Here is a 42,726-nt window from a genome sequence, read left to right as displayed (position 1 = left end):
CTGGCGCAGGGCTTGGCAGGAAGTGATCCCGTTCTTTGCTTTTGATCCCGCCATCCGAAAGATCATCTACACCACCAACGCAATTGAAAGCTTGAACCGTGTAATCCGCAAATCGATTAAGACGCGGGGATCGTTCCCGACCGAAGACGCAGCCACGAAGCTGATCTACTTGGCGATCCGCAAGTTTGAGAAAGGCGGCCGAAATGTTCGAGAATGGTTTGCGGCCCGCAATCATTTCGCCATAATGTTTGAGGATCGCTTCAATGCGTGACTGTATCTAAAACCCGCATGGGCCAGACCAGATACACAAAGTTCATGACACTCCCCTGATCTGAGACGCTCCGGATTATCGCCTGCCTTGAGTAACAACTGTGCAGCGCTGTTCAGGCCCAACCCGTTTCGTGCAATCAACTCCGGAGCTAAATCTGTAACGATTGCCTCGATCATATCGTCAAGGTCCGCAACTTCATCATGCAGCTCGTGATAGTGACGCGCCAGTGATTCGAGCGCGATCTTGTAGGCTTCCTCGAAGTCCCTATACCCTGTTAGATCCAGACGCCAAGCTGCCAAGTTGCGTGTCAGCTTCATACGGGTCATGTTGCGAAAAAGTTCACGCAGTCGGTCAGGCGCACAGATAATTGCCGTCTGAATGATCTACACTGCGCTTGGCATACCCATCACCGAGCCCTTCGGATACATCCGTCCGGGGAATGGGGCAGTCTGCTTAACGTCGAATTTATTCTACAAAGCCCTCCAGAGAAGCCACATCCCCTGCATCAGTCACGGCCCTACACTATCTCATTTTGCATCAGTTCGACAACTGATGCAGTGTCAAGTTCTGGGTTAGTTCCGTCCGGTTCCCCTTTGGTTCCAAACAAAGGGCCGAAGCGACTTCTCGCCTCGGCCCTCTAAAACTTCAATAATATATGACTTTACCCGATGCGGTAGTTCGGAGATTCCCGCGTGATCTGTACGTCATGCACGTGGCTTTCGGACAGACCCGCGTTGGTGATCTTTACGAAGGTACAGTTATTGCGCATCTCGTCGACCGTGGCACAGCCGGTATACCCCATGGCCGCCCGAAGACCGCCAACCAACTGATGCACCACCGCATTGGCGGAACCTTTGTAGGGCACCTGCCCCTCGATCCCTTCGGGCACGAGCTTGTCCGAGGCGGCATCTTTCTGAAAATACCGGTCGGCCGAACCGCGCGCCATTGCGCCTAGGCTGCCCATCCCGCGGTAGCTTTTGAAGCTGCGTCCTTGGTACAGGATCACTTCGCCGGGGGATTCATCGGTGCCGGCGATCATGCTGCCGACCATCGCACAGGATGCGCCTGCCGCAATTGCCTTGGCAAAATCGCCCGAAAACTTGATGCCGCCATCTGCGATAATCGGCACATCGCCTGCCGCTTTGACGCAATCCATGATCGCGGTCAGTTGGGGCACCCCGACACCGGCGACCATCCGCGTTGTGCAAATCGACCCCGGGCCGATACCGACCTTTACGGCATCCGCACCCGCATCAATCAGCGCGCGTGTGGCGTCGCCTGTGGCGACGTTGCCCGCAACGATCTGGACCGAGCTTGATAGCCCCCGCGCACGGCGGACGGCTTCTGCGACGCCGGCAGAGTGGCCATGCGCGGTGTCGATCACGATCATGTCGACACCCGCTTCAACCAGGGCCTGCGAACGCTCATAGCCCGCGTCCCCGACAGTCGTCGCTGCAGCAACCCGCAGCCGACCAAGATCATCCTTGCACGCGGTGGGGTTCAGCACCGACAGCTCGGTGTCTTTCAAGGTCAGCAAACCGGTCAGCTTGCCCTGCGCATCCGTAACCAACAGCTTTTCGATCCGGCGCGCCTTCATCAGGCTGATCGCCTCGTTCCGATCTGCGGGCTCTTGCAGCAAGGCCAGATTATCGCTCGACATCATCACCCGTACAGGCGTCGCATCGTCAGAAGCAAAACGCATGTCGCGGTTGGTTACGATACCGACGACGCGACCTGCTTCGTCCACCACAGGAAAGCCTGTGACCCGATAGCGTTCCTGCAACGCCTTGGCATCCGCCAGCGTTTGGTCGGGCCGCAGGGTGATCGGGTTATAGACGATGCCGGATTCAAACCGTTTGACACGGCGCACTTCCTTGGACTGTTCGTCGACCGTAAGGTTGCGGTGGATAACCCCCATGCCGCCCGCCTGTGCCATGGCAATCGCCATGCGGCTTTCGGTCACCGTATCCATCGCAGAGCTAAGCAGCGGAATGTTCAGCGCGATTGATTTGGTCACGCGGGTCCGCGTGTCAGCCGTAGACGGCAACACGGTGGATGCCGCTGGCACCAGTAGTACATCATCAAAGGTCAGAGCCTCACGAATCTCCATTTTGCACCTCGGCTTGCATGGGTTCATTTGGCGGTTTCATATTTCATGGATGGGTCGCATTGGAAAGACCCTTTTGCACCTTAACGACATTGTGCAACGCAGCTATGTCACCACGGCGTGCGCGCACAGAGGCGCACAGGCGCAGATGACCGGCATTATGCCGCATCGTGGCTTTCGCCTGCCGCCTGCTACGCTATGGTGCGGCAAAGTGTTGAGGATAAAGATAGATGAGCAACGATCCCCTTGTGGTATTCACGCCTTCGGGCAAACGCGGTCACTTTGCCAAGGGCACACCGGTGCTTACGGCGGCGCGGCAGTTGGGCGTCGATCTGGACTCCGTTTGCGGCGGGCGCGGGATTTGTTCGAAATGTCAGGTCTCTCCCGGCTATGGGCAGTTTTCCAAACACGGGGTCACCGTGGCCCAGGATGCCTTGTCGGAATGGAACAGCGTCGAGCAGCGGTATCAAGACAAGCGCGGACTGATCGAGGGCCGCCGTCTGGGCTGCCAGGCGCAAATCATGGGCGATGTGGTGATCGACGTGCCCGCCGAAAGTCAGGTCCACAAACAAGTCGTCCGCAAACGGGCCGAAGCACGCGATATCGTCCTGAACCCGCCGACCAAGCTCTTTTACGTCGAGGTTCTTGAACCCGACATGCACGACCCCTCGGGCGATCTTGAGCGTCTGTGCGATGCTCTGCGCGACCAATGGGAGCTTGAGAACGTAAAGGCCGATTTGCAAATCCTGCAAACGCTGCAACCCGCTCTGCGCAAGGGCGCATGGAAAGTCACAGTTGCCGTGCATTTGGGCGATGATGAAAACCCGCCGCGGATCATGCATCTCTGGCCCGGCTTCTACGAAGGGTCGCTTTACGGGGTCGCGGTCGATCTTGGGTCGACCACCATCGCGGCGCACCTGTGCGATCTGCAAACAGGCGAAGTCGTGGCCTCATCCGGCGTAATGAACCCGCAGATCCGCTTTGGCGAAGACCTGATGAGCCGCGTCAGCTATTCGATGATGAACGAAGGCGGCGCGGCAGAGATGACCCGCGCGGTGCGCGCCGGCATGAACACAATGTTCGATGAAATCAGCGCCGAGGGCGGCATCGACAAAGGCTTGATCGTGGACGCGGTGTTTGTCTGCAATCCGGTCATGCACCACCTGTTTTTGGGGATCGACCCGTTTGAACTGGGGCAAGCACCCTTTGCGCTCGCCACGTCAAACGCGCTGCGTCTGCGCGCCATGGACCTGGACCTGAACATCCACCCCTCTGCCCGCGTTTATCTGCTGCCCTGCATTGCAGGCCATGTGGGCGCGGATGCCGCCGCCGTTGCCCTGTCGGAAGCGCCAGATAAATCAGACGATCTGGTGCTGGTCGTCGATGTGGGCACCAACGCTGAAATCTTGCTGGGCAACCGCGATAAAGTCCTCGCCTGTTCCTCTCCCACCGGTCCCGCGTTCGAGGGCGCACAGATTAGCAGCGGTCAACGCGCCGCCCCAGGTGCGATCGAACGGGTAGAGATCGACCCCGTCACCAAGATTGCCCGTTTCAAGGTAATCGGCAGCGACCTGTGGTCTGATGATCCCGCCTTCGAGGCCGAGATTGGGGCCAGTGGCGTCACCGGCATCTGTGGCTCGGGCATCATTGAAATGGTCGCTGAAATGCGCGTCCACGGCATCGTCGACGCCCCCGGCCTGATCGGTACGGCTGAACAAACCGGATCGGCAAATGTCTTTGCCGACGGGCGCACTAATTCCTATCTGGTCTATGATGGCACCGCCGATGGCGGCCCGCGCATTACTGTGACCAACCGCGACATCCGCGAAATCCAGATGGCCAAGGCCGCGCTTTACTCAGGGGCGCGTCTGCTGATGGATAAATTTGGTGTCGACAAAGTCGACCGCGTGGTGCTGGCCGGCGCATTCGGTGCGCATATCAGCCCTAAACACGCGATGATCCTTGGCATGATCCCTGACGCACCGCTGGACAAGGTCACATCGGCTGGCAACGCGGCGGGCACCGGCGCACGCATCGCATTGCTCAACACCTCAAGCCGAGCCGAGATCGAAGAGACGGTGCGCAACATCCACAAGATCGAGACTGCCATCGAACCCCGCTTCCAAGAGCATTTCGTCAACGCATCGGCCATCCCCAACGCGGTAGAGCCCTTCCCGATCCTCAATAGCATCGTCACCCTGCCAACCGAGACATTCAATACCGGCGGCGATAGCTCAGGCGGCACCCGCAGACGCCGCCGCCGCTGAAGAGTGTTCTCAAGGGCAGCAAAGGATGCGTCGGACAAAAACCCCGCTTGACGCACCCGCCACATCGGATTAAGTCACCTCACGGCGCGCGGGTATGGTGAAAAGGTATCACGGCAGCTTCCCAAGCTTTAGTTACGAGTTCGATTCTCGTTACCCGCTCCAGTTCTTCACGACAGTTTCTGATACTCGGACTACCTGCTGCAGCATGGTTTTAGGCGATCCTTAGTCTACAGCACCACCGCCCTGTTCACACAAGCGGTAGCCGCGTGACCGTTCGATCACGTCAAGATGCAGGTGATCCGCATGCGAAGCGTTCGATCCCGGCCCCAGCACGGTCGAAAAATCCAGACAGGCTGACGCCCTTACAGCATCTTGGAACGCCTCTGCCATGGTACCCTGCGCCTCGCGCGGTTCGACCGCGATGGGGGGACCCTCCGCGAAGGTGAACCCCATAACGTCGAACGCATTCCCGAAAGCATGCTCAGACAATTTCCCATCGGGCGCATTGTTGCGGCGTCGGCAAATATAGCCTGACCCGTTCTGAATCGACACCAAAGCGCCACGATCTGTCATGCGCTGCGCAGCAGGAAGAACAAAATCTCGGGTCCATGTCGCCAGCGCATTGACGGCAGGGCAACGCATGGTGGCGGCGGGTGTAATGGCCACGCCCGGTGCAATCTCGCTCACGGTCAAGGGGCGGAGGATGCCGCAATCGGCATCGTCGGTCGGAACGATAGGTGCCGCTTCGGTATAGGTGACCCCAAGCCCCTCTAGGTTTGCAAGACAGGTGGCATAATCCGGATCGTTGAGCCGCAAGGTATCGCGCATTCCTTTGCCTCGTGGCTGTGAAATCGCGGGGTCGATGGATCCTTCATCGGGCGTTTCGACCTCAGTTTCAGCCTCCGCGACTGCATCCGCATCGATCTGCACCGTTGGGCGGGGAACAGGACGGGCCGAGCTGTCAGCTCCGGCAGCCATAACGGCCGCCGGCTCCAACAGACAGAGAACAAAAACCGCAGCTCGCATCAATCGACAAATACCACTTCAACGCCTTCACTGACCATATGTGCCAGCTCCTCAACGTCCCAGTTTGTGAATCGCACGCAACCGTGGCTTTCCGCGGTGAACAATGACGCTGGCGTATCCGTGCCATGCAAACCGTAGGTTGGCTTGGACAGATCAATCCAGACCGACCCCACCGGACCGTTAGGACCTGGCGGCAAAGTCAGCTGTTCCTTGACGCCGTCGGCGACAAAATTGACATCTGGATTGTAGCTGTAAGTGGGATCCATCGCCACGGCTTCGACGGTCATATCGCCGCTGGGGGATGGGGTTTCATCTGACCCGATGGCGACGGGGTAATTGGTCATCATATGACCGTCTGCTGCGTAGACAACAGCACGGCGTTCGGATTTTCGGATTTCGATCCGCGCGACTTCGCCTTCCATCTTTGGCCCGACATCGGCCACGGTCAGCGTTTCGCCTGCTATAAGGCCCGCGCCTGGGTTCAGCAACTTCAAGAAATCCTCGTCCATATGAAAGCGCTCGGCCAGACGTTCGGATACGCTGGTATACCCCAGCTTCTCCATCTTGGCCTTATCCGCCACGTGTTCCGGAATGGAAGCGGTCAGGTCGCTGGTGTCCTCTTCGGTCACCGTATATTGCATCAACACGGAGGGTGCTGCATCGCCACCAAGGGCCGACCACACTTCGGGATCCAGCAAACCGTCGATCTTAAAACCTTCGCGCGCTTCAAAGCCACGCAACGCGCTTTCGCTCATCGCGCCCTTATATCCATCGATGATCCCCGGAGAGATCCCGGCGCGGTCCAAAAGAACCTGCAAAACAACAGTGAGGCTGGATTGGCCGTCCGTCAACGCCCCGCCCTGATACGTGGTGGACGCGATTTCATCCGGGGTGACGGCAAAGGCGGGGGACGCCAACAAAAGCGGAAGGGCTGCAGTAACAATACGCATGAACATAATCCTCATTAATTTGAGGACCAACGCGCAAGGGGGTGTTTGGTTCAAGCTACTGAGAAAATGTTCAAATATGATGAACTCGGCTAATCTCCTTATCGGGCGACGATAATATCGGCCCGCAGACCGCCAAGACTGTCCGACGACCCCAAGCGCAGCGTTCCACCATGGGCGCGGGCGATGTCTGTCGCGATGGCGAGGCCCAGTCCAACACCGCCGCTACCACTGTTTTGATTGCGTGCAGGATCAAGTCGAGAGAACGGGCGCACGGCCTCAGTACGAAGGTCTTCAGGGATGCCAGGACCGTCGTCCTCGACCCTGATCCGTAACGTTTTGTCTGTCAGCAGCACCGACACCTCGGCCCGCGCGCCATAGCGCACCGCGTTCGAGATCAGATTATCTACCGCCCGCAAAATCGCCATGCGGCGCAGCCGAACAGTGCCCGCCCCGTCACCCTCGGGCGGCAGCAAGGTCACGTTGCGCCCCGCACGCTGCGCGTCTTCTATCGCGGTTTGCATCAGCGCGTGGGGGTCCAGCGCTTCGGCCTCGCCCTCGGCGGTGCCTTTTGCGAAATCCAGAAACGCGTCCAGCATCCCCTGCATATCGTTGACATCTTGCAATAGCGGCTCTGCATCGTCCTCGTCTATCATCGCTAGCCCCAGGCGCATCCGGGTGAGCGGCGTGCGCAAGTCATGACTGACACCCGACAACATCAAGGTCCGCTGCTCGATCTGCCGCTCGATCCGCGCGCGCATATCGACAAAAGCAGCCCCCGCCGCGCGCACCTCGACTGCTCCGGTGGGCGTATATGGCACATGTCGCCCCCGTCCAAAGGCTTCGGCCGCGCGGGCCAGGCGTTTGATCGGGCGCAGCTGGTTGCGCAGATAAACGAACGAAATCAAAGTCATCAAAAAGCCGAAGCTGAAGGTATAGACAAACAGCTGATGGGGATTTGACGCTGAAATACGGCGGCGTTCAAACTGGATATCCAGCGGGCCGAACCGTGACCGAGTATAAAGATGCACCGCCCCTGGCTGGGTCAGGTCGAGCCTTAGAAACGACGGCAGCTTATTCTTGAACCGCGCCACCATCACCCTGCCGGAATAGTCATACCACTTCATCCTATTGTGCGATGGAATCTCGGCGGCAGAAACTGGGGCAACGCGCATCTCAAGCACTGCAAGCTGATTTTGCATAGCGGTAGAAACAGTATCGACCGTGGGGGCTGCCTCTACCACCTGCATAACCAAGGCAACCTCGCGCAGGACCGTATCGGTCATCTGGTTGGTGACCCCCTCATAGTTCCGCTGCGCAAAGATAACAGTCATTACCAGTTGCAAGATCACCACCGGCAACAGCAAGATCAGGGCAGCGCGCCCATAGATGCCGCGGGGCATATAACGTTTGAGCCAGACAAAGAACATGAGATAGACCTTAGCCAGCCCCCTGCCCCAGTGAAAGGCAAAACCATGCTGCCCCCAGACGACTTTGACCCCGCCATCGGACCTGCCGAAACGCTAGAGCCAGGCCTGCGCCGTATTGTGGCCGACAACCCCTCGCCCATGACCTATCGCGGGACCAATACCTATCTTCTCGGGACCCGCGGCATCGCGGTGATTGATCCCGGCCCTGCCTCACATCCCCATCTGCAGGCAATCCTTGATGCGATCGGTCCCGACCAGCACATCAGCCATATCATTGTGACCCACACCCATCTTGACCACTCGCCGCTGGCCCAAGACCTTGCCCGCGTATGTGCCGCACCAATTCTTGCATTCGGGGACGCTTTTGCGGGACGGTCCGAGGTGATGCAGCAACTGGCCGCCGCATCCGACATCGGCGGTGGCGAAGGCATCGACGCCGGGTTCATCCCCGACCAGCTTGTCCGCCACGGAGAGACCATCGCCGGTGACGATTGGGAGGTTCAGGTGATTCACACACCCGGACATATCGGCAACCATATTAGCCTGCAGTGGGGCGACGCCTGTTTCACCGCTGACCACGTTATGGGCTGGGCCAGTTCGCTCGTATCGCCCCCGGATGGGGATCTGACCGACTTTATGGCATCCTGCGCGGAACTGCAGCGAACCCGCTGGCGGGTGTTCTACCCTGGCCACGGTGCCCCGGTGACAGACCCTGCCGCGCGACTGGATTGGTTGGTCTCGCATCGGCTTTCCCGCGAGGCAGATATCCTGCGTGCCCTAGAACACGGCCCCGCCACTGCTGCGGCGCTCGCCGCCGAAATCTACACCGAAACCCCGCCTGCATTGTTGGGTGCCGCGACCCGCAACGTCCTTGCACATCTGATTGACCTTACAGGAAAAAACAAGATTGCGCCCCTAGGTCCGCTTTGCGCCACGGCCTCATTTCGGAGGGTTTAAAACTCTTTTGAAAAAATCTGGAAAAAAGTGACAAATCCCTCTGGACGCCGCAAATTACCATAGCTATACGGTGCAGACCGTTCCGACGTAGCTCAGCGGTAGAGCAGTTGACTGTTAATCAATTGGTCGTAGGTTCGATCCCTACCGTCGGAGCCATTTTACCCAAACCGCATTGAAATTATTGGATTTTCTCCGTCCGGAGTCGATGCTCGCCGATGAGGTGCACAGATTGGTGCACTTGGCAGTGCACATACACGTGCACAAGGACACTTGGCCATGGCTCGGAGTCGCGTCTCACAATCCCATCTGGAACATCGCCCGTCCGGCTTCTACTGGCGTCGCAGAATGCCGGTTCGGAAGGGACTCGCATTTTTTTCAGAAAAGAATTTCCGCGTCTTTTCGCTTCGCACCACGTCATTGCGAGACGCGAAGACCCTTGCGAACCGGTTGACCCGGATCAGCGACCAGGTCTTCGCCGCCATGACGGAGAAGACGATGCCAATCGCCCCTGAACTTGCAGACCGCCTGCTGACCGACCTCGCCCGTTTCGAGATCGAATGCTTTGAGCGGGCCCGCGCGATCGCACCGCAACGCTGTGCCCAAGCGGCGGCCTTCGAGCTGCAACGCGAAGCGGCCCTGCAGGAAACCCTGCGCCATGCCCTGTTGCTGCGGGACCGTGAGGTTTGCCGGAAGCCGCTCCGCCATGTCGCGGCCCGGCTCGGGCTGGCGCTCGATGAGGAAGATCAGGATTGGTTAAGCCTCGCGATCCAGGCCACGCAGATCCTGCTGGACGTCAGCGAAGAGCGCGCACGGCGTGATCAAGGCATCTACGATGGCCCGTCGCCGGTGTTTCGCTCTGCCATGGCTCAGATGCGGCGTGAGGCGCAGCCGAGGCAGCTTAGCGCCGGCCCCTGGACACCCCCGTGCGATGTGCAAACGGCATCTGCACAATTTGCCAGTACCCATGCAGATGCGGCTACAGTCATTCCGAATCCGACCCCTCGTCCGCATGCAGGACAGCAAGCCACGGTGTCCGAGGCGACCGCTGCACCATCCGCGCCGGCGCAGCCTGTCTGCGCTGCGACCGAAACAACGAGACCGGCCGCAGGGCATGCCGCGGCGTCTGCCTACCCTGCTTTGCCACCGGCACACTCCCCGCCACCGCAAGGGCAGGCAGCCTCTCCGGACAAAGAAGACGAGATCACACGCCGCATCGCCGCACGGCCCCCGAAAATCGGGGTCAACCTCGACACCCTCAGTGACGCATCCTGCATCAGCCTTTCGAAACCCCGGGGCATCACCCTGCGGGAAGCCTACGATCTCTACGTGGACATCAAGCGTGCCGGCTATGGCGAGAATTTTCACAAACATCAGAGACGACACCAACCGACGGGCGTCGCCTGGGAGAAATCGAGCGGATCGAAACTGGATGTCGCCAGCCGGATCTGGCTGGATCTCTTGGGTGACCTCCCATTTGAGGACATCGCCGTCAGCGACGTCGAAGATGCCTTGGATCTGATCTGGCGCATTCCCCGGGATCACGGAAAAACCGAACACCTGAAGGCGACGGCGGGGTATCGCGAGCTGATCGAACGGGTCGACGCCAGCGAAATCGACGCTGCGAGGGCGCAGGTCTTGCGTGTCTCCAGCAGATCCAACCACACCAACGCCGATCTCGAAGCTGCAAAGCTGGGGGCAAAGGTGCCACGGCTGCGGGTCGACACCTATCTCAAGCATTGCCGCACGCCCAATGCGATCGGGAAAATGCTGTATGCCATGCAGATGATCGACACGAATCCCTTCGAGATATGCTCCTGGACCAAGGCGGAAGCCGACGGGCTGAAACGCACCCAGGATTGCCGCGCCCGCACGTCCTGGGATGACCGCATCACCAAGCTGTTCGCGTCACCGGTGTACCAGGGCGAGACAGAAGATCCAGGCGACCCGCTGTTCTGGGCACCCCTGATCGGTCGGCTCCAAGGCTTGCGCATGCAGGAAAGCCTGCAGCTGGGACCAAAGGATTTCGGAACGGAAGACGGGATTGATTACCTGTGGGTTCGCAACACCGAAGGCAACAACGTCAAGTCCGAGGCGGGAGAGCGACGCTTACCGGTTCATCCGGACCTTATCAAACTGGGGTTCATGAAACTCGTCGAACTCCGCCGCAGGCAATCGCAAACCAGACTGTTTCCGGATCTTACACGTGGATCCACCAAGGAAAACTTTGCGGAGAACTTCAGCAAGGCCTTCGGCTATTACCGCAAGACCCACGGTTGTTACTGGCGGGGCCTCGATTTCCACGCCCTCCGAACAAGCTTTCATGGCGATCTGCTGAACCAGGATCGCTCAGATGCGATCCGGCGGCGCCTGATGGGCCACGCCCCGCAGGACGAAGGGGAGAAATCCTACGCCCAAGGGCTGAAGATGGCACCTTTGCTGGAGCGGATCAGGGAGGTCAGTGTCGACACTTCCATGATCATCAGCCCGTTTGAGATGCCGCGTGAGGAGACCCGGTACGTTGACCAGGAACGCAGGCAGCATCTGAGGGTCGTTTAGGGGCCAGGGCGGGCTTTGCTGGTTGATTTGGGAGCTTTGTGGGCCTCGAGGCGGCAGCTGGATCAGCTGCCTCGCATCCGCCGATAACGCAAGTGCACTGAAGGACCCCGGCCGATTTCTCTGCCAGGGCCCCAAGTTCATCCCGTCGCAAGACCGCCCGCAAGGTCCGTCAGCCTTGCACCAAAATATCGGATCGCATTGTCCAGATCATCGCACCACGCATCTGGCTCCGAAGAGAGCTGATCTACGGTCGGAGGAAGAGCTTCGGTCATCTGGACCAGCTTCTTCAATGCCCCTTGGACCTCGTCCTGTTGCGGCTCCAGAGACCACAGGCCGTCGAGCAGACGCTCTGCGGCCGCAACACCTGACGGCCCGACTGCCGTTCTCAGCACCCGGATCAGGGTTGCCCCGTCACGTTGCGCAAAGCGTCGTACGGCTTTCAACCCGGACGTGGCTCGCGTCGGCCTCGGGCTTTCGGTTGGAATGAGCATGCTGTGCTGCATCTCGTTCTCCCTGCGAACGAGCCCCGGCAATGACCGGGATTTGGAGACTCGTCGCTCAAGTCACCAGCCCGGGGGCTGGTGCATGGATCTTCGAAGGACCGACGCTCACCATCTGCTCGCCTGCACAGACAGAAAGCGTCAAGGATGCTGGAAAAAAAGGGGGGCATCCACCGTCGAGGGTACCCCCCCCTTCCTTTTAAGGACGCCGCTTTCTACTGTGGTATCAGGATCATGCGAGGACCTGCGCGCCGGACATTCTCAGTTGGCTGATAAGCGCCGCAACTGCTTCGGTCATCGCACAGATGTCGTGCACGATATCGGAGCCTGGGTCGCTCTCCGAAAAGAGCGCAGTTTGGAGCCGGGACGAATCGCCCACGTGGCGCAGATCCAGGGCGGCGAGGATTGTATCAAACCCCCTCATTATCTGCCGATCGGAGAGTGACCCTGCGGCAACGCCTTCGATCAGGTGAAACACTTTGGTCCCAGCTTTGACCCCGGCCAACAAGTCGATCATTTCGGGCAGGCAATGGCCGTGAAGCGCAAGAAACTCCCGTGCGGTCCGCGCAATAGGAGTCCCCTCTGTCATGGGATGAAATTCTGGTATTTGGGCGAACATGGGCTCTGACCCCTTCGAAAAGCTGCTCCAATGTGGCAGCGTCAAGTCGCTCATGTTCCTCCTTTCGACAGAGCGGGTTTGGGCGCACAGTGCAGCAACTTTGATCCGGCGCGCCCAGATTGAACCGGTTTCCGGTGATCACGCCCTCTATTCCGTCTCAATTCGGGGCTTGAACGGTGTCGGGGTGTGGTTCTGTAAAGGAAGCCACAATCCGACACGGATCGAGCCGCATTTCCACCGCTCTTTTTAGTTCATGTTTTCCAATATTTCGGCCTCATCGAGCAAACCTTCCATCATGTCCTGCCCCCGTGCCATTCTTGCCTGCGCGACGGCCTGCCCTTGGTAGAACTCGGCGGATCGCACATCCATTTGCGCGCTGATCGCAAGCGCCGCGTTGACGCCCTCGAGGCCAAGCTTCCCAAGCTCTGTGTGGACACGCGACCTTGAGATATGCGCGCCTGTGCCCATGTGCTTCGCCCAGACTTTTGAAGGTTGGCCCGAGGCGAGCATATTGCCCGTCGTGTCGCGAAAAAGGGGCGATTGTTCTGCGATAGCATTGGTGCGCATGACCTCGAGATAAGCAGGAGCGACGCCCTGCAGCACCAGCGCATCGAGGAATGGCGTCAACCGCTCATGTAGTCGTCCTGAAATCGCCACGTCCGCCTTTTGCGTGTCGATATCCACGCGGTAGCATAGGCCGGTCCACGAGATGTCGCGGCCCCATCGCAGTCGGCCATCCGCCAAGCGAAGCGGCAGCAAGGTCCACAGTGCGATCACGGTGGCTTCATTCAGCAACCGCAGCTTGCTCTGCCGCCGAGTTGCCTGCTGGCTCTCTTCACGTAGGCGCATGGCAAGCGCCCACGTCGCCGCGAGGTCCGGCAATCTATCCAGTTTGGCAAATTTGAGTGGCACGACGCGGCCCAGAGCGCGCCGGAGCCAGTTTTCATGTGCCTGAAGAGTCGAGATCAGAAGCAGATCAAGACCCAAATGTTGGGCGAAAGCCCGGATTCTTTGCACGGCAGTATGTCGGGTCGCCGGACGATCACCTTGACCCTGATAGGCTTTTTCAGACCGTGCTTGAGAGCGTTGCGTTCTGACCGCTTCCAGCCTCCGTACGCCATCGATGGTGATCGCGACCGGAAGGCCCGCATCAATCATGATCCATGCGTACTCCCGCAGAACCTCCTCGGTGTTCTTTAGAGTACTTTCCGCCGGGGGGCGCAGGCCACCGACATCTTCGCCGGCCCGCATCGCGCTCAGCGCCTGTCGCCACTCAGGAGGAAGCAAGCTGTGCGGCACACGATGCCGCGCTGCAGGTCGCGGCCTCGACGGTCGTGCCTTTTTCTCGGGAGATTTTTGCCGGATGGCGGCCTGCAGCGTCAAAAGCACTGCTGGATTGCCTGGTAGGATCGTGTCCAGTGCGGATTTGAGGCTGCGCAAACGACGGCTCGAGCCTGCATCCCCCGCAAAACGCAGGAAGTCAGTCACAGAAGGAAGTTCGACTCGACGCGCCTCTGCAAATATCAGGAAGCGATCGAGCACCCTGATATCCTCAAGTGGCACCGCGCCGAGTTCTGTCACGTCTCTGTAAGGCGCAAAATGTGCGCCCGCGATGATCTCTTCACGCGGGCGCCTGTCGCAGGACCGACTGCGGGGCCTTTTTTCACGGATCGCGTCGCGTACGGTTTGACGAATAACAGACCCTTCGGGGGCAATCCGGTCTAAGGCGGTACGCAGGTTTTCGAGCTTGCGGGTGGAGGCTGCGTCGGCGCTGAAAGTGAGAAAGTCTTCGACAGATGGCATTTGCACACCTTGTCGTTCCGCCCATACAAGAAATGCATCGAGTGTGCGCAACTCCCGCAATCCGATCTCGTCGATCCGTGGTGCCGTCACAAAAGGAGCAAAGTGCGGTAGCGCGAGAATCTCCTCGCGAGGGCGGGTGTCGTATATGCGATCAGCCATCCATTAACCCCGCAAGCAGATCTTGGCCCCGTTCAACCATGCGCATCGCGTTGAGCCAGCCATAGTAGCGACGCAGCGTATCAACGCTGTCATCAATGCGCTTGGCAATCACCTCGATCTCTTCCGGATGCGCGTTGAGCAGCAATGATGTCTGGCCGTGGCGCATTTGGTGCGGCGTCATCGGCAGATCGACGATCGTGCGCATGAATTCGGAGAATTTTTCGCCAAAATAACCGGGGTCCATCGGCTTCCCGACTGCCCTGACGGCCGGGAACAGGTATGGGTTGCTCCCTGCATACGGAAACAGCGGGCGGATAGTGTCGAAATACCATTCGATCGTATCGTAGCAACCATGTTTGTTCCACTTAATCGGGAACTGGATCTCGACACCGTTTTTTGTAAATCCTTCAGGAATGAGAACATTCATCGGTTTTTTTCCTTTCTTCGGGACGAGGATCTGGGCATCCGTCCCAACGCAGCTGAGGCCCATGGCGTTTTCGACACGGATAGGTGCGCCACCGATCTCGATCGCCGCAAAGCAGGCACAGGTGCCAAGCAGCCGGACGCGGGCGATCTCATTCTTGGTCATCTTGCGCGCCTCGGCCTTTGCTCTCGCCATGATAGCTTCGGCTTGTGCTCGGAGGGGCTTATAGGAAAACAGAAACCGTCGCCGCAGATGCAGCTTTTCGACCAATGCTTCACAAAATGCCTGGTTTTGCCGGGTCATGCGCTTGTCGGCTGCCGCGCCTTTGCGCGAGTCCTTGTTATTTGCGATAATCCGACTCAGCACCGTGGTATCGACCCCGCGCGCGTTCAGCACCTGGCGAATGCCCTTAAGGTATTTCCGGCTGGTCCTGGGATCGAGCCGCCCTTTTTCTCTTGCTCGGTTTTTGCGGGCGAACATTTCTCGGGCAACGAGCCGGATGGCTTCGTCACAGCTCAGCACTGTCAGAATTTCCATTGCATCTCGGGAAATCAGATCAAGCTCGAGAGCGATCCTGAAAAAGCAGCGAAAGGCCGAGCGCAAGACATGCGCATGTTTTTGACGATCATCGCTGTTTGCCTCTGCAACAGGATCCCACCCTGATTTGGTGACCGCGTCAATCCACCGGTTAAAAATAAGATCGAAGGTTGACGGAAAACCGGTCTTGATCTCTTGTCGATGCGCAGCATCAAAACCGATGGGTTCGGGCGGCAGAAAAGGAAGCGCATCCGAAAATTTCCGAATGTCATCGAGGCGCACCAAACATGTGCGGTTCGCGGTGCGCTTGTTACCACTATAAAGATCATCCAGCTGCGTCGCTCTCGCGGCGTTTATGTCCCGAGGTTGCCAGCCGTGTGCACGCGCAACGAGCGCAAAGCTGCGCATCGCTTCGAGGCACATCGGATGCCAGCCCCAACTGCCTGATTTGAATTTTGTATAGGGCTCCATCACGAGAAATAAATCGGTCCATTCGTCCTGTTGCGCCCTCAAGGTTTGCAACATCTCATGAATGCCCAGAAACTCCTTGAGGGCCGCCGCCACCCGACGCCGTTTCAAATTATAGGATGTATTGGAGGGGTCGTGCCTCGGATCAAAACCATTTTTGGGGAGAACATCCTCCAGGTTCTCGAGGGTGGCGTCGATCATCCGGAGTGGTGTGTTCTGCCGATCTCCAACCGATTTGATTGCCCCTACATAGCTTTCCCCAGTCGATTGGGTCAGTTCGCCCGCCACGGTGCGAGCCTCTACTCGTTGCACCACATCGGCGAGCGTCGGACCGGACGCAAACAATGTGCAGGTTTTCGTTGGCTGGATCGTCATCTGTAGCATCGGGTTTCTCCGTGTGTCGCTAAATCGTCGGTTTCGTCGTCAAAACGCGGTTTCGATACACACGCTTTCCCGATTGCCGCCGGTGAAATCCCTTGAGAGGTTGTATCAGCGTCGCCTGCTGCGTATCGACGTCGCTTAAGCGGAAAATGTGTATCAGCCAGGTCTGTGGGCATGGGTCTACTCCCGTTCAGGGGGTGGGTTTGAGGGATCCGAAAGTCGGCGCGGCGCGAGCGTAGGCGGGCTGCGGTTCCCGGTCCTGCCAAGCGACGATCTCCGACTTCCGCCAGCGTGTCTTGCGAGCGTCTTTGCGACCAGCAGAGAGATCGATCGCCTTTGGCATCGACGGCAGGCCGTCTGGCAGCCCAACACCTGTCTGCCAGCGGTAGACGGTTCGTGCAGTGACTTCGCACAAGTCACCTACCTCTCCGGCCGTCATCAGCGGGTGCTTAAGTTCGCATACGTGGCCTGGATCTTGTTCCGCTGCGAGCCCCAGCGCCTTCCAGACCACCGGCCAGCGCACATGCCCGCCGATCGGGCGGATCTGCAGATCGTTAAGCACGGCGGGCAGACCGCGGTCTGTCACACCGAAGAAGGTTTCGAGTTGCGGTTTGGTGGCGGGCTTGTCTGTCATGGTCCGTCGGAATTAGGCCCCTGCCGCTCCCCGACCTAACGCCAGACGAATTTTTTGAATATTGAGCTCAACGGCTCTGCCGACCAGCTATGTCGGGGACAGGATCCGCGCTGTTTCAGCTTCTTGCTCTTTCGTCGGGAAAATCCGTCCACTCTGCGGGATTCCGCGTCCCCTCGTCGGGAAAATCCGACCACCGCTCGGAAAAAAGTGGCCCTCTGTCGGGAAAATGCGGCCTTACCTCGCATAAGCTATTGAAGGTGTTCAACTATTCGGGCCCTGAAACAAGAGAACCTAAGAACCCCCTGAAACAGGCATCAACCATGCCGATGAGGGTAATTTTGGGGGTCTACGCAATCGGGCATTCGCTGTGGGGTAACCGTCGAGGTGTTGAAGCAAGCCGCTCGGATCTCACCAGACGTTGAGCGTACTGCCATCTGGCCAACAGGTTCCCAAGCGAAAAATCATATGCTGGAATAAAACTTCAAGAAAAGTTTCCGGAGCTAATGGAACGGCACAACCTTCTTTTCAGGCAGCAGATGTCCCGCTGCCTGAACTGACATATCGCAACTGACAGATCATCTGACAGTTCGTACTAATTTCGGAGACGAACATGACAGCAAACCGCAGGAAACCTGGACCAAAGCTCCCATACACTGATGAAATGCTGGAACGGGCCATTGAAGCCGCAGAGGCGGACCAAGATGTTGCTGAGATCTGCCAGAAAAGTGTGGCAGAGAAACTCAACCACCTGTTCAGGCTGAACTACAGGCCACGGGCTGGTGACATGGAAAGCAACATCAAACGGATCTTAGATCTCCGTCATGATGAGCAGGCGCGACGAAGGATAGCGTCTCTCCCCAGCGAGGTCGTTGCAAGGTTTGATGCAGACCTACAGGACTATCGGTACCGTGGGCTTCTCAACATCGCTGAAGCTCACGGCGTCCTCACCGACCAAATCCAGATCCAGTTAACCGAAGCGGAACAAGAAGTGCGCCGGATGCGAACGGCCTATGACGCAGAACGTGAAGCTCGGATGCAGGAGACCAAGCGTGCAACGGAGGCGGAAAAACGAGTCCTGACGATCCAGAAAAAACTTGATGCCGAGGAGCGCAAGAGTGCACGTTTTGAGCGGAAAATCCAAACGCTGAATCGCTCGAATGCCGATGATGCAACCTTAATTTCGAAGGCTGATCTGGCCCAGTTTCTCAGCGAGGTGGTTGCAAAAAATGGTTTAGGCGGAGTGTAAAAGCTGCCCCCAAAAATCGGACGATTCATCGAACGGTTTCTCGAGGGCTTGGCCTCCGATTAGGCCTGTGGATCGAGATCGTTTAACATAGCGGTCTCTTTGATCGTCATCGCCCGCCAAGATTTCGGCATCGGTGTCGGCTCCCGCAAATAGCCCATTTCTTCCTCCGATTCAGAGGGGGCGCAGGGCACGTGCAGCCGGGTTATTAGGTTCAGTGCCTCATGAAACTGCCGTTTTCCATTGCTCGGGATAGAGAACCTCCCAATCCAGCTCGTCGGGGCCGCCCCGATTTAGAAAGTCGATGTATTCATCGGGAAGCGCCGCATCGACTTTCCTCAGGAAAGAACGCAAAGTCAGAGTGCGACGTGCGACGGGGTCCTTTTTCAACCGAGAGGTGTAGGGAAGCACATAAAATTGCGTGGCGCGCATAAGTTTGCGCGTCGCAGATGCAGCTAAATATCCTGAAATTCTGTTAATTCAATAACTTAATTGATTCACTCAAATACGGAGGGCTTATAGGATCGCGCCAGGCTTGCCGCCTCCCCCTTCAAATCCGAGTGAATATTCCAATTAGCTTCAATCACTCCATGGCCATTGCCCATGACATTGGACTGGACCCTTTCGCAACGCCCCAATCAGCTCCGCGTTTTATGTTTACAATTACCTTCGCTTAGGACAGGCGGCGATTACGGCCCTAAGCGAACATTCATTAGCTGCTGCAATGCTGCCTGCGGCAGGCAATGGGACCATGTGAGCCTTGACCCCACCGCAATCTTATTCTGGCCGAACCTGCCACTTCAAAGAAAAGGCGGCGTTCGAACTCTAATGGTTTTAATTCGTAAGCTTCTCGTAAGCTTCCAATGATCATGAGCACGCAATTAACCTTGCGAGATCTCTACAATGCCAACTTTTCACTCCCTTAGATGCCGAACGGCAGAACTGCGTGAGCGGTTAACTATTTCGCCACTCTTGCTGACCGTTCTGACCATCACATTCATGTTCTGTGTCGACAATGGCACGTTCTGGGTGATCGCTGCGGATGTCTTCTCGGGCCATCTGATTTCCCTGATCGGATATATGGCAGCATTGTTTCTTCTGACGCTGGCGGCATTCAGCCTGTTTGCCTTTCCGTGGACAGTCAAACCCTTTCTGATTTCGATGCTTATCTTGGCTGCTATGACATCGTATTACATTGATACGCTGGGGATCATCATAGACCGTGACATGATACAGAATATTATGGTCACAACCGTCAGTGAATCCAGACACTTGATAACGGCTGGCTACGTCACCCATGGTGTCATCTTCGGCATTTTACCCTCGCTCGTGGTGATCTGTGTCCGCATTCGACCGCAGCGAGCCGTCAGGGCAGCCGTGACACCGATACTGACATGCGTTCTAAGCTTTGCGTTGGCGGCGGGCTTGTTGATGGCCGATCTGAAATCCTATTCTTCCATCCTGCGCGAACGGAAAGATTTCATGAGCAGCTATCAGCCAGGTGCGCCGCTCGTGGCCGCGATCCGATATGCTAAAATGATGTCGCGTTCAGCCGAGCTGGACCTCGCCAGCACCGGAACGGACGCACAGACCGGCGCTGCGTATGAGGCGCCGCAAAAGCCCATGCTGACGATTGTTGTTGCCGGTGAAACAGCGCGCGCCCAAAATTTCAGCCTGAACGGCTATGATGTTGACACAAACCCCGAGTTGGCACAGTTGCCGATCATCAATTTCAGCAACGCGCAGTCTTGCGGAACTGCGACAGCCGTATCGCTGCCCTGCATGTTCTCGAAATTCAGCCGCGACACCTATTCGTATGAGAACGGCACTTCGACCGAGAACGTGCTGGATGTGCTGGGGCACGCAGGGCTGCATGTTGAATGGTGGGACAACAACACCGGTGACAAAGGGATTGCCGCGCGGTTCAAGACGCGCAAATTTACCGACCTGAACAATTCGGAATTCTGTTCGACGGGTGAATGTATGGACGGAATATTCATTGAGCCCCTCAAAGACTACATCTCGTCGATCACCGAAGATACCGTTCTGGTCCTCCACCAGATGGGAAGCCACGGACCGACCTACTACCAGCGTTACCCAGAAGACTTCGAACGTTTCAAACCGGCCTGCCGCTCCTCAGAGTTCAAAAAATGCACGCCACAGGAGATTACCAACGCCTACGATAATACCATTGCCTATACCGATCATATCCTCGCCCGGATCATTGGCATGCTGTCCGCAGATGACCGTCTGGCCACATCGCTGATCTATATGTCGGATCACGGTGAATCTCTGGGTGAGCATGGGCTCTATCTGCACGGCGCACCCTATTTCATGGCACCGGAAACGCAAACCCATGTGCCGATGATCCTGTGGTTGTCTGATGCCTTCAAGACCCGCTTTGGCATTGATGAAAGCTGCGTCGCCGCACAGGAGAACAACCCGCTTTCGCATGACAACCTGTTCCACTCGCTGCTTGGTTTGCTTAATATCGACACAGCAGAGCGAAATGCCGATCTGGATATCTTTTCTTCCTGCAAAACCAGAGTAGAGTTGGCCAAGATATGAAGTTTGATAAGACAATCCGGCCTCAGAAACCTGCGCGGGTCACCGGGGTTGCCCATGTCTTTGCCGCGGCAGGATATTCGATCGGGGGCATCCGCAGGCTATGGTTGGAAACTGCGTTCCGGCATATCGTCGTGGCTTTGCCGCTATGTGGTGTGCTGTTGTACGTCATGGATGCGGAACTCTTCGAGTACCTGATCCTTTTGATCCTGTTCTCCGGACTCATCGCAGTGGAAGCACTGAACACGGCGATCGAATGTATCGTCGACCACCTGACACCGCAGTGGGAGGTGTTCGCGCGCGACGCAAAGGATCTGGGATCACTTGCAACGATGTGCCTGCTGTTTGCGAATGGCGTTTTTCTGTGTGCTGTGGTTTTGCGTTCTTCCGGCATAGGCTGAAAGGCATCCGATGGATAGGTCGAGAAAGGAGACGTTTCTCATGCGCAAACGGCAGTCGAAATCAAGCGTTGGGCGAACTGTGGCAAGCTTCTCATCGGATCGGACTGGACCAAAATGCGCATCCTCCTGATTGAAGACGAAGCTGCACTTGCGCGGCCGCTCAAAGAGCATCTGGAGGCTGATCAGAACATTGTCGAATGGTTTGACACGCTGGACGAGGCCGATGCCGCGCTGCGCACCTTGGATTATGATGTGGTTCTTTTGGACCTGAAACTGCCTGATGGAGACGGGCTCATCTTTCTCAGTTCATTGCGGGCGCGGATGCTGCGGACGCCGATCATCATTCTGACTGCGCGCGACAAGGTCTCGGACCGGATTGACGGATTGAACCGTGGTGCCGATGACTATGTGATAAAACCCTTCGATCTCGATGAGGTAAAAGCGCGCGTTCACACCGTATGTCGGCGGAGCGCAAACCAGATTGCGCAAACTGTCCAGCTGCGCGATCTGGTGATCAACCTGTCGGATCACAGTGTCATCCGTGCTGGGCAACCGGTCCGGCTGACCGCAAAGGAATGGGGTGTGTTTGAAACGCTGCTGCGCCGAAAGTCACAGATCGTGCCAAAGGAGAGCCTCGAGGCCTCTATCTATGCCTACGGTGAAGAGATAGAAAGCAACGCTCTCGAAGCACATATCAGCCGCCTCCGCACAAAATTGGGCAAAGACCTGATCGTAACGCACCGGGGTATGGGGTACGCACTGACAAAATGATTAACCGCCGCAAAAGCCTGTTTCAGTCGCTTCTGGGTTCGTTGCTTTTGCCCGGACTGATCGTCATGGTGGTAAGCGTTTTCATCGTCCTCCATGTATTCATGGACGAATATGACGAACTGCTCGATGCCAGCCTCACTGGCAAGGCCCATCTGCTGCGCGACATCATCGAAACCTCCCAAAGGACCACGGGAAGCATCGGCACCGGTGCGGGCAATCTGCTGGACTACGAAAGCGATCTGCGCAAGCCGAATGAGCGGGCTTTGCTGTGGTATGTCGGTGTGAACGGTGAGGTCATGGCGCGATCCATGACAGTAGGAACTTTCGCGCTGCCTGTACCACTGCTTCCAGGCCTGAGCACCACGCGCGGGCATCGTGTCATTGTTCTGCCGTCGGATCAGCCTGGGATGGGAAGCGTGGTGGTGGCCGAACCGATGATCGAACGCAGCGAAGCGATAACCGATGTGATCATCGGGGTCGTTGTCGGTTTAGCACTGCTGGGACTGCTCTTTGCCCTTGCGTCATTCTGGGCGGTTCGCCGTTCAGTTGCGATGATTGCAGAGCTCAGCCGAAACATCGCCGAAAAGAACGAACACAACCTGTCCCCTATTGATCGTGACAATACATTCGCCGAGATCACGCCGGCGATTGACACGCTCGACGGGCTGATGTCGCGGCTCGACCGCGCGTTGCATGCGGAACGTGCCTTTGCCACCAATGCCGCCCACGAATTGCGCACACCCGTCGCGATTTGCCTGGCCCAGGCGCAAAGGCTTCGGGCAAAGATCAATGACCCGGTCCAAACCGGCAACCTTGTCGAAATCGAGACGGGTCTGAAACGTCTGGAACGCTTGATTGAACGCCTGCTGCAATTGTCACGGGCGCAGTCCGGGTTGGGCCTGAATGCGTCTGTGACAGACCTAAATCCAGTGATCACGCTCCTGATGAACGAATTGCGCAATCAATGCCCGGATACTGACAAGCTGGTGCTGAAATTCCCCACAGGCCGCTGTTTAAGCCGCGTCGATCCGGACGCATTGGGTATCATCCTGACCAACATATTCGACAACGCCCTGAAACACGCCTGTGGCACTGCACCCACGATCGTGGATGCCAGTCGGCCGGGAGATGTGTTGGTATCAAACGACTGCGCCCCGCTATCCACTACCGATTTTGAAGCTATGAAACAGCGATTTATCCGACGCGACACAGTTTCAGACGGATACGGTCTTGGACTGTCGATCGTTCAGGACCTGTGCAATCAGTCTGGCTGCCAATTCGAGATCTATGGCCCCCGTCCGGACAATCCACGCGGTTTCGCAGCCGTCGTGCGCCTGCCCAAAGTTGAGATTATCAAAGCATAGCGAATGAAAATGTCGATTTCGTCATCGATGGACATATGTCGCAACCGCGGCGAATGTCTGCTTCCCGCCGTCCTTCCCACAGACCTCGCAAATTCAGCATGAACCACGCGAGCGCGGCTAACGGCAACTTTATCCGCGCAGCAGACATCTGGGATGATAACACCACCCTCACAGGTTTCTTTGACAGCATTAGCCCATCGAAATCTAAATTGCGTTCGGGAATACACTTGATCGTTCAACACATCTTGTATGAGCTCGATGCGGGTAGCCGTGCCTTCATTAAGTGGCGGCAAGGTCTCATACGGCGACCGCCGCAGTAGCAAGCGCACGACCATTTATAATGCCGATATCAATATTACCCGTCCGCTATTCCCTGCGAATAATGAGCGCTCTACCTCGCGAAACGTAGCGCTCGTGGGAGTCGTGGAGGCCTTGGTTGCGCGGTGCCCCTATCGCGCAACCAAGGTGATCTGTCGAAATCGAAATTTACTTCGCAATGCATAGTGAGAAGTGTCGGGGCACTTGGTAGGGCCGAGCGCATGCGCGGTGTAATTGCCCCCTCGGCCGATGATGTGGCCTGAAGACTACCCGAGAGGAGTTCCCTAAGCGTAGTATTTCCTGTGGGACGGCACAGAAAATGATAGCATTCGACGGCGCAACAGGAGATGATCAGACCGCAAGCTGACTAATCCATCAGCAGGATGGTAATGATCGGCCGTGGCAGAAAGATGCTTTTGCGATTTTGATATTCTTTGGTACATTACCACCAATATAGAAATGTAAGGGGCAATCGTGGAGCAATCCGTGAAACTCGCCGATGATATGATGGCTTTAGTCCGCCGCGAGGCAGAACTTCGGGGTCGTTCAATCAGTGATCAAATTTCACACTGGGTAAAAATTGGTAGAGCGTTTGAACGTTCCGACCAGCTTGGTCATAGCCGCACGTCCCCAGCACTCGCAGACGAAATCGGCGTGCTCTCACCGGAGGAAGAGGCTTGGGTTAAGAACTTTGTCGAGAAAATGGGATACCCAACGGAGTCCGAAATAGCGTTTCATGCTCGGCGCTCGTCGCTCGGAGGTGGCGTGGGACTGGATGCGGACGGCAATCTCGTCTGCGCCACACGGAATGCCCCCGCCCAAGACTAAACCTTGATGAACAGTTTGAGAAAATGCCCATACTTGTTTTTACAATTTCGATTGTTCGGGTCACACGGTAGGCTTCAACCCACTATAGCGGGCTAAATTCCTCTGCACTTTTTTGGCTTTTTTTCGGCGTCGCTGGGTCTGGTGCCAACTCCTCTGCCTGAGACAGCGCCTGCTAAAGCGTATCAATGCGCTGGTCCTGTTGCAGAAATCTCCCTGAATCTGCTGGATTTGCGCCACGCGAAATCTCCTCACGCTCTTCTAAACTCAGCGCATCAGTGCGCCTAAATCGGTGACGCGGTCTAACGCCGCCATGATACTGGAGATACGAGAAAACGGTAGCAGGAGGCTTGTCGTAAGCGGTGCGCCGATCCCACCTATTTAGCGTAATTCCATGGTAGCAGATCGTTGATCTGGCTTTGTTTGTGGCCTGCGACGATGGCAGTGACCGTATCTGTCAGATAGGCATGCGGATCGACACTGTTCAATTTGCAGGTCTCGATCAAGGAAGCGATGACGCCCCAGTTTGTGGCTCCGTCGTCGTGGCCAGCGAAGAGTGCGTTTTTGCGGTTCAGAGCTATGGGACGGATCGTGCGTTCCACTGCGTTGCTGTCCATTTCGATGCGGCCGTCGGTCAGAAACAGGCACAGTCCGTCCCAGTATTTTGCGATGTATTTGAGGGCTTCGCCCAAAGGGGCTTTGGCAGACAGCCGCGCGCGGTTGGTCGTGAGCCACTCTTCAAACGCGGCGATCAACGGTGCTGATTGGTCTTGCCGTGCTGCCAATCGCACCTCGGGTGCCAGACCCCGGATATCCTTTTCGATCCGGTAGAGTGCAGCGATCTGTTTCAGCCCGTCTTCTGCGATTGGGGCGGTGCCAGATTGTGCAACTTCGTGCAGTTTGCGGCGTGCGTGGGCCCAACAGTAGGCCAGCGCAACCCTATCATCGACACGTTTGAGTAGGCGATTGTATCCCGCATACCCGTCCACTTGGAGGATGCCAGAGAAGCCTTTCAAAATGTCATCTGCATATTGGCCGGAACGCCCGGGCGCATATGTAAAGGCGACGCCCGGTGGAGCCGCTCCACACCATGGCCTTTCATCGCGGGCCAGTGCCCAGAAGTAACCAGTTTTGGTTTTACGTTTGCCAGGATCAAGCACTGGTGCTCTTGTTTCATCCATGAACAGTTTGGTTGAGCTTTTCAGATCAGCCATTAACGCATCGAAGACAGGACGGAGTTCATAGGCTGCCTTGCCGACCCATCCTGCGAGGGTGGAGCGATCCAGATCGATGCCTTGGCGGCTGTAAATCTGTGCTTGGCGATACAACGGCAAGTGATCCGCGTATTTGCTGACAAGAACATGCGCCACCGTTGCCTCTGTCGGCATACCACCAGGGATAAGCCGGGCGGGTGCAGGTGCCTGAACAACCCCATTGGTGCAGGACCGACATGCATACTTTGGGCGGCGGGTAACGATCACACGGAACTGGGCGGGGATGATGTCCAATCGTTCAGACGTATCCTCACCAATCATATGGCGTTCAGCACCGCAACCGCAGGTCATGCTATCGGGCATAATCACTTCTTCAATACGCAGTAAATGTTTGGGGAATGAGCCACGGTTGGTATTGCGCGGTTTTGTCGGGCGCGATGCAGGTGGATCCACCGCGTCATCTTCAGCGTGGACCGCCGCCATCCCTTGCCGGCAGGTGATGCTTGCATCACCGAGAGGGCCGTTTCGATGTCTTCCAGCGCCAGCTCAAACTGCTCGGGATCGGCCTTCTCAGAGCGTGCGCCAAACAGCGCACGCTTGAAGTCAGCAACCAGTTTCTCCAACTGATCGATACGATCCTGCTTGCGCAGATTGCGGTCCTCTGAGGCGGCAAGCAGCGCCTTCAGGGCCTCAATATCATTAGGGAGATCGGCAGGTTTTGACATGGGGAATGACTACCATTTCCTGCACCTCAATACCCCTGCAAAAGACGGCCTGATTCATTCTGCCGCAGTCGGCGGACGCGCGGACAAAGCCCTTACTTTCCGCCAGTCCAATCCTGAGAATAGCGCTTCAAACTGGGCGTGGTTCAGCGCCATCAAGCCATCTTTGATGGCGGGCCAGGTGAAGATATGCTCCTCCAGCCTCTTGTAAGCCATGACCAGCCCGGTGCCGTCCCAATACAACAGCTTCAGCCGATCTGCCCGTTTCGAGCGGAACATAAATACGGTCCCCGTGAAGGGGTCTTTGCGTAACTCGTTTTTGACAAGCGCTGCCAGACCGTCATGACCTTTGCGGAAGTCTACCGGCTTGGTCGCCACAACGATCCGCACCCGGTTTGAAGGGAACATCATGAGGGCGCATTCAAGGCGCGAGCAATCTCGGCAATGCGCGCCGCTGATGTTCTTGCATCCAATCGCACGGTGACAGCACCACATATCAGATCCAACGGCGACAGCTGCGCAGGTTCAGGTGCCACATCGACATCCTCGCGCACAATCAGCGCTGCAAAGCTCGGTTCTTCAGCCAAAGCAGGCAGAACCAGCTTGCCCTCCCGGGCCATGCGCCGCCATTCTCCCTCTCGGGACCTTGCTGCGCAAGACCCTGCCGGCGACGGACATATGATTGGCCCGCATGTCATACCGCCGCTCAACTGCGTCCAGCGAGGCACCCTCCACCAGCGTCTCGGCCACAATTTGCGCCTTCACCGCATCCGGCCAACGGCGGTGACCACGCGGCCCCACCACCATATCAATGTTACTGAGAAACTCCGTTGAGCGCTCCATGGAGAAACTCCCTGATAATCCATCCGTCAGGGCTGAATCTCAGATCAGAGGCTCACAAGGAAGGTGGGGGCGGCACATCGCTTACGGCTTGTGATCGTCTGCCCGAGCTTTCCCCGATCGCTGAATCGATCCAGTGAAAAAGGTCGTGATTTCCTGGTACCGGATCCGCGTGTCTTCCAGCGTCTGATAGTAACTGAAGAGCTCTTTCAGCGGTGCCGAGAAGTCCTTGTGTGCTGCCAGGACGGCCACCAGCGCGCCGAGTGTAATGCGACCTTCGATGACGAAGTATCCGCCTAGAGAATAGAACAAGAACGGTGTTAGCGCGGTCAGAAAATTGTTGAGGGCCTTGATGAAGAACTTCAGACGGAAAATCTTCCTGCGCACGTGCTCAAGCTCTCTAAAACTTGCACTCACTGGCAGCAGCCCGGCCGAATTGACCTGCCGTTGGCGCAATTGATCGCTGAGCTGCCTGCCAAGCTGTCGGACTTCCTTGATCCTGGTGCGCGAAAGCGCGTTGACCCGGCGTTGCAGCTTGGGCAGCAGCACAAGCTGAATCGGCAGTACGGTCAGTGCTGCGGCACCCAAGACAGGGTCCTGAACGAACATGAAAAACAGGATCGTCAAAAGCGTACCGCCTTGCAGGATTGGCAGCGTAAGGACGTCCGCCGCGAAGCCACCGATGGGCTCGACTTCCTGTGCGAGAATAGGGACGATCTCGCTTTGGTTTCCGGAGTCTGGATCGCTGCGCCATTGCCGATAGACCAGCAGGCGGAAGCGCCGCAGAAAACGCTCCGCGACATACCCTTTGAAGACGTTTAGGCCATATTTGTTTAACCCATTCAGGATGATCGCCAGAAGATAGAGACCGCAAAGAAGTATGAGGAAAACGACCTGATCGAGGTCTCGTCCCAGAACGACGATCGGGAAACGGTCGGAATCCAGAGCGTTGTTCACGATCTGTTTTGGCAGTTCCAGGGTCAGATAGAGAATAGGCATCGCGATGAGGCTAACCACGATCATCAACGCCTGCTGCCTTCTCGAATAGCGCAAGACGGTGCTGAAAAGACTTCCTTCGAGCCCTCGTATGGGCTCTGGGTGGATCGCAGGCGTGCTGCGGTACTTCCAAAGCTTCAGAATGCCGCGAATAGCAAGATATGAGCCAACGGTGATCAGTAGCGCAGGCGCCAAGACCAGTATGAGATGAATGAACGGGTGCACCCAGTCTGGCGTGACATCGTTGTAGTCGTACCCAAAGGCGGCAGCTACGTCGTGTACAAGCAGGTGATACCTGTCCAAGAGTGACATTGAAAATGTCTAACCCTTGGATTTCGGCGCAAGGTGATCGTGCACGATGATGACGCCCCACATGCCCGCTTCCCGGTGGCCGGGGATCAAGCACACGAACTCCAGGTTGGTCATATCGGAGAACTCCCAGATCAACTCGGCATTTTGTCCACTAGGGATCGAAACTGAATTGGCGTTGTCATGTTGCATATCGGGATGTTCGCGCATCCACTGCTGGTGTTCTGCAACCTCGTTAAAGGAGCCGAGAAAAAACTCGTGATCCAGTCCGCCCAGATTGCTGATCAAAAAGCGGATAACTGAACCGCTCTCGATGTGGAGTGCGTCCGGCTCGAAAAGCATGTAGCCGCTTTCTGTCTCCCTGATGGACAATTCAATCGTCGTGTCGATTGAGGAGCCATCACCGGGTTTCCCGATCGGATCATGGCCAGGCACTTCGAATGCACGCGCGTGAGGCTGCTGGCCCTTGCCACTGGAAGCGCCCACTGAAAAAGCCGGAAGGACGAGCGCAAGGGCGATGGTGCAGGTTCTCAGGAAATTCGTCATGCTCGGCTACCTCCGTAGCGCTTGATTTTTTGGGATCTTCTTGCTTGCTCGGGCCAAGCCTCAAAGCGATGGGGCCAAGGCGTTTGCCCTGGCCCCATGGATTTTCATCACTTGATCTGTGTGACAGTGAGTTTGCCCTTGACCCGGTCAGCGACGAATTCGATGTCCTGACCTTCCGACATGTTCGCGATCATCGTCTCGTCCGCGCGAAACACCATAGTCATCGCGGGCATGTCGAGGTTGACCAGAGGGCCGTGGATGATTGTGACCTTGCCAGCCTTGGCGTCGATTTTCTTGATGGTGCCGCTCGTGTATTCCACGTCAGCCTGAGCCATCTGGTCACCGACTGCGACCTCACGGTGCATGCCGGATTCGTAGTGGCCAGGGATCAGGCACGCCGCTTCGAACGTACCAGAATTCGCGAAAGTCCAGACAACCTCACCCGAAGCGCCCGCATCGAGACGGATACGGTTCGGATCGTCATGTTCCATGTCCATCTTGGCCATTTCGATCTTATGCTCGGCATTACGCTCTACCGTGTCGAGGACAAATTCATGCTCCAGCTCACCCTTGTTGGTGATGTTGAAGCGGATGGTTTCGCCCTCCTTGATATCCATCGGCTCACTCTCGATCAGCATCTGGCCCTCATCGTTTTCGAGCAAAGTGACGTCGATTGTGCGGTCAACCTTGGCGGCGTCACCCGGCATGCCGACCATCATTGCGGCTGGCTTGGTCTCCCCATGTCCAGCGTCGTGTGTACCTGCAGCAAAGGCCGGTGCTGATAGCGCGATCGCGAAGCTTGTCGTCAAAAGAAGATTTCTCATTTTATTGTCCTGTAGGTTGGTTCGGTTGGAGATGACGAAGGGCCGCTCAGCCCTTCGAGGTTGGTTTCGGTGTGAGAATGGTCTTGGGGCTGTTGTTGGAGGCAAAGTCGGGTAATTCGCCAGTCCATTCGTAGGCCATCTCGCCCGGAGGGTTCTCGTACCAGCCGGGATCGGAGTAATCGTCCGCGTCGATGCCGTCCCGCACCTTCACGACCGAAAACATGCCGCCCATCTCGATGGGTCCGTACGGGCCCCAACCCGTCATCATCGGGATGGTATTGTCGGGTAGCGGCATTTCCATTTTTGCCATGTCCCCCATGCCGGACATGCCCATCGGCATGTATTCCGGCTGGAATTGACGGATCTTCTGGGTCAGCGGCTTCTTGTTCACTCCGATGAACGTCGGCACGTCATGGCCCATGGCGTTCATCGTATGGTGCGATTTGTGGCAATGGATCGCCCAATCTCCCAGATGATCGGCGACGAATTCGTAGGCGCGCATCGCACCTACGGGAATGTCGATGCTGACCTCCGGCCACTGTGCTTCAGGCGGCACCCAGCCGCCATCCGTGCAGGTGACCTTGAAGTCATAGCCGTGCATATGGATCGGGTGGTTCGTCATCGTAAGGTTCCCAACCCGTACTCGCACCCGGTCGCCCTTGTTCACGACCAGCGGATCAATGTCGGGGAAGATCCGGCTGTTCCAGGTCCAAAGGTTGAAATCCGTCATCGTCATGATGCGGGGTACATAGGTACCCGGATCGATGTCGAAAGCATTCAGCATGATCAGGAAATCACGATCCACCGGCATGAATGTGGGATCCTTGGGGTGGACCACGAACATGCCCATCATCCCCATCGCCATCTGGGTCATTTCATCGCCGTGGGGGTGGTACATGAACGTTCCGGACTTCACCAAGTCGAATTCGTAGACGAAGGTTTTGCCCGGCGGGATGCTTGGATGGCTCAATCCGGAGACCCCATCCATGCCTGAAGGAAGAATGAGCCCGTGCCAGTGCACCGTTGTGCCTTCCGGCAGCTTATTGGTGACGTAGATGCGCACCCGGTCGCCTTCGACTGCTTCGATCGTCGGGCCGGTGGATTGGCCGTTGTAGCCCCACAAATGCGCGATCATGCCGTCGGCAAGCTCGCGTTCTACCGGTTCGGCCACGAGGTGAAATTCTTTCACCCCGTTGTTCATCCGGTGCGGCAGGGTCCACCCGTTCAATGTGACCACAGGTGTGTAGTCCGGCCCGGTACTAGGACGCGCCGTGATCGCCGTTGCTGCGCTATCCATTTGGGCAGCTTCGGGCAGGCCCATGTTCAGGGTTTGACCCCAGGCTTTCGAAGATACCAGCGTTGCACCTGCCGCGCCGGCTCCGAGTAATTGACGTCTGTTTAGCATGTCAGTTCCTTTCAGTGTCCTGCGCCGCCACCGGCGGCAAGTGTCGCGCCTTCTCCACCAGCACCGCCACCGCCTTCGCCGCCGCCATAGATCGCAGCGGTCAGATCAGCCTGTGCCATGTAGAATTCGCGTTTTGCGTTTGCCGCTTCCAGTGATGCGCCCAGTTTCTCGCGCACGTCTGTCAGCAGCTCGAAAGTGTTGGTGATCATGCCGTTATAAGACAGCAGCCCCTCTTCTTCGACGGTCGTGCGTAGCGGCACCAGAACGTCGCGATAGTGGCGGGCGATCTTATACGCGGCGTGATAGGAGGCTTCAGCACCACGCGCTTCGGACCGGACGTTGACGGCTCTTTCTGCCAGCACGTTGGCTGCTTGCAGGTACGACAATTCCGCCTTGCGCATCCGTGCCTTCCCGGTGTCGTAGATCGGGATTGCGAACTCCACCTCCACCTGAGGGGTGGTCACGGTTTCTGTTTCCCCGTCCTCGATTTCCCGCTCCGCTTCGAAGCCGGCAATGAATTCGAGATCGCTGATAATGCGGGTCTGGTCGGTCAGACCGAACGCCTTGGCCTGTGCTTCCAGGCCAAGTTTGGCAACGCGCAGATCAACCCGATTCCGCAATGCCTTCGCTTCGATGTCAGTCACACGGCCGACGGAACGCGGCAGCGCAGGAAGGGCATCGGGCACATAATAGTCGACCTGGGTGCCCCACAGCCCCATGAGCCTGGTCAGCTGCTCCTTGGACCGGGTAGCATTCAAGCGTGCCTGGGCAAGTTGTCCGGCGAGTTCGGCGTTGAAGGCCTGTTCACGAGCCTGCCCGGCTTTGTTCAGCGCGCCGGTCTCGCCAAGCCTCATCGCCAATTCCGACCCGGCGTCAGAGGTCGCTTTCGCGCGGCGAAGATAGCTCACGGCCTCGAAGGCAGCTACGGCATCGACCCATGCCTTCCGCGTTTGATTGGCCAGTGCGAGCGTGTCGTTCACGGCGCTCAGCTGTGCCTGCCGGAAGCTTGCGTCAGCAATGGCCACACGTTGTTTACGGGTGGTGGCATCGAGTACGTTCGACCGTATCAGTCCTTCGATCGCTCTGTAGGCACCCAGTTCGGGCGCACCGATGCCCAATACACCAATCGAAACGATCGGGTTTTCCGGGGTCGATTGCTGCCAGGCCTCAGCGGCGGATAGGCCGACATTCGCATAAGACGCCTGCAACCCCTTGTTGTTCAGAAGCGCAACCTGAACGGCGGTGTCCGCCGAAATGGTCTTGCGGTGCACCATTGCGTGCACCTGCTTCTTGAAGGCCTCGTTTTCGGCCTGGGTTTCGGCGAAGGCTGTCCGTTTGCCGATGGCTGGTGTGACCTGGCTGGAAATATTGGCGAAGCCAGCTTTTGGTTCCGTGTAGATGCCCGGCACTGCTGTAGCACAGGCACCCAAGATTAGCGGAAAGCCGAAAACCAGCGGAAATTTCGATACCCGCATCAGTTGCCCTCCGTCTGTTCTTGATTGACGGAACGCCAGTCGCGGGGACCTGTAGGGCCGCGATAGGTGTAGCCCGCCAAGGGGTCCTGATAGCTGATCGGTGACGAAACTGCCGCGTTGACGACGGCCTGTTGGGGCGCGACGGACGGCAACGGGGTGGGCTCATAGGCGCATGCGCCAAGCCCGAGGGCCGAAGCCCCCACAAGTAGATGAATTTTCATGAAAGTAACCTGATTGGTGAACGTTATCTCACGCAGAATCTGCGCAAGGCTCACACCCGATTTGGGCGCCGGTTCAGATCAGGAATCGAGGGGGCCGAAGAAACCCTGCTGTTTCTACCGAATACGTTTGACCGTCCAGAATGACATATTCACTTGTACCAACCGGCTCTGCTCTGATCCTGCTGTCTTCGATGAAGACGACAGAAATACAGATGCCGTTGCAACACTCTTGGGATTGTTGCTCTTTGCCATCCTTGTCGGACGCTGCGATGTCGATGTCGCTTGCGACCCCAAGCTTCTCATGCGCGTGATGCGCATCGCTTCCGGTGTCATGAGTCATGGCAGCACCAACGACACCAACAGACCTGGCTTGATGTCCGTCATGCATGCCGGATGCCGCGTGAGCGGCAGAAGGTGGTGAAAACACCAATGCCAGCGCAAACGCAATGCACGTAAACGCCCTTGTCCAGCTTGATATGAAAACTCGAAAGCTCATGCCGCGAATATCGGAGAGCGATGCAGTACAGTCAATCCGTCCTGCGCAGGAAGGTTTGTCGCTTTTTTTGAAACAGGCGAGTTTTGGCCGCTGCTGTCAGAGAGTGTTGCATATCAGCGACATAGAGAGAGCCACTATCTCCGTCCAGCGGAGCGTTGCTGACGCATCTTGGCTACTGAACCTCTGCCAGCTTCTCAGACCTGTAGCCCGCATCGCTGATCGCTGCGGCCAATGCAGTTTCATCCAGAGTGCTGTCTACGTCGACGATACGTGCAGTCAGATCGCACGAAACCGTTGCATCTGGGTCGGCCGCCATAATGGCCTTTTGGATGGAAGCGGTACAATGGCCGCAACTCATGTTCGGTACGCTGAATCTGAACATCGCAATCTCCTTTGACGACATGCATGTAAGGCGTTCCGTCGCGGGAAGGTCAATGGCCAGAATTTTATTCTACAGGCCTGTTGACCTTCCAGTAACTGGAGGCCCTATCTGTAGGAGGATCAGAACAAGGAGATTCTCATGTCGGATCCGCGCACCCTTCGGCTTTCCCTGCAAAACATGTCCTGCGCGTCCTGCGTCGGGCGCGTGGAACGTGGCCTCACGGCTCTGCCGGGGGTCAGCGATGTCCGTGTCAATCTCGCCAGAGAGACCGCCCAGGCGCAGATCGACGCACCGGAGCGCATCGCCGAAATCGCCACGACCCTTCAGGAGATCGGCTATCCGGCCCGGAGCCGGAGCGTACGTCTGAACATTTCATCTATGTCCTGTGCCTCGTGCGTCGGTCGGGTGGACAAGGCACTGGCAGTGCTGCCGGGCGTGCTGGACGTGAACGTCAACCTGGCCTCGGAAACCGCTACTGTCAGCTATCTGGAGGGCGCAGTCGCGGTTGCCGACCTTATCAAGGCGGCCAGCGACGCAGGTTACCCCGCAACGCAGGCCGAAGACAGTTCATCGGAAGACGCAGGAGCCCGCAAGAACGAAGAGGCGCGGGATCTGGCACGACGGACTGTCGTTGCAGCGACCCTCGCCCTGCCGGTGTTTCTACTTGAGATGGGCGCACATCTGATCCCCGGCATGCACGGTCTGATCGGTGACACCATCGGCCATCGGGCCAGCTGGATGATCCAGTTCGTGTTGACCACGGCAGTCCTGCTCTGGCCAGGACGTGCTTTCTACACACGCGGTTTCCCGGCACTGTTGAAAGGCGCGCCGGACATGAACAGCCTTGTCGCGGTTGGCACTTCGGCGGCCTACATCTATTCGCTCGTGGCGCTTTTCGCACCGACGCTGCTGCCTGCGGGATCGCGCGCGGTCTATTTCGAGGCGGCGGCGGTCATCGTGGTGTTGATCCTTCTGGGCCGCTGGCTGGAGGCCCGCGCGAAGGGCCGGACCGGGGCTGCGATCCAGAAGCTGCTGGGCCTTCAGGCCAAGACAGCCCGTGTGCTGGTTGACGGGGAGCCGCAGGATGTGGCCATCGACCGCATCGTCGCGGGCGATATTCTGATCGTGCGCCCCGGCGAGCGGATTGCAGTGGATGGTGAGCTGACCGAGGGCAGTGCCCGTGTGGACGAGAGCATGATCACCGGCGAACCGGTGCCGGTGGCCAAATCCGTGGGCGATCCCGTCACCGGCGGCACCGTCAACGGCAGCGGTGCCTTCCACTTCCGCGCGACGCGTGTGGGCGCCGACACGACGCTGGCCCAGATCATCCGGATGGTCGAAGAGGCGCAGGGCGCCAAGCTGCCGATCCAAGGGCTGGTGGACCGGATCACCCTGTGGTTCGTGCCCGCGGTCATGGCATTGGCGCTGTTGACGGTGATTGTCTGGCTGTTGGTCGGTCCTTCGCCCGCGCTGTCATTTGCGCTGGTGGCTGGCGTATCCGTGCTGATCATCGCCTGCCCCTGCGCGATGGGTCTTGCCACGCCAACGTCGATCATGGTCGGCACGGGACGTGCCGCCGAGATGGGCGTGCTCTTCCGCAAGGGCGACGCGTTGCAACAGCTATCCAGCGTGGATGTGGTGGCGCTGGACAAGACCGGAACGGTTACCCAGGGCCGCCCGGAACTGACCGATCTCGTGCTTGCGGACAGCTTTGACCGCACCGAGGTGCTGGCGCTTGTCGCCGCTGTTGAGGCGCAATCGGAACACCCGATCGCCGAGGCAATCGTGCGCGCGGCAAAGGTCGAGGGCGTCGCGCGGCATGACGCCAAGGATTTTGAATCCATCACCGGCCACGGCGTGCGAGCAAAAGTGGCGGGCCGCGAGGTGCTTGTCGGGGCCGACCGCCTGATGATCCGCGAGGGGCTGACAATCGGCGATCTGGCCGACGAGGAGCGCCGTCTGGCCGAACAGGGCCGCACCGCACTTTTCGCGGCGATCGACGGTCGTGTCGCCGTCGTCATCGCTGTAGCCGATCCGGTGAAGCCGTCCAGCGCCGCTGCAATCCGCGCCTTGCACGCACAGGGACTGAAGGTTGCCATGATCACCGGTGACAAGCGCGAAGCGGCAGAGGCTATCGCCCGCGAAACCGGCATCGACCATGTGATCGCGGGCGTTCTCCCCGACGGCAAGGTGGCGGCGCTCGACGATCTGCGCGGCGCGGGCAAGCGCATCGCGTTCGTTGGCGACGGGATCAACGACGCACCCGCGCTTGCCCATTCGGACGTGGGTATCGCCATCGGCACCGGTACAGACGTGGCCATCGAATCTGCCGACGTGGTGCTGATGTCCGGCGATCTGCGCGGCGTCGTGAACGCCCTCGAGGTGTCGCGGAGCACCATGCGCAACATCCGCCAGAACCTGTTCTGGGCTTTCGGATATAACGTCGCCCTGATCCCGGTGGCGGCGGGCGTGCTTTATCCGGTGTCGGGGCTTTTGCTTTCACCGGTTCTGGCTGCCGGTGCGATGGCGCTCAGCTCTGTCTTCGTGCTGACGAATGCGCTGCGGCTGCGCCGCGTGCGCCCGGCGATGGACGAAACGGCGCGCCCCGTCTCCGAAGGGTAGTCCCCCCATTTTTAATGGGGTCCAGCCGTAGAATTCACGCAGCCGTTTTCAGTTTCATGGCGGGTGTGATGCCGCCGATGCCCATGTTGGGTCGCTCGTTGTTGTAAGTCCAGAGCCATTGTGTTGCTTGGTCTTGTGCCTCCTCAATGGTTTCGAAGATGTATTGCCCCAGCCATTCGCCACGAACGGTGCGGTTGTAGCGCTCGATATAGGCATTCTGTTGGGGCTTGCCGGGCTGGATATATTCGAGCCGTACATTGCGTTTCTCAGCCCATTCCATCAGCTTAGCACTGACGTATTCTGGGCCGTTGTCCACACGAATAGCTTGGGGCTTTCCGCGCCACTCGATGATTTGGTTCAGGCTCCTGACAACCCGCTCAGCAGGCAGCGAGAAGTCCACTTCGATGCATAGGCCTTCACGGTTAAAGTCATCCAGCACGTTCAATGTCCTGATCGAGCGCCCATCTGCCAGCTGATCCGCCATAAAATCCATCGACCAAGTCTCATTAGGCTTCTCAGGCACTGCCAGCGGTTCCGGCTTGTCGCGCTTCAGCCGTTTCCTGGGCTTGATCCGCAGGTTCAGCGCAAGCTCGCAGTAGATCCGGTAGACTCGTTTGTGGTTCCATCCATAGCCCTGAACATTGCGCAGATACAAAAAGCACAGGCCAAAGCCCCAGCTACGTTTGTTGGTGGTCAGGCGTTCCAGCCAGTCCGCAATCTCTTCGTTCTCATCATTCAAAACAGGGCTGTAACGATAGCAGGTCTCGCTAGTCTCAAACGCACGGCAGGCCAACGCGATACTGACGCCGCGCCTTACGACTGCATTCATGGCCATCTCTCGCCTTTGAGACGGCCTCAGCGCTTTTTTCCAAGCGCTTCCTTCAGCAGGTCGTTTTGCATGCTCATCTCGGCATACATGCGCTTCAGACGACGGTTTTCCTCGGCCATATCCTTCATCTCAGACATCAAAGACGCATCCATGCCCCCAAACTTGGCGCGCCACTTGTAGAAACTGGCGCTGCTCATTCCGTGTTCGCGGCACAGCTCAGAGACCGGCACACCGCCCTCCGCCTGCTTCAACACTGCCATGATCTGTGCGTCGCTGTATCGTCCGTTCTTCATCGTAAATCTCCTCAGATACCTTGCCGAGAAAATTCCACTTTTGAACACCGCTAATTTTAGGGGGGATTACCCCCCCACTGGAAGGTCAAGCGGATTGGAGTGTTTTTTATCCTTGACCTTCCGGCGCTGGAATCACGTACAAGCCAATGCAAATGAAGGAGGCAAATATGAGCAGGTTCACCGTTACCAACATGAGCTGCGGCCATTGCACTGAGGCAATAGAGAAATCAATCCAGGCAATTGATCCAACCGCAACGGTTGCGTGTGATTTAGCCACGAAGATCGTTACGGTCGAAAGCTTTATCAGCGACCGTGCGGTGTCCGAAGCGATCCGCGAGGCCGGGTACGACGTGTCAGCGCGCGCTGCAACCTGAAACGCGATTGGTACCGGAAATTTAGAACGTACAATTCATCACGCTAGGCCGCCTCGGAGACCCGCACTCCTCATCGGGAAGGTTCAGTGCTGTGCTGCTGCGAAAAATCCGCTACAGAAAATTTCTCCAGTCACGGAGTCGGAGGGATGGAGGTATCGATGTCCATCTTGGTATCTAACCTTACTTCCGACTATCCTCCAAGATTGGATAGCGCTTCCCGGATCGACCGCTTTCTTGGGTCGTCCAAAGCCAAATTTTTGGCAAGCGCCTCTGCCGTCTCAAATGCTTGACGAGCCTTGTCCGTCTCGCCAAGCACGCGATATGCGTTGCCAAGGCTTAGCCACCCGTCCAGATCGTCAGGGTCTTCGGCCAGACGGTTGGCGAGGCCATCGACCATCGAACGGATGAAGGCAGCGCGGTCTTCCACGCTCATTTCTGAGGCTGCCGCGAGATCCTCCCGGGTTGGTTTGGGGGGAGCATCGGTTGCGGATATAAAAGTGGCCACGCTCACCGGCTCGCGACCGATCGCTTCGCCGATGCGATTGGCTTGCGCGACGAATAGTTCCATCCAGGGCTCCGGACCGGCCGCCTGTTCCAAACGGGCTACCAACAGATCATGCGCCTGCTCGCTGCCTCCGGCCTGGTCGAGTGCGATGGCCTCGTAGAAGGTTGCGGCGGGATTTGTCGGGTCCAGTTCTCGCGCCCGCCGGATGGCAGTTCGCGCTTTTGGCGAAACGATGCCATTCTCGGTCGCGACCAGGGCCTGGGCATATTGCGACAATATCGCCGAGGTTGCGTCGTCCCGGCCTATCACGTTTTCCATGGCCGATGCAGCGTCGGCATACTCGCCCATGCGCATATAGGTCTGCCCGAGCAGCATCCAGCCCTCTGTCTGACCGCCTTCGGGGTCGCCTTGAAGGCGCTCCAGCAACCGTCCGGTCAGTTCGGCGATCTGCGCCTCTTCGACACGCTCCTCCTTCCGATCCGCAAACGGCACACCCGGAATTCGAGGCGACCCCAGCTGTATATAGAGAGCCCCAGCAATCAGCGGGACCATGAGAGCCGAAAGCCACAATGCGCCGCGGCCTCCGGTTTCGAAATGTCCTGTAGTCGATTTGGTCCGTTCAAGTGCGATAAGTCGGCGTTCGATTTCAACCTTGGCGGCTTTGGCTTCTTCCGTCGAAATCAATCCGCGTTCGGCGTCTTTGTCTATCTCCCGCAACTGATCGACATGGACTGTAACTGCGCTCGCAATCCTATCTGCCGCGACCGCCTCAGACCTACGCAGCGGATCGAGCATAATGATTACTGTCAGCGCCGCGAGACCTGCGAAAAGGACCCAGATCATCACACCCTTTCCTTTTTCTCGGAAGCAAGGATTTCGGCGACGATACGTTTTTCATCATCGTCGAGCTCGTTCACAACCTTTGTGCCGCCGCTCTTTCGAAGTATCCCAATTACACCGATGCCGCCAATCAGCATAAGAGCCGCCGGAGCCAGCCAAAGCACATAGGTTTCCGGTTTGAATGGCGGTTTCAATAGTACGTAATCGCCAAAGCGCGCGCGGATATAGTCGATGACTTCCTCGTCAGTATCGCCGGTTGTAAGACGTTCCCGGACCAATAGCCGCAGATCGCGCGCCACACCGGCGTTTGAATTGTCGATGTTCTCGCTCCGGCAAACCAAACATCGCAATACTTTGGATATTCCGCGGGCGCGCGCCTCAAGTACGGGGTCGTCCAGAACCTCGTCTGGTTCAACGGCTCCGGCGGCGAATGGCAGCGTTGCCAGTATCGCCGCGGCGACCAAATTCTTCCAGTTCATATTGGTTACTCCGCCGGTGTTGCGGCAATCTTGCTCTTTATGGCGCGACGTGGTGCGCCGACGCGCAGACGCCTGTCGGAAAGGGACAAGCCGCCCCCAAAAATCATCATGATCGACCCCATCCAGATGAAGAATACGAGGGGTTCGTACAGAATCCGGAGCGTCCATGCGCCCTGGTCTGACGCCGTTTCGGATGCGGGTTCGGCCAGGGACGCATAAAGATCGCCCGCCAGGGTAGAGCGGATCGCCGACTCGGTGGTCCTGCTCTGTGCCACCGGATAGCTGCGCCGCTCGGGATAGAGCGTCGTGACGAATTCACCCTCCCGGCTGACTGTCAGTGTCCCGCGATCGGCGACATAGTTTGGTCCTCGGACCTGCTCGACACCGTCGAACCGAACGTCAAAACCTGCGATTTCGATGATGGAGCCCGGTTGTACAAATACGATCTCTTCCGATTTCCAGGCGCTAGAGCCGACGAAGCCGAACATCGCAATTGCAAGCCCGACATGTGCCATCGTCATCCCGTGGGACGCGCGCGGTAAGTTCCGGGCGCGACGTATGGATTCGGACATTGGCACATCAAGAAGCCTGATCCGAACCGTCCATTCCCGCAGCGTCGCCAGCAGCAGCCAGATGGCGATCGCAACCGACAGATAGGCAAGAACGGGCCCGCCCCTAAGAACGTACCAAGTGGCCAGACCGGCCAGCCCCATCAGCACCGCTAGGAAACGAAGCCGCTGGAAGACCCCCTTGAGATCGGTGCGCTTCCACGACAGGAACGGCCCGATGCCCATCATCACCACCAGCGGCAGCATAATCGGAATGAAGGTCGCGTTGAAGAACGGCGGTCCGACCGAGATCTTGTCACCGGTAACCGCCTCCAAAACCAGCGGATAGAGCGTTCCGAACAATACTGTTGCAGTCGCAGTCGCCAGTAGCAGGTTGTTAACCAGCAGACCGGCTTCGCGGCTGATCGGCGTAAACAAGCCGCCGCCCTCCATCGCAGGTGCGCGCCAGGCATAAAGCGTTAGCGAACCGCCAATGGTAATCGCCAGCAGGCCGAGGATATAGAGGCCGCGTTCAGGATCGACGGCGAAGGCATGGACGGAAGTCAGAAGGCCGGACCGCACGATGAACGTGCCCAGCAGCGAAAGCGAAAACGTGAGGATCGCCAGCAGAATGGTCCAACTCTTGAAGGCGCCGCGCTTTTCGGTGACGATCGCCGAGTGCAGAAGCGCCGTGCCAAGAAGCCAAGGCATAAAGCTCACGTTCTCGACGGGGTCCCAGAACCACCAACCGCCCCAGCCCAGTTCGTAATAGGCCCACCACGATCCGAGCGCGATTCCCGCCGTCAGGCTCATCCAGGCGACCAATGTCCACGGCCGCACCCAACGGGCCCAGGCGGCATCAACCCTGCCCTCAATCAGCGCTGCCACAGCAAAGGAAAACACGATCGAAAAGCCGACATAGCCGAAATAGAGCAGCGGCGGATGCATTGCGAGACCGAGATCCTGCAGGAGCGGGTTCAGATCATTGCCGTCCAGAGGTGGCGGAAACACCCGCGCGAACGGATTCGAGGTCAGGAGCAGGAACGACAGGAAGCCCGTGCTGATCCACGCCTGCACCGACAGCGTTCGAGCCTTCAACGCATCCGGTATGTTGGACCCGAACAACGCGACGCCCGCACCGAATATCGCCAAGATAAGAACCCAGAGCAGGAGGGACCCCTCATGACTGCCCCAAGTCCCGGCGACCTTGAAGAGCATGGGTTTGAGCGAATTGGAATTCTCGACAACGTTCAACACCGTGAAATCGCTCACAACGAAAGATCGCATCAGTGCCACAAAGGATATGCCGATCAGGACCAGTTGCGCTATGGATGAACTGCGCGCGCTGCGCATCCAGAGCAAGTTGCCGCGAGCCGCGCCAAGCATGGGCAGAATGCTCTGCACCAGTGCAGCGGCAAGCGCGAGAGCGAGCGCAAATTGTCCTGTCTCGGGTATCATCGATGTTTCCTTGGTTTCTGGACACTCCTATTCATCTGCTACGGCCCTCCCAGAGGGGAAGGTCAATAGCTGATGCGCCTGAAGTAAGCTGCGGCGCGGTGCAGATCGGTTTGAAGTGGCGAAGTGCGCATTTTCTCTTGACCTTCCAGCGATGGAAGTTGGTTAGATTGGCGCTCTCTAAAAAACGATCTGGCGAGCGGTATTCTGACAGATATAGAGGCATAGAGTAGGAGCCAAAACTTGATGTCCAGCCAACTGAACGTCGAGATTTCTCGATTTCGCAGCCTACGCCTGCCATATGTGAGGCGATATCCGTTAAAGCTTGCGCCATTTCTATTGCTCGCGGGCTGTGGATTAGCTTTTGAGGATTGCCCTCTTGACCAGCCGGGCTTTGCGGTGTCGCGAAACCTCCAGGAAATCCTTCCGACGGGTTGCGAGGCCGTAGAACCCGGACCGAGTGTTACGCGACTTGCTTGTGCGGATGGACGTGTCGGTTACGCTTTTCCGCCATCAACTACGCTGCAACTTGAAAGTGCCGATTAGCACGTCTTGAGTTGCTACACAGAAACCTCAAGGCGGAATTGTATTGTCGAAGCGGCACCTCTCTGCAAGAATTGTGGTTGAGATGTATTTAGGCTGATCGGAAAGTTTTCATCAAAGTTAGTTCGCTAGCGCTAGATTGGGGACTGTCCTGAATTTTGTGCTTTGGCGTGGTAACTGCTCTATAAGGAGACCCACGTATGAGCATCGACAAAAAGCTATTAGACCAACTGAT

General features: G+C 57.6%; 36 protein-coding genes, 2 tRNA genes and 3 pseudogenes. 14 read left to right on the top strand and 27 right to left on the bottom strand.

What is annotated here, in order from left to right:
* A partial coding sequence (locus tag BLQ98_RS16155) for a transposase (RefSeq protein WP_141135358.1) occupies nt 1-271 on the top strand: 271 nt, incomplete at its 5' end.
* 56 nt (nt 272-327) lie between these two features.
* On the opposite strand, the pseudogene BLQ98_RS16150 reads toward BLQ98_RS16155, so the two are convergent.
* Both BLQ98_RS16150 and guaB read right to left on the bottom strand, forming a co-directional pair.
* Nucleotides 328-642, bottom strand: a pseudogene (locus tag BLQ98_RS16150) (IS110 family transposase); the annotation flags it as partial.
* A 290-nt stretch (nt 643-932) separates the two neighbouring features.
* Nucleotides 933-2,381 carry an IMP dehydrogenase gene (gene guaB, locus BLQ98_RS16145; RefSeq protein ID WP_093734278.1) on the bottom strand — a complete coding sequence of 483 codons (1,449 nt, stop codon included), beginning with the start codon at nt 2,379-2,381 and terminating at the stop codon, nt 933-935.
* Between the two features lie 227 nt (nt 2,382-2,608).
* Here guaB and BLQ98_RS16140 point away from each other — a divergent pair, with 227 nt between their 5' ends.
* Complete coding sequence (locus BLQ98_RS16140) at nt 2,609-4,645, top strand: ASKHA domain-containing protein (protein ID WP_093734277.1); 2,037 nt, start codon at nt 2,609-2,611, stop codon at nt 4,643-4,645.
* Nucleotides 4,646-4,733: 88 nt separating this feature from the next.
* Nucleotides 4,734-4,807: transfer RNA gene (locus BLQ98_RS16135), tRNA-Gly, on the top strand.
* A 60-nt stretch (nt 4,808-4,867) separates the two neighbouring features.
* Here the strand turns inward: BLQ98_RS16135 and BLQ98_RS16130 are convergent.
* The 3 genes from BLQ98_RS16130 to BLQ98_RS16120 form a co-directional block, all read right to left on the bottom strand.
* Nucleotides 4,868-5,623, bottom strand: coding sequence for an extensin-like domain-containing protein (locus tag BLQ98_RS16130; protein WP_167354571.1), 756 nt, complete (start codon nt 5,621-5,623; stop codon nt 4,868-4,870).
* 47 nt (nt 5,624-5,670) lie between these two features.
* On the bottom strand, nt 5,671-6,621 hold the full coding sequence (locus BLQ98_RS16125) for a L,D-transpeptidase family protein (RefSeq protein ID WP_093734275.1): 951 nt from the start codon (nt 6,619-6,621) through the stop codon (nt 5,671-5,673).
* Nucleotides 6,622-6,719: 98 nt separating this feature from the next.
* Nucleotides 6,720-8,048 carry an ATP-binding protein gene (locus tag BLQ98_RS16120; protein WP_093734274.1) on the bottom strand — a complete coding sequence of 443 codons (1,329 nt, stop codon included), beginning with the start codon at nt 8,046-8,048 and terminating at the stop codon, nt 6,720-6,722.
* Between the two features lie 45 nt (nt 8,049-8,093).
* Between BLQ98_RS16120 and BLQ98_RS16115 the strand changes: the two genes are divergently transcribed.
* From BLQ98_RS16115 to BLQ98_RS16105, 3 genes are all read left to right on the top strand, one after another.
* Nucleotides 8,094-9,005 carry an MBL fold metallo-hydrolase gene (locus BLQ98_RS16115; protein ID WP_093734273.1) on the top strand — a complete coding sequence of 304 codons (912 nt, stop codon included), beginning with the start codon at nt 8,094-8,096 and terminating at the stop codon, nt 9,003-9,005.
* Nucleotides 9,006-9,086: 81 nt separating this feature from the next.
* A tRNA-Asn gene (locus BLQ98_RS16110) sits at nt 9,087-9,161 on the top strand.
* A 120-nt stretch (nt 9,162-9,281) separates the two neighbouring features.
* Nucleotides 9,282-11,561 carry a DUF6538 domain-containing protein gene (locus BLQ98_RS16105; RefSeq protein WP_141135357.1) on the top strand — a complete coding sequence of 760 codons (2,280 nt, stop codon included), beginning with the start codon at nt 9,282-9,284 and terminating at the stop codon, nt 11,559-11,561.
* A 137-nt stretch (nt 11,562-11,698) separates the two neighbouring features.
* On the opposite strand, the gene BLQ98_RS16100 is transcribed toward BLQ98_RS16105, so the two are convergent.
* The 5 genes from BLQ98_RS16100 to BLQ98_RS16080 all read right to left on the bottom strand — a co-directional run bounded on the left by BLQ98_RS16100 (nt 11,699) and on the right by BLQ98_RS16080 (nt 17,086).
* Nucleotides 11,699-12,004: a hypothetical protein gene (locus BLQ98_RS16100; RefSeq protein ID WP_167354570.1), complete on the bottom strand. Its 306-nt coding sequence runs from the start codon at nt 12,002-12,004 to the stop codon at nt 11,699-11,701.
* 289 nt (nt 12,005-12,293) lie between these two features.
* On the bottom strand, nt 12,294-12,650 hold the full coding sequence (locus BLQ98_RS18320; RefSeq protein ID WP_208596086.1) for a hypothetical protein: 357 nt from the start codon (nt 12,648-12,650) through the stop codon (nt 12,294-12,296).
* A 276-nt stretch (nt 12,651-12,926) separates the two neighbouring features.
* Entirely contained in the window at nt 12,927-14,642 is a 1,716-nt protein-coding gene (locus BLQ98_RS16090) for a hypothetical protein (protein WP_093734269.1), read from the bottom strand.
* Complete coding sequence (locus BLQ98_RS16085; RefSeq protein ID WP_093734268.1) at nt 14,635-16,455, bottom strand: hypothetical protein; 1,821 nt, start codon at nt 16,453-16,455, stop codon at nt 14,635-14,637. The genes BLQ98_RS16090 and BLQ98_RS16085 overlap by 8 nt, the downstream gene beginning before the upstream one ends.
* Nucleotides 16,456-16,642: 187 nt before the next feature.
* Nucleotides 16,643-17,086 carry a helix-turn-helix transcriptional regulator gene (locus BLQ98_RS16080; protein ID WP_093734267.1) on the bottom strand — a complete coding sequence of 148 codons (444 nt, stop codon included), beginning with the start codon at nt 17,084-17,086 and terminating at the stop codon, nt 16,643-16,645.
* Between the two features lie 610 nt (nt 17,087-17,696).
* On the opposite strand from BLQ98_RS16080, the gene BLQ98_RS16075 reads away from it, so the two are divergent.
* From BLQ98_RS16075 to BLQ98_RS16045, 6 genes are all read left to right on the top strand, one after another.
* Nucleotides 17,697-18,332, top strand: a complete 636-nt coding sequence (locus BLQ98_RS16075) for a hypothetical protein (protein ID WP_208596085.1) — start codon at nt 17,697-17,699, stop codon at nt 18,330-18,332.
* 969 nt (nt 18,333-19,301) lie between these two features.
* Entirely contained in the window at nt 19,302-20,897 is a 1,596-nt protein-coding gene (locus BLQ98_RS16065) for a phosphoethanolamine transferase (protein WP_244148464.1), read from the top strand.
* Entirely contained in the window at nt 20,894-21,295 is a 402-nt protein-coding gene (locus BLQ98_RS16060; RefSeq protein ID WP_093734263.1) for a diacylglycerol kinase, read from the top strand. The genes BLQ98_RS16065 and BLQ98_RS16060 overlap by 4 nt, the downstream gene beginning before the upstream one ends.
* A gap of 114 nt (nt 21,296-21,409) precedes the next feature.
* Nucleotides 21,410-22,066: a response regulator gene (locus BLQ98_RS16055; RefSeq protein ID WP_093734262.1), complete on the top strand. Its 657-nt coding sequence runs from the start codon at nt 21,410-21,412 to the stop codon at nt 22,064-22,066.
* The gene (locus BLQ98_RS16050; RefSeq protein WP_093734261.1) at nt 22,063-23,430 is read left to right on the top strand and encodes a sensor histidine kinase; all 1,368 of its coding nucleotides are present in this window, start codon (nt 22,063-22,065) and stop codon (nt 23,428-23,430) included. The genes BLQ98_RS16055 and BLQ98_RS16050 overlap by 4 nt, the downstream gene beginning before the upstream one ends.
* An 822-nt stretch (nt 23,431-24,252) precedes the next feature.
* On the top strand, nt 24,253-24,576 hold the full coding sequence (locus tag BLQ98_RS16045) for a TA system antitoxin ParD family protein (RefSeq protein WP_425263965.1): 324 nt from the start codon (nt 24,253-24,255) through the stop codon (nt 24,574-24,576).
* A 202-nt stretch (nt 24,577-24,778) separates the two neighbouring features.
* Here BLQ98_RS16045 and BLQ98_RS18685 read toward each other — a convergent pair.
* From BLQ98_RS18685 to BLQ98_RS15995, 13 genes and pseudogenes are all read right to left on the bottom strand, one after another.
* Nucleotides 24,779-24,979 (bottom strand): annotated as a pseudogene (locus BLQ98_RS18685) (hypothetical protein); the annotation flags it as partial.
* Nucleotides 24,951-26,512, bottom strand: a pseudogene (tnpC, locus tag BLQ98_RS16040) (IS66 family transposase). The pseudogenes tnpC and BLQ98_RS18685, both read right to left, overlap by 29 nt.
* A gap of 54 nt (nt 26,513-26,566) precedes the next feature.
* On the bottom strand, nt 26,567-26,920 hold the full coding sequence (tnpB, locus tag BLQ98_RS16035) for an IS66 family insertion sequence element accessory protein TnpB (protein WP_167354568.1): 354 nt from the start codon (nt 26,918-26,920) through the stop codon (nt 26,567-26,569).
* Complete coding sequence (locus BLQ98_RS18315; RefSeq protein WP_208596084.1) at nt 26,917-27,096, bottom strand: hypothetical protein; 180 nt, start codon at nt 27,094-27,096, stop codon at nt 26,917-26,919. The genes tnpB and BLQ98_RS18315 overlap by 4 nt, the downstream gene beginning before the upstream one ends.
* Nucleotides 27,089-27,352: a transposase gene (locus tag BLQ98_RS18140; protein ID WP_141135355.1), complete on the bottom strand. Its 264-nt coding sequence runs from the start codon at nt 27,350-27,352 to the stop codon at nt 27,089-27,091. Before BLQ98_RS18140 ends, BLQ98_RS18315 begins: the two co-directional genes overlap by 8 nt.
* An 81-nt stretch (nt 27,353-27,433) precedes the next feature.
* A complete protein-coding gene (locus tag BLQ98_RS16030) occupies nt 27,434-28,657 on the bottom strand; it encodes an ABC transporter transmembrane domain-containing protein (protein WP_093734259.1) in 1,224 nt (407 codons plus the stop codon).
* Between the two features lie 9 nt (nt 28,658-28,666).
* Nucleotides 28,667-29,200 (bottom strand): cupredoxin domain-containing protein, encoded by a 534-nt coding sequence (locus BLQ98_RS16025; protein WP_008282871.1) that lies wholly within the window; start codon nt 29,198-29,200, stop codon nt 28,667-28,669.
* A gap of 107 nt (nt 29,201-29,307) precedes the next feature.
* Nucleotides 29,308-30,024, bottom strand: coding sequence for a copper-binding protein (locus tag BLQ98_RS16020; protein WP_093734258.1), 717 nt, complete (start codon nt 30,022-30,024; stop codon nt 29,308-29,310).
* A gap of 46 nt (nt 30,025-30,070) precedes the next feature.
* Nucleotides 30,071-31,429 (bottom strand): multicopper oxidase family protein, encoded by a 1,359-nt coding sequence (locus BLQ98_RS16015; protein WP_027238593.1) that lies wholly within the window; start codon nt 31,427-31,429, stop codon nt 30,071-30,073.
* A gap of 11 nt (nt 31,430-31,440) precedes the next feature.
* Entirely contained in the window at nt 31,441-32,904 is a 1,464-nt protein-coding gene (locus tag BLQ98_RS16010; protein ID WP_093734257.1) for a TolC family protein, read from the bottom strand.
* Nucleotides 32,904-33,125: a hypothetical protein gene (locus BLQ98_RS16005; RefSeq protein ID WP_244148462.1), complete on the bottom strand. Its 222-nt coding sequence runs from the start codon at nt 33,123-33,125 to the stop codon at nt 32,904-32,906. Before BLQ98_RS16005 ends, BLQ98_RS16010 begins: the two co-directional genes overlap by 1 nt.
* A 73-nt stretch (nt 33,126-33,198) precedes the next feature.
* Nucleotides 33,199-33,621, bottom strand: a complete 423-nt coding sequence (locus BLQ98_RS16000; RefSeq protein WP_093734255.1) for a hypothetical protein — start codon at nt 33,619-33,621, stop codon at nt 33,199-33,201.
* Between the two features lie 172 nt (nt 33,622-33,793).
* Nucleotides 33,794-34,003, bottom strand: coding sequence for a heavy-metal-associated domain-containing protein (locus BLQ98_RS15995; RefSeq protein WP_093734254.1), 210 nt, complete (start codon nt 34,001-34,003; stop codon nt 33,794-33,796).
* Between the two features lie 138 nt (nt 34,004-34,141).
* Here BLQ98_RS15995 and BLQ98_RS15990 point away from each other — a divergent pair, with 138 nt between their 5' ends.
* Complete coding sequence (locus BLQ98_RS15990; RefSeq protein ID WP_093734253.1) at nt 34,142-36,625, top strand: heavy metal translocating P-type ATPase; 2,484 nt, start codon at nt 34,142-34,144, stop codon at nt 36,623-36,625.
* A gap of 34 nt (nt 36,626-36,659) precedes the next feature.
* On the opposite strand, the gene BLQ98_RS15985 is transcribed toward BLQ98_RS15990, so the two are convergent.
* Nucleotides 36,660-37,747, bottom strand: a protein-coding gene (locus BLQ98_RS15985) for an IS3 family transposase (protein WP_093734252.1) whose coding sequence is annotated in 2 segments (ribosomal slippage) — nt 36,660-37,486 and nt 37,486-37,747 — 1,089 coding nt in all. Because the reading frame shifts where the segments join, the coding sequence is not laid out codon by codon here.
* Between the two features lie 167 nt (nt 37,748-37,914).
* Here BLQ98_RS15985 and BLQ98_RS15980 point away from each other — a divergent pair.
* Entirely contained in the window at nt 37,915-38,121 is a 207-nt protein-coding gene (locus tag BLQ98_RS15980) for a heavy-metal-associated domain-containing protein (protein WP_093734251.1), read from the top strand.
* A 190-nt stretch (nt 38,122-38,311) separates the two neighbouring features.
* On the opposite strand, the gene ccmI is transcribed toward BLQ98_RS15980, so the two are convergent.
* The 3 genes from ccmI to BLQ98_RS15965 are packed head-to-tail and all read right to left on the bottom strand — an operon-like array spanning nt 38,312 to nt 41,951.
* Nucleotides 38,312-39,469 (bottom strand): c-type cytochrome biogenesis protein CcmI, encoded by a 1,158-nt coding sequence (ccmI, locus tag BLQ98_RS15975; protein ID WP_093734250.1) that lies wholly within the window; start codon nt 39,467-39,469, stop codon nt 38,312-38,314.
* The gene (locus BLQ98_RS15970) at nt 39,469-39,945 is read right to left on the bottom strand and encodes a cytochrome c-type biogenesis protein (RefSeq protein WP_093734249.1); all 477 of its coding nucleotides are present in this window, start codon (nt 39,943-39,945) and stop codon (nt 39,469-39,471) included. The genes ccmI and BLQ98_RS15970 overlap by 1 nt, the downstream gene beginning before the upstream one ends.
* Nucleotides 39,946-39,950: 5 nt before the next feature.
* Entirely contained in the window at nt 39,951-41,951 is a 2,001-nt protein-coding gene (locus BLQ98_RS15965; RefSeq protein ID WP_093734248.1) for a heme lyase CcmF/NrfE family subunit, read from the bottom strand.
* Nucleotides 41,952-42,726 lie beyond the last annotated feature (775 nt).

It is taken from the genome of Sulfitobacter litoralis, from assembly GCF_900103185.1.
In the GTDB taxonomy this organism is placed as follows: Bacteria; Pseudomonadota; Alphaproteobacteria; order Rhodobacterales; family Rhodobacteraceae; genus Sulfitobacter; species Sulfitobacter litoralis.
Note: the sequence above shows the minus strand (reverse complement) of the source record. Positions and strands in the feature narration are given on the sequence as shown.

Coding starts and splice junctions, on each gene's coding strand:
- guaB (WP_093734278.1), bottom strand. CDS start 2,381: ATGGAGATTCGTGAGGCTCTGACCTTTGATGATGTACTACTGGTGCCA.
- BLQ98_RS16140 (WP_093734277.1), top strand. CDS start 2,609: ATGAGCAACGATCCCCTTGTGGTATTCACGCCTTCGGGCAAACGCGGT.
- BLQ98_RS16130 (WP_167354571.1), bottom strand. CDS start 5,623: ATGGCTGCCGGAGCTGACAGCTCGGCCCGTCCTGTTCCCCGCCCAACG.
- BLQ98_RS16125 (WP_093734275.1), bottom strand. CDS start 6,621: ATGCGTATTGTTACTGCAGCCCTTCCGCTTTTGTTGGCGTCCCCCGCC.
- BLQ98_RS16120 (WP_093734274.1), bottom strand. CDS start 8,048: ATGTTCTTTGTCTGGCTCAAACGTTATATGCCCCGCGGCATCTATGGG.
- BLQ98_RS16115 (WP_093734273.1), top strand. CDS start 8,094: ATGCTGCCCCCAGACGACTTTGACCCCGCCATCGGACCTGCCGAAACG.
- BLQ98_RS16105 (WP_141135357.1), top strand. CDS start 9,282: ATGGCTCGGAGTCGCGTCTCACAATCCCATCTGGAACATCGCCCGTCC.
- BLQ98_RS18320 (WP_208596086.1), bottom strand. CDS start 12,650: ATGACAGAGGGGACTCCTATTGCGCGGACCGCACGGGAGTTTCTTGCG.
- BLQ98_RS16090 (WP_093734269.1), bottom strand. CDS start 14,642: ATGGCTGATCGCATATACGACACCCGCCCTCGCGAGGAGATTCTCGCG.
- BLQ98_RS16085 (WP_093734268.1), bottom strand. CDS start 16,455: ATGCTACAGATGACGATCCAGCCAACGAAAACCTGCACATTGTTTGCG.
- BLQ98_RS16080 (WP_093734267.1), bottom strand. CDS start 17,086: ATGACAGACAAGCCCGCCACCAAACCGCAACTCGAAACCTTCTTCGGT.
- BLQ98_RS16075 (WP_208596085.1), top strand. CDS start 17,697: ATGACAGCAAACCGCAGGAAACCTGGACCAAAGCTCCCATACACTGAT.
- BLQ98_RS16060 (WP_093734263.1), top strand. CDS start 20,894: ATGAAGTTTGATAAGACAATCCGGCCTCAGAAACCTGCGCGGGTCACC.
- BLQ98_RS16055 (WP_093734262.1), top strand. CDS start 21,410: ATGCGCATCCTCCTGATTGAAGACGAAGCTGCACTTGCGCGGCCGCTC.
- BLQ98_RS16050 (WP_093734261.1), top strand. CDS start 22,063: ATGATTAACCGCCGCAAAAGCCTGTTTCAGTCGCTTCTGGGTTCGTTG.
- BLQ98_RS16045 (WP_425263965.1), top strand. CDS start 24,253: ATGATGGCTTTAGTCCGCCGCGAGGCAGAACTTCGGGGTCGTTCAATC.
- tnpB (WP_167354568.1), bottom strand. CDS start 26,920: ATGATGTTCCCTTCAAACCGGGTGCGGATCGTTGTGGCGACCAAGCCG.
- BLQ98_RS18140 (WP_141135355.1), bottom strand. CDS start 27,352: ATGGAGCGCTCAACGGAGTTTCTCAGTAACATTGATATGGTGGTGGGG.
- BLQ98_RS16030 (WP_093734259.1), bottom strand. CDS start 28,657: ATGTCACTCTTGGACAGGTATCACCTGCTTGTACACGACGTAGCTGCC.
- BLQ98_RS16025 (WP_008282871.1), bottom strand. CDS start 29,200: ATGACGAATTTCCTGAGAACCTGCACCATCGCCCTTGCGCTCGTCCTT.
- BLQ98_RS16020 (WP_093734258.1), bottom strand. CDS start 30,024: ATGAGAAATCTTCTTTTGACGACAAGCTTCGCGATCGCGCTATCAGCA.
- BLQ98_RS16015 (WP_027238593.1), bottom strand. CDS start 31,429: ATGCTAAACAGACGTCAATTACTCGGAGCCGGCGCGGCAGGTGCAACG.
- BLQ98_RS16010 (WP_093734257.1), bottom strand. CDS start 32,904: ATGCGGGTATCGAAATTTCCGCTGGTTTTCGGCTTTCCGCTAATCTTG.
- BLQ98_RS16005 (WP_244148462.1), bottom strand. CDS start 33,125: ATGAAAATTCATCTACTTGTGGGGGCTTCGGCCCTCGGGCTTGGCGCA.
- BLQ98_RS16000 (WP_093734255.1), bottom strand. CDS start 33,621: ATGAGCTTTCGAGTTTTCATATCAAGCTGGACAAGGGCGTTTACGTGC.
- BLQ98_RS15995 (WP_093734254.1), bottom strand. CDS start 34,003: ATGTTCAGATTCAGCGTACCGAACATGAGTTGCGGCCATTGTACCGCT.
- BLQ98_RS15990 (WP_093734253.1), top strand. CDS start 34,142: ATGTCGGATCCGCGCACCCTTCGGCTTTCCCTGCAAAACATGTCCTGC.
- BLQ98_RS15980 (WP_093734251.1), top strand. CDS start 37,915: ATGAGCAGGTTCACCGTTACCAACATGAGCTGCGGCCATTGCACTGAG.
- ccmI (WP_093734250.1), bottom strand. CDS start 39,469: ATGATCTGGGTCCTTTTCGCAGGTCTCGCGGCGCTGACAGTAATCATT.
- BLQ98_RS15970 (WP_093734249.1), bottom strand. CDS start 39,945: ATGAACTGGAAGAATTTGGTCGCCGCGGCGATACTGGCAACGCTGCCA.
- BLQ98_RS15965 (WP_093734248.1), bottom strand. CDS start 41,951: ATGATACCCGAGACAGGACAATTTGCGCTCGCTCTCGCGCTTGCCGCT.